Here is a 57,671-nt window from a genome sequence, read left to right as displayed (position 1 = left end):
CCCGATTAGTCGTGGGCTGTCTGCGTTTTTCATTGCCTTCCTCGCGGGCATCACAGCATACAACGCCCACGTGACAGGGCCATTTGAGCGGCGTCTGGTGCTGCCTCTCCAAGCAGTCGTGTTCGTTCCAGCGGTGCTCGTGGCTCGACTGTTCGCCACACCGGAACCGAAGGGCATCCCGAAGGAACTCACGCTGCCGGTGATACTGCTAGGCGTGTTCGTAGTGCTGGTCGGCCTGGGGATCGGGCGCTGGTACGCCGTTGACAAGCCTGACGAGTCCGAAGTACTGTCGGCATCCGTTCTTTCGGGTGGGAACTCATGAGCACGACTGCATACGAGATATACGGGCGAGGGTTCGGCTGGTCGTGGCGACTTCGGGTTCAAGAACGCGTGGTAGCGACCGGGGGACACCACTACGATACGTCACGGGAGGCCCGGAACGCTGTAGACCGGGTCCGAGGAGGAGTTGCCTCGCTCACTGGTGATGAAGAGGCGTTCGAAAGCGAGGATATCAGCGACCCGGAAACGATCGTCAGAGAAGACCCGACGCCTACTGGCGACCTTCCAGAAGACCGGAACAATTGGGTGTGGCAATTACAGACACCCGAGCGCACCCTCGCCAACAGCGCAGACCGGTTCCCTACCGAGAGCGATGCCAGAAATGCGTTGGAGCGGTTCCTAGAGCGGGCCGCGGGTGCGCTCCCCATGTTCATGGTCGGTGCCGAATACGAGTGGCGGAACGAACCGCGGTCTATCGAGGTCGGGAAGCCGAGCCTGACCGGTATCATTAAAGAGTTAACACGAGGGTTCCGTCACCGCAAGGCACTCCGACGACTGGACACTCGCATCGCCGTGGCGGGGAGCCGTGGCAAGACATCGACGACCCGCCGCCTCGACGACGTGTTCAATCGCCGGGGCTACGATACGCTGACGAAGATCACTGGGAACCACCCGACACTCATCCACAACGGCGAGGTTCACCCCATCGACCGACGCGGCCCTCGGACGACGCTGTACGAGAACATCAGCGTAATCGGGGAGTTCGCTCCGGAACTCGATGCCTATGCCGCCGAGGATATCGGCATCTTCGAAAATCAGGGCATCACCGAGTACACCACCCGGCTCATTAATCAACAACTCATCGATCCGGACATCGTCATTCTCACCAACGTCCGCCAGGATCACAACGACACGCTTGGCAAGACGCGGACCAATATCGCCCGATCATTCGCACGGTCGGTCTCCGCCGGGACACACGTCATTAGTGGGGAAAAACACCCTGTTCTCCACGAGTATATGCGAGAGGAGATCGAACGGCGGGGCGGTACCATCGAACAGGTCGAGATTCCAGAACGACACGAGGGGATGATCGGGGCAGAGACTGCGCACGCGATTGACGCGGTCCTGTCGTTTCTCGACGAACCGCCTCTACCCGACGGCGAACTCGAAGCGTTTTTAGATGCAATTCAGCCAGAATGGACGCACCTTCCCAACGGTCGTGTGTTCAATGCTGCAGAGGTGAACGACGTCGAGAGTACGGAGATGGTCCGTCAGGCACTCGTTTCGGAAGATGAACAGATACTGCCGTTCGTCTATCTCCGGCGAGACCGGCGCGGTCGAACCGCCTCATTCGCAGAGTACGTTGACCTCCTCCACGATCAAGGCCACGTCAATGAAGCCCACGTTGGTGGGGCCAATACGCGTGCGTTCGCTGAGAATACCGAGCTGCCGGTCACCCGACACGACAAAGGAAGCGACGCCGAGACTGTGCTGACCGATCTTCTTGCAGAGGGCGAGCCTGTCGTCATCATGGGAAACACCGTCGATGAATTCATGCGTGAGTTCGAGGAGGTTGTACGTACTCAGGAACAGGAAGCACCCGAATCTATCAAACCGACGTAAAACTCTATTACCGCTCATTAACGAATAGGTTGTGCCGACGAGTACGATGCCAGCGACGACCAGGAAGAAGCCCAATACCGGAGCCTATCGCAGTACTACGGTGCGGAGGGTGAAGTCGGGATGAATGATAGGTGACACCTGCTAATTTATAACCTATACAGCAGTGACGTCCCGGAAGCGTGCCGAATCCTCCACAGGAGTTTGGATCTATCGATCTCGATTTTTCGTCAAATCCCGAACTGGCGGCAGAGTTCCCTGATAACTCGAAGGCACTCCTGATGCTTGGTTTCGAGCGGCTACACGCAAAGATGTGGCCGATTGCATCCATCTCGGACCAACTTCAGGCCTACCTGAACCAGGGCTTCGATCCAGCCGAAGCCGTTGGCGAGCTTGACCTCGTCACCGACACCCTCCCGTTCTGGAAGCTGGAGAAGAACTGGTACAAATCGACAGGGAGGACGCCGCACGCCTCTATCTCTACCGGTGCCTCACCGCCTCGAAGGACTACGCCATCGAAGAGGAGTAGAAGGACGGCGTTGCGGAACATCTCGACCTGAGCGACACCGTCACCGAAAACACCATCGAGCGCATCAGCGAGGAAGTCGAGAAACAACCTGGCGGTGAGGTACGTACCGAGGTTCAGGAGGTCCTAGAGGAACTGGAGGACAACGACGATGTCGTCACAATGCCGGAATCCTCAGCCGACGGGCGCGGAGAGCCGCCGCTCGTGCTTATCTCGCGCGAGATGCGGAAGAGAGCGTACCAGTATTTCCGGCTGGACCGGGACGAGTCACGGGTCACGTACCCCAAGTGGCAGTTGTTCAAGCTGATGGAGATCGCCGGGCTGTGCAACATCCACCCCAACGACGCCGAGGAATCACTCCGGTTTCTCTCGTACTTTTACTACCGAGACGTGCCCGGATTCAAAGCGCTCTGGAACCAGCTCCGCGAGTATGACATGCTCAAACTGCGGAAGATGTACCTCGCCGCCTTGGAGTCGATCATTACCGTAATCGACGAGTACGGCTACCTGCCCGAGACGACCGATATCGCCGTGGACCTCACGAATATCATGTGGTACGGTCGGCACTCGAATCAAAAAAACGAGAACGGGGAGCCGCCCGACCGGGATGAGATTCCGCACGAAGACCAGCCCATCGGCGCCGAGGGTGTGAATGAGAAGGCGGGGAGCGCCTACGCGTTCCTGATCGCGTCCGTGAGCCTCGCCAACGTCGAGATACCCGTGACGCTGGCCGCGTAGAGCATCCAGCGCCGCGGGAGCATCGAGCACCAGATAGACGAACTGCTCACCTACGCCGATCAGTACGTTGATCCCGATGTCGTCTGTATGGACGGGGGATTCTACGGTCGCGGACTGCACGAGTGTCTCGAAAATCACAGTCTCGACTTCATTTCCCGTCTGCGAGGGCGTATGCCCTCTATCGTGAGGGAACTCAAGCAAGGGGCGATTTACAACGACTTGGACTACAATGCAGCGGGATACGACGGCCGCATCGGTGAGGAAGTCCCGGAAAGCGAGGCCGAGTCGTGGCTCATCACGATGCCGTCGGAGAAACGTATCTCCAGGGCTGACACCGGAACCGAGGACCAGGGGAATTGGGAGATCTACTACACCAACCTCAATCCCGAGCAGTTCGGCGGGTTGGAGATCGGGCGACGATCTCGGCAGCGCTGGGCGGTGGAGACATCCTATCGGCTGATGAAACACGATTTTACCGCGAAGTCGGCAAGCGAACTCCGGAGCCAGCGAGAATTTATCGCCAGCATGGCGTTCATCTACAACGCGATGTGGATGGCGTCGAACGTGAAGTACGCTGTGGAGAACGACCGCCCGGTGAAAGATGACCAGGGGCGTTACCCCTTCACCGCCAACCAGTTGATGGTCGCCATGCTGCTTGACATGGAGGATATTGATATCGGAGAAGTGCGAGATCTATCAGTTCGAAGTAACATTGTTCGGGAGGTGTTCGGAGATGGCTATCCGTTCCGTCTCGAAGGCCATCCTGAATTTGAGAACTGAGGCTCAATTACCGAGGACTGTAGCAGATCTGCAATTCGCAGGCCCAAACTGAGGTAGGTCGCATGATCCTGTGGACGTTCTAAATCGAATTACTATTAGTAGAATTGCCGTTGACTAAAGCAGCCCTCAACGGCCGCCAGAGATTGTGAACTACCCCGCCCTCCCGCGCTCGGGGCTACTCGCCCCTCGCTTGTTGCGGGCGGGGCTTCCTGGTTCTGCGTCGGGACTTGCACCCGACGTGGGCACAGCGGTTCCGGACTCCGCAGGCGTTTTCCCTTGACGGGAGGTTTGGAGTGTCTCACTCCTACCGAATCGACACTCGGCCACAGCCGACGATGCACGCTTTTTGTCGCGTTTGAACATCGTCGCAAGTGTGGTGAGCATCTTATTACTCTCGTTACCCGCAACGGTCGTAAACGTGTACCGTCCAGTGAAAGCGAAACGATGACGGGCGCTGTATCCCCTCCCTACTCGCTCCCTCGGTCGCTCGTTGAGGACGAGGGCTTAGCGCCCTGCACCGCAGAAGCTAATCGATTTCTAACTGTCCACTTCCGCCACCCTCCTGACCGTCGTTCTCGTCCCATTCGAGTTCGAACTCGATACTTCGTTCAGTCATGTTGCCAGCCGGGCCTTCGCGTTCGGCTTTGACTTCGAAGGTCGGTCGGGCAGGGGGGTTCAGCGTGACAGATTCGGAGCCCGCTTTCAGGTTGATAGCCTCACCGCTGTCGAGATTATCCGCGACTTTCCGTAGGTACGATGCGATCTCTTCTCGACTCTGGTTGCTCTCTGATTTGAACAGGACTTCTTCAGGCATACAGGGGATTGTACACAGCCTGCACCAATAAATGCGCCCGCCGTATTGAGTGGATAGGACTGACCAGTGTGTTCACACCTGTTGGGCCATCCCCATTCATGATGTCTGTTACTGAAATCGCTACTCCATTACGACCTCGAACTCGAATCCCGAGAAATCGTCCAGTGTAGCCATCCTCAATTATGTTGACAGTAAATTAAAATTATCGAACATGTTGGGGCAGTTTGAAAAATGATCTGGCCGGCATCTGTCAGAAGAGAGCTGCTGAATATAGAGCGTGTATACACCGCCTGTGAGGAGCAGTCCGCGCAAAAGCAGTAGCCGTTCAGGTACCTTCGAGAGGGAACTGACCCTCCTCTATTTGTGCGAGAGCCGCGTCGAAAGCGTCGTCAGCCGTGTCGAAGGTGCCGTTGTGCTCCCACTCGCCGTCGGGAGACGCAGTATACACGTCGAAATCACCGCCTCGGTATTCGTGAGACTCGACGTACAGTTCTTTCTCGACGGTCCCGTCGTCGAGGAGCAACCAGACGCCCAATTCTTTTCCACCTTCCAGGTCACGCCGTCTCCGCCAGTGCATGTGTGATCATCGGGCGCTGGACATCTAAACGCTACCTCTCTCAGAACAGAACCAACTGCGTAACTGACCCCACCGACCGACTGTTGGATATGCGCACTCTATTCAGCACGCTCAAATTGAACTGCTCACCGGCTGTCAAGAGTGGCCTGCTGAATATAGAGTGTGAGTGCAGCAGCCACCACTCAGCAATGGTTTTTATTCTCAATTGGAAACATCGAGTTCTTGCCGGATCCGGAAGCCGACGGATCAGACTGTTTCGCTGGTTCGACGGGGGCTATCCGGTGCCAACGCGTCATCGTATATTCTGATAAACACGTCTTCTATCTCCGATTCTGTCGGTTTCCGAGGATTGTTGTCCGGGGACCCGGAGTCGATGGCATCACTCGACATTTTCGGAACGATGTCGAGGTATGTTTCGCGGTCGGGTACCTCACCGAACTCGCCGAGATACGACGAGAGATTCACGCTTGTACACAACTCGAGGACAGCCTCACTGGCTTTTTTCGCCGCGACACGGTCGGGGGTCGTCTCGTCAGCCGCGTCAAGCAGTCGGGCAATCTCGGCGTACTTTTCCGGGGCTGCCATCGCCGAAAACTCCATCACGTACGGGAGAATGAGCGCATTCGCGAGTCCGTGCGGGATGTGAAGCTGTGCGCCAAGCGGGCGGGCCATCCCGTGGACGAGCGCGACGGAGGAGTTCGTGAACGCCTGTCCGGCCTGCAGTTGGCCAATCATCATCTCCGTCCGGGCCTCGATGTCGTCGCCGTTCGCCCAGGCCTTTGGGAACGAGTCCGCGATTCTCTCGATGGCTGCGCGGGCATAATCGTCCGGAACGGCGTATGATTTGACCGAGACGAACGCCTCGATCGCGTGGGTGAGGGCGTCGATTCCGGTGAACGCGGTGTGGCTCTGGGGCAGGGACCGGGTCAGTTCAGGGTCCTCGATCGCAACGTCGGGAACGACGTTCTGGGAGACGATGAGGAACTTTGTCGAAGTCTCGTCATCGGTGACGACGATAGATCGGGTCGCTTCGCTCCCTGTCCCGGCGGTGGTGTTGACGGCGACGAGCGGGGGAGTCGGGTTTGGAACCCCCTCGTATCCTGCTCTATCGACGCCGAACTCGCGGATGGAACCGGGATTGGTGGCCAACACCCCGACCGCTTTGCCGGTGTCGATCGACGAGCCCCCGCCCAGCGTGACGATAACGTCACAGTCCTCGGTCCGCCACAGCTCGTATGCTTCTTCGATATTCGTGATTGTGGGATCGGGTCGAACATCTGTGTAGGTAACCGCCTCGATGCCGCTATCACGGAGCGTTTCGAGGATCTCCTGGCCGTGGATATCAAATATCTGCTGTGTCGCGATGACGAGCGCTTTGTTCCCATAGAGGTCGGCGTAGTCACCGACCTCTGTGACGGCTCCGGTACCGAGGGCGATTTTCGATGGCGAGACGACGATTCGCGTTCCGTGTTCTGGTGTCGGGTATCTGGGTTGCATGTTGTGTCTCCGTTGTGGTGTGGTCTGGCGAGGTTTCGGGGAAGATCGTTGCAATCGCAGCGTGTCGTGCAGTTTTCGAGCAGTGCTCGCTTCGTTGGTCCGTACCGCCGGCTAGCCGGTCGGGTGTCAGGCGTCCGGCCAGCGCTCGATGTAGATCGTCTTATCAGTGTAGAAGTGGATCATGTCCTCACCTTGGGCGTGGAGATCGCCGAAGAACGAGTCTTTCCGTCCGCCGAAGTGGAAAAACGCCATTGGTGCGGCCGTCCCGGCATTGATACCGAGGTTACCGATGTCCGTCTGGTGGCGGAACTTCCGGGCGTCGGCACCGCTACCGGTGAACAGACTCGCCGCGTTCCCGAAGTCGCTACGGTTGAGTACGTCGATGGCTTCGTCAATGTCGCCAGCGCGCATCAGACCGAGCACTGGGCCGAACAGTTCCTCCTGAGCGATTACCATGTCGGTCGTCACGTCACCGAAAAGCGTCGGGCCGAGGAAGTTTCCATCCTCGTACCCGTCGACGGTTACGTCGCGGCCGTCGAGCAACAGCTCGGCCCCTTCACTGATCCCAGTCTCGATGTAGTTGCGAACACGTTGTTCGTGTTCGGGGGTGATGAGCGCGCCGATGTCCGTCTCCTCTTGGAGGCCATAGCCCACGACCTGGCTCTCGATCTCCGAAACGACCTTCTCGACGAACTCGTCGTAAACCGATTCCTCGACCACCGCGATGTCGTTTGCGAGACACCGCTCGCCAGCGCAGGCGAAGGCCGAGCCCACGGTTTTTTGCGCCGCGTGGTCCAGGTCGGCCGTCTCCGTAACGACGATGTGGTTTTTCGCACCGCCCTGGGCCTGGACGCGCTTCCCGTTCGCCGCCGACGTCTCGTAAATCTCCCGTGCCACGGGCGTACTGCCTACGAAGGAGAGCCCTTCAATACCGTCGTGTTCCAGCAGGGTGTTGACCGTGTCGACCCCGCCGTTGACGAGCTGGAGAACACCGTCCGGGAATCCAGCCTGGTCGATGAGTTCGAAGATCCGCTGGGCAACCAGCGGGTCCTGCTCGCTCGGTTTGAGAATGAAGCTGTTGCCGGTCGCGACGGCGTATGGGAGAAACCACAGCGGGATCATCGCCGGGAAATTGAACGGCGTGACCGCGGCGAAGACACCTAGCGGCTTGCGGACGGCACTCTCGTCTATCTCGGGTGCTGCGTTTAGCAACGTCCCGCTTTGCATCATCGTCGGGATACCGCAGGCCACCTCGACGTTCTCGATACCGCGCCGGAGTTCCCCCTTCGCTTCGGCCCGCGTTTTGCCGTGTTCCTGGACGAGCAGTTCGGCGAGTTCGTCCTGATGGGCCTCCAGTAGCTGTTTCAGCTCAAAGAGCGGCTGAATCCGTTCTTCGACCGGACGACCCGACCACTCCTCGAACGCCTCGGTAGCTGTACGGACCGCTCTGTCAATGTCGTCTGCCGAACTGAATGCGACGTGAGCGAGCTTTTCCGAAGTTGCTGGGTTGATGATGTCCTGACCGTCGTTCCCGCTTGGCGTCTGCCAGTCCCCGCCGACGTAGTTCTGTACTGTTCCCGTCTCAGGAAGTGTCTCTGGTCGAACCATACAACACTTTACTAACACCCTGTATAAAAAATTGATTGTTTCATCTTTTACAGCACAATATTCGATGATTGTAGAATTTATACCTAATTACCGAAACCATCCACCGCGATTACCACCGCTCCGATTGTAGTCTGATATCTCTATGGACCGGGTAAAAAGCGCGCTTCAGGCTGTGAGAGTCCCGTCTCCGTCTCCAGTGCCGGTCAGACCACCCACTCTGATGGGCCGAAACCACCGCGAGACGGTTTGTAATAACCAAAACGGCCTCAGAATCGTCGGTCGCCGCCGTGCCCTGACGCGGATGTCCGTCGGGCAGTGGTCCCGTCCTATCGGCGAGAGATATGGCACTGTGAGGAGTGGACGTTCGGTTCGTCCGACGATTGGACGGGTCGTTCGGACGTGCCCCTGTCGGCAACATTACGTCCGGTTTGTTTGGTATATCGAAACAGGTCAAGCGTAGAATTTCCGCTGGGACAACTGTCGAGCCAATCGTGGCGCCCGAACATCTCTCCCCACATCATCGATCAGGGCACCATGACCTATATAGACCCGAAGCCGCTCGGTTATCAGTATGGGCGACGACGACGCGGGCCATCGAACGGTCAAAACCGCCGAAACGACCGTTCGTATCCTCGAGACGGTGAGCGAGCTGGAGAACGCCTCGCTGACTAAACTAGCCGACGCCCTGGACATGCACCGGAGCACGCTCCACGCCCATCTCTCGACACTCGTCGAACAGGAGTATCTGCGGAAAGACGATACCCAGTACACGCTAGGGCTACGACTGTTTACCCACGGGGCGCGGGCGCAGCGGATGAACCCGTTTTACGAGGATTCGAAGCAGTTTCTCGAGCAGATGGCAGAACGGACGAACGAAATCGCTTGGCTGGTCGCCGAGGAGCACGGACGCGGTGTCTGCCTGCGAAAAGCGAAGGGCGAATTGGCCGTCCAGCCCTACAAGGAACTCGGCGCTCGGATCTCCCTCCACGATACCGCTGCCGGGAAGGCAATTCTCTCACGGTTACCTCGCGAAAGGACGCAGGCAGTCATCGATCAGCACGGGTTGCCTGAACGGACCGAAAATACAATCACCAGCCCCGAGGACCTGTTCAGGGAGATCGAGTCCGCACGGGCCGAGGGCGTCGCGTTCAACGACGAGGAGTCGATCACGGGGTTCCGGGCGGTCGCCAGCCCGGTCTCGTCACCCGACGGGCAGGTCGGTGCACTGGTCGTCTCCGGACCGAAGAACCGGCTGCGTGGAGAGCAATTCTCGAAGACAGTCCCGGACATCGTCTCCGGCGCTGCGAACGCACTTGAACTCGAACTGTCCTCGGCGGTCGAATGAGCACCACCGAATGTGGATTCATCGAGTCGCTATCTTCTCGAACTTCTACACAACTGTTGGCGTTCACAGGGTTGCAATGTTTACTATGCTACACACGCGCTGTGTATTCAGCACACCGCTCAGAACGTATCGACTGTTTGTATTGTCTCGGCCCCACACGTTATGAACGGATATAGTGACGGAGTCCCGTTCGGACCACTATACTGGATGCCAAAAGTAATCGGATATTCCGCCAGCGAGTTCCCGGCTTAGCGCTGTTGAAACAGTTCTACCATCGACCTACCTCTTCACGAACTTCTGGCTTTCAGTATAGTAGATTCAGAATGTGACAGTCCAAACCGACGGAGGGCAGACGACGCTGCGGGCGTTCATCAGCGTTGTCTTCCCGACTACGTAGCAAAGTCGGCCACCGTCATTTTCGAGAGCGACTCCACCGGTTTCCTCTCAAATCGGAGTTGGCAGTCCGTTGTATCAGTAAACAGCAAAGTGTGGCTCAATTTGCGCCACTCTCCAGTAGAATACTTCTCGAAATACGAGTGAAAAGGTAGTGCTTTCTGCGTCCCCGCAGAAAGCCGGTGTATTTTATATATCGAGCCACCTCCGCAAGAAGGACCGGCCAAAACGGGGTGTGATGTCCGTATTAATCACCGGAACCCTTTCTACATTCCAGAGAGTATAGAATATGTGATGGCAGGTCGATCAGCTCATCCCGCCACCGGGGATACGACAGAACTGATGGGGAGCGTCCTCCGTCTTTTGGACGATGAGCGCCTCGCCTATCTCTACACAGAGCTTCTGAAACACGGAGAGTGGACTACAACTCAAGATCTGGTTGATTCGTCCGGCATTCCCGAGTCAACAGTCTACGATGCTCTCGCCGATCTTCGGGAGACGCCACTTGTAACGACCAAGGAAGACGGCCGACAGCGCCGCTATCGAGCCAACCCCTTTCAGTTGGGCGTGCTGTCACAGGGTGAGATTACGACACTGACACCGACAACACTCGCAGCTGTCGGCCAGCAAGTCGTCGATGAGGACGTCAAGGCGTTCGTCAACGAGCACGGTGTCGACAAACTCATTCGCGTCGTCGAATACGTCAAACCGTACCTCGACGGCCGCATGTCCGAACGCCTGGCCGCCCGCGAACTCGATCTCCCTGCGGTGATTGGTATCACGATTCTCGTCGCCCTGAAAGAGACGATCGAGACGATGCGTGATGTGGATCCATATTATGAATCGATTCGCGACGCCAGCGAAGCAGGCCCCCCGACAGCAGACGACGGTCCGGTCGAAGTGCAATACGACGAGACGACCCGCATCGTCATCGAACCAGCCGAACAGAGCGACGAACAGACGAACCAGACCCAGACAGAGACGAACGCAGACCGGTGACACGCGATGGTTGAGCTGTCACCGACGACGACATACCTCGCAGACGCAAATCTGTTCATCGAAGCAGGAACACCCCAGCGCGAGCGGAGCGACGCACTTTCGGCGTTTTTCAACCGGGAACAGTGGACACTCCTGATCCACCCAGCCGTTGCAGACGAACTCAGTACTATCGACCGACAATATGCGCGCCATCGGACGTTAGAACGTGCTCTCTCAGAGGACTGGGCACGCCTGATCCAGGTACCAGAAGACTACGTCGTTCCCCACATGGAAATCGAAACAGCAACACACAAATGTATTGCCGATCGCACAAACCGAACCCCTGATCAGATCGAAGAAACGGATATCAAGCTGGTGTCCGTCGCCGCGGACTCTCTCGAGCGGGGGACCGCGACAGATATCGGTATCGTGACTTCTGACGAGGCGGCTGGTACCTGCTTCGACAAGATACTCAGTGACTTCGGATACGAGCGAGCCGAATTCATCGATGCAGGTATTCTCCTCGAACAAATAGCAGAGTGGTACACGCGTGAGCGTTCTGAATGACACAGCATTACCCCACAATGAACAGCGATTGGAATCATACCCCTGCTAACGTTCAAACGAAGTATGTCTGATATCGGGATCTACGCCCGTGTTTCCACAGCCGATCAGGATCCACAACGACAACTCGACGAGCTCCAGGAATTCGTCAAGGAGAACTACGACGACCCGGAGGTAGACGCATACGCCGACATCATCAGCGGCACTGACACAGGTTGGGGCGAGGAGTACCAGCGTCTTCGCGAGGATATCGAGAGTGACGTCCTAGATGTCGTCGTGGTACACGAACTCTCACGGCTGTCTCGCCTCGGCGCTGGCGAGATACACGAGTTCTTGGAGTTCTGCCTCACCAACGAAACCGGCGTCCGCGATCTGGAGGTCGGCCTGGAGATCAGCCTCGACGACGACCTCGTCGACCGTGCAGTCAGTCAGCTTATCGCCGGCGTGATGGGCGACCTCGCACGCGTCGAGCACAAACAGAAACTCCGGCGGATGCAGTCCGGCATCGACGCCGCACAGACTGCTGGTCAATGGACCGGACGGCCACCAGCTGGCTTCGCGGTTGAGGGTGGATACCTCCAGGTCGATGCAGACGAGTTCCTGACAGTCCGGCGGGCCCTCGAACGCGTCGAACGGGACTCCACCTACGCCGAAGCCGCCGATGGAATCCCGATTGCCGAGTCGACGCTGCGGAACCTCCATGACGACCGTCGCAATCTCTATTTCCACGCCGAGGCGGAGGATGGTCGCCTCCAGGCTGCCGTCGAGGAACTGGAGCCGCTCCCAGAGCTGGAGGTCCCGACAGAACACGACCTGCCGGAGGAAGAGATCCGAGCTATCGTCCGAGACGAGATTGGCCGTCTTCAACAATGACGGCTCTTGCCTAATTTGGAGAACCAGTCATCAAGTAGATGACAGTGGGGCAATTGCAAAATACAGGGCGCATATCTTGCACGTCCGGGTGATTGACGTTCGTATCGACTACCGGAGACGTGGCTGTATGCAAGCTATTACGCCTCAGTTCGAGAGTCACTGCCAGCGAATGATATCTCCTGATAGGACCACTATCTCTTCGTATTATTTCGTCTGAGAATCAGTGCTTCAACTTTATGATGCGCAATTTTCAATTCCCCAACATCGTGAACGAACCATCGAGTATCTCCGTCCTTCACGTCGATGACGATCCGGATTTCGCAGATTTAGCGGCCGATATGCTCGAACGCGAGGATGAGCGGATTACCGTCGAAACCGCAACGAGTGCCAGTGAAGGGTCGGAACGACTGGCGGACGCTACGGACGAGTTCGACTGCATCGTGAGCGACTATCAGATGCCCGGTCAGAACGGCATCGAGTTCCTCGAAACCCTCCGCGAAAACCACCCTAACCTACCGTTCATCCTGTTCACCGGGAAGGGAAGTGAGGAAGTCGCCAGCGATGCGATTTCGGCGGGCATCACGGACTACCTCCAGAAGGGGTCCGGCACCGAGCAATATACTGTCCTTGCTAACCGGATTCGCAACGCTGTTGAAAAACGACAGAGCGAACGTGCTCGGCAGCGACATCTTGAGGCCATCGAAACCGCTCACGAGGGGATCAGCATCCTCAATGAAGACGACCAGTTTCTCTACGTCAACGAGGCGTATGCCGATCTGTACGGCTACGACCCTGACGAGATGGTCGGCGAACACTGGGAGTTGATCTACCCCGCAGACGAGGTCGAAACCGCACGCCAGACGATCCTCCCAGAGGTCAAAGACACGGGATTCTGGCACGGGACGACGACTGGGCTCCGGGCCGATGGGAGCACCTTCCGCGAAGACCACCGGGTAGCCACGACCGAGCATGGCGAACTTGTCTGTACTGTCCGGGATATGACCGAGCGCCAAGAGCGCCAACAGGAACTTGAGCAGACACACACTGTTCTTCGGACGGTCGTCGAACACCTTCCGATGGGCGTGCTTGTCGAAAATACCGAGCGCGACGTGCTTATGGCGAACGACCAGTTGGGAAAAACCCTCGGCGTCCCGCTCGACAGCGACGACCTCATTGGACGAGATTGCGACGCGGCAGCTGAAGAACTCCAGGATCTGTTTGCTGATCCCGAGGGATTCATCGATGGCATACGCACCCGCATCGAACAGCGGGAGCCCGTTTACAACGGGGAACTTGCCCTTGCTGACGGTCGCGTGCTCGAGCGCGATTACGTACCGTACAGTCTGCCCGACGGTGAGGCAAACCTCTGGCTGTACCGCGATATCACTGACCGCAAGCAACGAGAGCAGGAACTGACCACCCGCGCGAAAGCGATGGATACAGCGATAGACGGGATGGCACTCCTCAACGATGACGAGGAGTATGTCTACGTCAACGAGGCTCACGCCGACATCTACGGGTATGACGACCCAGAAGTCTTTCTCGGCGAGACGTGGCGGATGTGCTACGACGACGAGGAAATTGAGCGCTTCGAGAAAGACATTATCCCGGCACTGTCCGAGGAGGGAAGCTGGCGCGGGGAAGTGACCGGACGCTGCAAGGACGGGAGCACGTTCCCGCAGGAGTTGTCGCTTACAGCAACCGACGACGGGGGGATAATCTGTGTTGTCCGCGATATCACTGAGCGCGAAGAACACGAAGATGCTCTTGAAGAGTTACACAGTGCGACACGCGACCTGATGACGGCAACGACCACCGAGGAGGTGGCGACACGTGCGTCCGAGACGGCTACGCGGGTGCTGGATCAGCCGATGAACGGGATCCATCGCTACAACGCGGAGGCGGACGCGCTCGCGCCCGTCGCATGGGCGGATAAGACCGAAAACCTGCTTGATGGCTCGCCGCCCGCACTCCCCATCGATGACAGTCTGGCGGGGCAGACATACCGAACGGGTGAAACTCAGGGCCCTGCGGATGTGCGCGAGGCAGACGAGACGTTCGACCCCGAGACACCGTTTCGCAGTGAATACATCCTTCCGCTCGGCGGTTACGGTGTGTTCATCCTCTCGGCACCGGAATCGGACGTTTTCGACGCGACCGATGAAGCACTCGCGGACGTATTCGCAGCGAATGTTGAAGTTGCGCTCGACCACGTTGAACAGCGACAGCAACTCCAGCGTGAGCGCGACAGACTCGACGAGTTTGCCAGCATCATCTCTCACGATCTTCGCAGCCCGTTGAACGTGGCGACGACACGCTTGGAACTGGCACAGTCAGAGTGCGACAGCGACCATCTCGACGACGTAGCGCAAGCCCACGACCGGATGGACGCACTCATCGACGATGTCTTGACGCTCGCACAAGAGGGCGAACAAGTAGATGAACTGGAAGCGGTCGATCTCGCGGACACGATTGACGACTGCTGGCGGAACGTCGAGATAGACGAGGCAACACTCGTGACTGAGACCGAGCAGGTGATCCACGCCGATTCGAGCCGACTGAAACAACTGCTGGAGAACCTGTTCCGGAACGCGGTCGAACACGGCGGTGAGACCGTCACGGTGACAGTCGGCAACCTAGTAGATGGCCAGGGCTTCTATGTCGCTGACGACGGCTCCGGTATCCCCGAAGGCGAGCGCGACGAGGTGTTTGACGCCGGGTATTCGACGATAGACGACGGCACCGGCTTCGGGCTCAGCATCGTGCAGGAGATTGCCGAGGCGCACGGCTGGGACATCTCTGTCGCCAACAGCGAAACTGGTGGAGCGCGGTTCAAGATTACTGGTGTTGAGACCATCGGTGAATAGACCCTCTATATTCAACAGTTGCTGAATAATCAGGTCTGGCAGCTATCAGACTCAGATCGGTGCACGAACTGTCCGTTCAGTACCCACGATGAAACCTGATAGATAGTAGACTGCCCTCATCGGTGATGGACCTGCCGAAGAGCATCTGCTGTGGCTCTCCCGGAGATGCGGATATACTTCTGTGCTGTCGCTAGGTCGCTCCAGCCCATGAGCGCTTGGAGTGGAACCGGCGCGACGCCCTGATAGGCGTGGTAGCTGGCAGCGGTCGCACGGAGACAATGTGGATACACTCGACCGTCGATATCTGCGGCCTCGGCAGCAGCCGTCACGCGTCTGTTGACAGCGGTGCGTGACCGTGGAAATGCGTCGTACTCGTCGGTGAACCGTTCCAGACACAGCTCTACCCGGAGCGAGAGATCAACAGGGATCGACCGAGCAGAGGCGACCGTCTTCGGGTGCCACCGAGCCTCCATCGCTTCTTCCTGCGTGAGGTCCTCATTGTGCGTTGTCTCCTGGGATGCTTGCCGGCGACAGTAGCCGCACTCGCAGGATTCATATTGGGGAATGCGGAGCAACATCCGATCCCAATCGAGCCACTCGGCACGGAAGTGTGCAATCTCACCAGCACGCAATCCAAGCCGACCAGCAGCCAGACAGACAAACCGCGCCTGCAAATCCCGCGGTTCGGGCAGCGAACTACACGCTTCCAGCAGTAATTCGAACTCCCGGTCGGTGAGAACATCCTCGTGTGTGTGCCGTGTGGTCAACGATTGTCGATGCTGCTGGGCCCATTCGTTCGACTCATCGTAATCGTCTGTCATCCACTCCGAGAACGCCGCTTGCGGGAATTGAAGGCCAATATATCTTGACCAGTCAAATTAGTAACTGCTGAATATAGAGGCTCTATCTCGCACGACCCGCCGTGACCTACTCGAGATCGCGAGGATCGATATGCTCGATTTCCAGAATCTCGGGGAACCGGAACTGTATCACGAAAGCAATGAAAGGTTTTGAAGGGTCGAAGCGAAGACGGGGTCGTGATTCCGAACTACGAGGACAAATACGGCGCTGACGCAGTTTTCTCACCGACAGAGGTGGTCGGGATGGGGAGAGAGGGGCTGCCGGAGGTCCCACCAGCCGTTATTCTCGGCTACCAGCCCAAGCTGACGGCGTACGTCGAACCGCGGGCCGACTCGCCGGTCGATATCGTCCGGTCACAGCAGCTGTACCCGGTGTCTGAGACGGTCGGGTACGTCCCCGTCCACGAGTGGGGGACCGGTGCGCCGATCTCGGCGATGGTCACCGAGAACTGCATCGCAGCGGGCGCCGAGGCCGTTCTGCTGTTGGGTGGTGCCGCGGGACTGCAGACGGACATCCCACCCGACGCGGCGATTCTCCCCACCGGGGTCATCAGAGACGAGGGGGTCTCCTATCACTACATCCCCGAGGAGGTGGCTGTGACACCGACAGCGTCGCTCGTCGACGGTCTGGACGACGCGCTCTCGGATGGGGGGTTCGACACGTTCCGGGGGCGGACGTGGACGACGAGCGCCTTCTACCGGGAAACGGTCCCCGAGATCAGCGCGTACGGCGACGACGGCGTCGTCACGCTGGACATGGAATCCGCGGCGATCTGGGCAGTGTGTCAGTACCGTGGTGTCGACACCGCCACCGTCCACGAACTGGGTGGCGTTCTGACGCCCGAGGAGTGGCAGCCGGAACTCCAACAGGACCAGGGAGTAACGGAGATGTTCGACCCAGTCGTGGCCGGCCTGGAGAATCACCTGGCAGACCCGTAACTCCGCCGGACTGAATGGGTCGAGCATCACGAAATCGAGACGGTATGGAGCGGTCGAACCACCAGGTCGGCGACCTCGGGAGGCGACTCCGAGCGCACATCACCGCCGACTGGTACCGACGCCGACAGCTACGAGGGGTCCGCGGGCCAGTGACAAAAGCGGAGACAGGTTCCCGACTCGTCACCTCACGTCGGGATACCGGCCCAGTTCTTGACGTGGTACCGTTCGCATACCGGTTCTGATGGAGCCGGAAACCGCCGGCATCCAGTCCCATGAAGCCCCAGCGGGCGACGGTCGCGTGTTCGACCCCCAGTGGGGTAAGAGCTTTATCCTTCGTAGTTGGGTCTTGGCATACTATGCATCGACAGATGACAACGCTCGACTTCCTCGACAGGGGAGTCGACATCTACGGCGACGCCGTCGGCGTGGTCGCCCACGACGGCACCGAGTACACCTACGCCGAGTTCGGCGAGCGGGTCGACCGCGCGGCTGCGGCACTCTCTGCTCTCGGTATCGAGGGGGGCGACCGCGTAGCGCTCCTCGCACCGAACACACACTGGTTTCTGGAGACGTTGTTCGCGATCAACGAACTCGGGGCCGTCTCGGTCCCGTGTAACTATCGCCTGGTCGAGAGCGACTACGAGTACATCCTCGACGACTGCGGGGCGAAAGCGGTCGTCGCCGACTACGAGTACGCGGGCAAGGTTGAGGCGGTCCGCGACGCCGTGTCCGCCGAGACGTTCGTCGCGAACCCGGCCGAGGGCGTCGACGGTGACTGGCTCGACTACGAGACGCTCTTGGCGGGAGCCGACCCGGACGGGGTCGAGCGCCCCGACATCTCCGAGGACGATCCCGCGACGATCAACTACACGAGCGGGACGACCGGCGACCCCAAGGGCGTGGTCCGGACACACCGCACCGAACACTACCACGCGCTAATCACCGCTCACCACACCGAGATCACGGACGACGACGCCTACCTGTGGACGCTGCCGATGTTCCACGTCAACGGCTGGGGCTACCCCTACGTCATCACGGGCGTCGGTGGGAAACACGTCTGTCAGCGCCACTTCGACGCCGCCGGTGCCTTCGAGCGGATTCACGACCACGACGTAACCTACCTCTGTGGCGCGCCGACGGTGCTCGACAGCCTCATCGACCACTACCGGAACACCGACGTCGCCGCCACGGGCGAGAAGCCGGTCAGGATCGCCACCGCCGCCAGCCCGCCGCCCGAAGCGACGATTCGGACTGTCGAGGACGAACTCGGCTGGGACATCCTGCACGTCTACGGCCTCACGGAGACGGGTCCGCTCATCACGACAAGCAACTCGCCACGCCGGATCGCGAGCGAGGGCCGCTTCGCCATCAAGACCCGCCAGGGGCACGCCATGCTCGGGACGGAACTGCGCGTCGTCGACCAGCATGGCGAGGATGTCCCCCGTGACGACGAGGCGATGGGCGAGATCGTCGTCCGCGGCAACCAGATAATGGACCGCTACTGGGAGAAGCCCGACCAGACCCGCGAGGCGTTCACCGACCGCGTCGAGGGGTGGTTCCACACCGGGGACATCGCAACCATCGACCAGCGTGGGATGATCAGCATCAAAGACCGCAAGAAAGACGTCATCATCAGCGGCGGTGAGAATATCTCCAGCGTCGAGGTCGAGGACGCCCTCTACGACCACCCCGACATCGAGCGCGTCGCCGTGATCGGCGTCCCCCACGAGAAGTGGGGCGAGACGCCCAAAGCAATCGTCGTGCCCGCCGGCGGCGCCGACCTCACCGAGGAGGGAGTCATCGAGTTCGCCCGCGACAATCTCGCACACTTCAAGTGCCCGACCGTCGTCGAGCTCGTCGACGACCTTCCCGAGACCTCCACGGGCAAGATCCGCAAGGTCGAACTTCGGAAATCCCACGGCGACCCTGTCGAGTGACGCCGTCCGTTCCGGTTCTTCCGTGGTCAGTTCCACTGAACACGTACCTTTCCCAAAAGTCCGAACATACGCGTGATCTGCTCGCGCGGTTGTCAGGACCTGCGTCGGCGGTCTGTCGTGGTGCAACGAGGTCAGCTGAATGTTCTTCGGTCAGCCCCCTTTCGGCTCGTGTCATGGCAGCTTTGGATTCAACGGAACTGGTGCTGCAGTCGCGCCCCGCATCTTGCACTGGTCCGCCTGCCAATAGCAGATACTGCTGTTTCCCTGAGCTCGGGACGAGTCGAGTCGAACCTCAGTGACGCACGACGGATAGACTGTTACAGACAGCAGGGTATGTTCAGTAGGTATCACGGAACCTGTGCCCAACCGAAGATTTCGATAAGGCTATTGTACGCGATTGCCACACACGTTGAGCGGCAGGGTTCTCTCACTGTATCGAGATGGTACTCGACACAGGCGGTATAGATACCACTTTGTGCCGGAAAGCACTCAATTGAATGAACTTCTCACGCCGGTACCGTCGCCGCTTATGAAACGAGACGCCGTCACTCCGCTATGGCCGACTCGACGGACGTCGAGGTCGATCCGACGACGACGGACCAGCGGGAGATCGGTCGAAAAAATGGTCGACGACAGCGCGGGGCTCGGTTCGGCGATGGCCCACGCCCACCGCGGAGAGATAGACCGAGTAGGGACGTGGCGCCAGCGCCTCGACCAGACGACGTGGGCGGTCACCCTGCTGGCGGCGATTCTGACGTGGGCATTTTCGAGTCCCGACAACCCTCACTTCATCATAGTAGTTGGCGTCGTCGTCGCCACCATCTTTCTGGGCATCGAAGCGCGACGGTATCGAGACTACGACCTCTTTCGCTAGCGCGTTCGACTCCTCCGGGAGAACCTGTTTGCAAACGCCCTCGACCCGTCCGAGGGTGTGGAAAGCCGCGACTGGCGGGTAGACCTGAGCCTGGACTACCGGCACCCGACGCTCAAAGTCTCGTACGCCGAAGCGGTCGCAAACCGGCTGAAGCGCGTGTATCTCGCCCTGCTCGGTGTGTTACTCGTTGCGTGGGTCTTCAGGATTTCGTCGGTCACACCGCGCCAAGACTGGCTACCAGCCGCCGGGATCTGCCGTCTCCCCGGCAGCATCGTAGTCGCAGTCGTTGGTATGTTCCACGTTGCACTGCTGACTGTTGCCTTCTGGCCCCGGGAGCGCCATGCGAAGGGCGAATTTCGCGAGGGAGACACGGACGATTGGAAAGAATCGGACCAGTGAATCTGCTCTCCGTATTGCCAACCGAGACCCCCCTTTGACCGTGGGGGTGCGGTCGAAGGCCGATACGACCGGACCTGCTTGGAGTGCGGTGAACAGGACGATACCGACCGCGACGCGACGACTGGTCGTTCGTGCTATTCTCCATTTTTTTCGGACAGATTGAGTTCCGCAAACAGGCGTGCGGTAACGATCTGTTCGACCATATCGAGCAACTGTGCGTCGTCGGACGTGTAGTCAGCGAAGATACCGAGCGGGATTTCACCGCCCGCGACGTCCTGATGCCCACCGCCACTCCCGACGTCTTCGAACGCCTCGTTCAGTACCCTTCCGACGTTCACTCGTGCATCCGGTGACCGAGCGCTGATCTGGATACTGCCGTTGACGAGTCCGAACACGATGGCAGTTTGCACGCCTTCCAGTCTCACGAGGTAATCGACGGCCTGGGGGAGCGCATCCCGTTCGGAGGTCCGGCCGACGTGGGAGATGAGGACCGCTCCGTTTATCCGCCGATTGTCGATCGCGGTCGAAATCGCGTCGAGGGTGCCCCCAGACACTGACGGCGTCGATAGCTGCTGGATCAGGTCCGGATCCGCGGTTTCGTGAAGATGCCCTGCCGCATCGTAGTCCTCGCGGGTCGCTCCACGGAGGAAGTCGAGCGTATCCGAACGGATGGCAAACAGGAGTGCTGTCGCGAGATCCGTCTCGAGGTCGACATCGAGGGTGCGCACGTACTCCGTCAGGATCGTCGCAGCCGCTCCGAGGTCCGGGCGATGATCGACGAACCGAGCGTCGATATCTTCGGCAGGGTGATGGTCGATCACGATATCGATGTCCGCATCGGGTGGTACCGTGTTGTTCTCACCCGGGATGGAGTGGTCGACGAGTGCGAGCAACGAGTCCGGTTTGCGATTCTGTACGGTTTCGGGATCGAACGGTTGGAGATCGACATCGAGGAGATTGACGAACGCCCGGTTCTGCTGGTGAGAAATATCCCCGCTATAGAGGATCTGCTGTTCGTCGATGCCAGCCGTAGCTGCGATTCGCCCCAGTGCGAGTGCGCTCGCGAGACAATCCGGGTCGGGGTTGTTGTGGCAGACGATGTTGATCTCACTGCCCTCCTCGAGGAGTTCCTGGAGATCTTGTGGCTGACTCATTACATAAATCTACGATCTCGATACAGTTACAGTGCAGGATATATCGAGACGAGCAACCACCTGTCTTCATACTTGACCTTCTTCAGCATTTTCCGAGGCGGAGCCTCGGCCCCCAAGGAGCGAGGGCTTCCGACTGGTCGGAAGCACGAAGCGAGTAGGCCGGAGAGGAAGCCGACACGGTGGGAAACGAACATCGGTGTTGTCGCTGATAGACTCGCTATCCGAAGGGGTTTTTTCGGGGGCCACCGTATCAGTAGTCAGTGATACCGTCGCACACGTCGCCGGTATCACGGGCCGCAGTAGCCCGGCCCCTGAATGGTGGGGGCGCCGACCCCGAAGGTCGTTCGGTACGGGTGAGGAACGACCTTCCTTCCCGGCGACAACTGAGGGCGAGTCCCACATCAAAGCCCCTCCCTCAACGAGCGAGGTCGCAAGACCGAGCGAAGTAGGGAGGGGTCGGTTACGTCCTGTCTCGATGATTTCTTCCTCTCTCGACGGGCTGGTCACAGTGTCCTTCCTCGGCAAGTGCAAAGCCTGGTCGCGTCTTCACCCGCACGCGGGGTGCTGTCGTGATGATCGGCACGACGACCGTCGCCCCCTCCTTTTCATCGATCATGCCGAGAGAGATACCGAGCGGTTCACCGGTACGCTGCCGGTTCCCTCTGAGCGCGAGTTGGAACCCCCGGGTCTGTTTCGTCAGGCCGGTCATCGGTAGCCGGATGTCACGGCCTGAGCCCGTGGAGGGCACCAAACTGAGCCGCTTGAAACGGCTTGGTGAAACTCCACAGTCGTCTGAGCCCGTCAGGTCGCTCGTCTGACTGGCCCAGTCAACGAACTCACTCGAATAACTCGGCTAATTAACTTAGCTGACTGACTCAGCCTACTCACTTGAACAACTCAGCTAACTAGCTTATTTACTTGACTTACCCAACTAACCCAGCTTTCTAGCTCAGCTGACTTTCTTAGCTAACTAACTCAGTTGACTGACTTAGCTAGCTCACTTAGCTGGCTAACTTAGCTAAGTTGTCTGACTTAGCTTTATTTGACACCGGGGCCACCTATCGGGTATGCTGGCATACACTGTTTACAGCGAGGCGGGTGGCGTCGGGAAGACGACCCTCGCGGCAAACCTAGCCAAAGCCGAGGAACGAGCCGGCAATGACGTCTTACTCATCGATCTCGACACGCAGGAGGCCTCGCTTTCGCACCTCCTCGACGTCGCGGGGGATCGAAACGACAAGGAGGCAGATAGCCTCCTCAGGCACATGATCGACCGGCCCCGAGGCCCGTTCGAGGACCTCGTGAAAACGAGCGAGGGCATGGACATTATCCCCGCACACAATATCCTCGAATACGCGTCGAAACACCTTCAGCGGCGGGCAGAGGAGGCCTCCGACTTCGGGGAATCGTTCAATCCGAACAAGCAACTCCTGCGCGTCCTCCGTGGGGCCGGCGTCAACGAGGCGTACGATACGCTCATCATCGATCCGCCGGCCAGTCCGGACATCAAACTCCACAACGCGATTCACGCCACTCGCCACCTCGTAATCCCCTTCGAGCCGAGCGGGAAGGGTTACGAGTCCGTGCAGGGACTCGATGACATCGTCGGCGGACTGGAAGAGAACCTGGACATCGAGGTGGGCGTGCTGGCGATCGTGCCCAACCGGTACGAGGGACTCAACACACAAGAACAGTTCTTGGGCGAACTCAGGGACGAAGGCTGGGCGGTGCCCGTCACGTTCAGGAAGCGCTCGTCGTTACTTGAGGGCTGCTGGCACCAGCAATGTACCGCATTTCGCTATATCGACGAGCACCGCGACAGGGACCGCGACCACGAACTCGACACGCTTGAGAAGTTCGACGAGCTAGCCGAGTACATCCGCCGGCAGAAGGAGGTGCCGGCATGAAGCAAGGATCGACGGACGACCCGTTCGCGGAGGACTCGGACGAAGACGAGCCGGATTCGGACTCCGAAGTGGGCCGTTCGACGCAGGACCCGCCCGCATCCGAATCCCCGGTGAACGCACAGGGGGCTGCGACCCCAGCGACGGAACCTGACGATGACGACGAACCCGCCGCAAAGTCGTTTTCACAGACGCTCCCGTACATCTACAAACGGGACGCGGTCAAGGAACACCGGTCCCAGCGACCCGTCTACCTCCGGGACTACAACGAAGCGCGTATTCCCGAACTCAAAGATGCCGTCGAGGGAGATTTAGGCGAAGAGGTGACCAAGACGGACGTTCTCGAGGCTGCGATGGAGACGGCGCTCGACCATCCGGAGCTGGTCGCGGCAACGCTCCGGACCGAACGGTACGGCTACGACTGGGAGTGATCGTAGCCAGTCCGGATTCCGCTTTCGTGAGCGAAAGACCGACGGGAGCGACCCGGGGACTCCCACCACTGACCGGGCGTGATGCACGGTAGATCGGCGCTGGTACGGGGCACACACTCCGCCATTGTCGTGGACATTCCGCTGCAAATATGACCGGACTTCGAGAGGCTTTTGAGTCCGTCATCTGTGGTTTCATTTAAGCTATCGTGTCCCGGATACTGGACGCGCCCAACTTCGAAGTCGAATCGTTCGGCGTCCGGCGGCCATGATCGAACCAGCTTCCCAGTATGACCCCCTCTAACCCGGAGACGACTCCATCTGAACCCTGGCACGCGACACCGACAGACGAGACACTCTCCGCGCTGGAGACAGCGCGGGACGGGCTGTCCTCCGACGAGGCGGACCGACGACTGTCGGAGTACGGCACGAACGACATTCAGGAGGCCGAACAGACGTCACCCCTCGCGCTTCTCCTCTCGCAGTTTCGGAATCCCCTCATCTATCTCCTCACCGTGGCGGCGCTCCTGTCACTGGGCACCGGGCTCATTCCCGGCGGTGAACCGAGTTACGCCGAAGCGGTGTTCATTGCAATCATCATCGTCGCTAACGGCGTGTTCGGATTCGTCCAGGATTACCAGGCTACCCGGTCTATCGAGGCACTCCGTGAACTCGCAACCCCGGAAGCAACCGTTTTCCGTGACGGAGAGAAGCGGGCGATCGACGCGGAACAGGTCGTCCCCGGGGACATCGTCCATCTCGATCAGGGCGACGCGGTACCGGCCGACGCCAGAATCCTCAGTGCCGAGGAGTTACGGACGAACGAGTCGCCGCTCACCGGCGAAAGCGCACCCGTCCCGAAAGACACCGAGCCTGTCGCCGAGGAGACGCCGCTTGCCGAGCGCAGCAGTATGGTCTACAAGAACACGACCGTCGTGAAAGGCCGCGGCACGGCGGTCGTCGTCGAGACCGGTATGGAAACGGAAGTCGGTGGGATCGCTACCCAGCTGGACGAGGCCGACGACCGGCAAACGCCGTTTCAGACCGAAGTCGAACATCTGGGCAAGCAAATCGGTGGGCTCGTGGTGTCGCTGATCGCTCTGGTCGTCGCCGTCCAGTTCCTGTTCACGACGACGGAACCGACAGCGATCGTCCTCGTCGGCATCACTCTCGCCGTCGCAGGCGTCCCGGAGGGGTTGCCCGCGGTCGTGACGTTCACGCTGGCACTCGGCGCACGGGAAATGGTCGACCGGAATGCGCTGGTCAGACGGCTTCCCGTCGTCGAGAGTCTGGGCTCGGTCGATACGATTGTCACCGACAAGACGGGCACAGTGACGGAGAACCGTATGACGGTGACACGGCTCTCCGCTTCGGGGTCCGTCGTCGATCTGTCCGAGTCCAGCGCGACCCCGGTGGGCGGAGACGACGACCAGCGAGTCGCTGCTAACGGCCACCGGGAGTTCGATCCGGACGTGACGCCGCTGTTACGATGTGGAAGCGTCTGTAACAACGTCGAACGGACGGCCGACGGCGAGTATCGCGGTGAGCCGACCGAAATCGCACTCCGACGAGCGGCGGACGACGCGGCTATCGACCCCGCCGGAGAACGGATTCGGGAGATCCAGTTCTCCTCGGAGCGACGGCGGATGACCGTAATCGTCGAAGACGAGGAGCCGACGGCCTACATGAAAGGGGCTCCCGAAACTGTCCTGGACCGGTGCGACTCCGTGCTGGAGGACGGCGAGGTGGCCGAGCTCACCGAGAAGAAACGCCAGGCGATCCTCGACCGGACGCAGTCGTTCGCAGCCGACGCACTCCGGGTGCTGGGATTCGCCTCGAAGCCCGTGTCGGATGCCTCGGCTGACGCGGCGCAGATCGAGGACGGAATGGTGTTTCTGGGCCTGCAGGGGATGCTCGATCCGCCCAGAGCGGAGGTCGAAGAAGCGATCGCGGACTGTCGGTCGGCCGGCATCCGGACGGTGCTGGCGACCGGGGATAATCTCACTACCGCGCAGGCCGTCGGGGAGCAGATCGGACTCGACCCTGCTGGTGCCCTCACGGGCGGCGAGGTCTCCGAACAGTCCGACGAGGAACTGGCGCGAACGGTCGAAGACGTCGACGTGTTCGCCCGGGTGGAGCCCGAGCACAAGGCCCGCATCCTGGGCGCGCTCCAAGACAACGGCCACAACGTCGTGATGACGGGCGACGGCGTCAACGACGCGCCGGCTCTCACGCAGGCGGACGTCGGGGTAGCGATGGGACAGCGCGGCACTGACGTCGCCCGACAGGCATCCGACATGATCCTGCAGGACGACAACTTCGCCACGATCCGCGACGCTATTCGCGAAGGCCGGGGTATCTTCGAGAACGTCCGCAAGTTCGTCAACTATCTCGTCTCGACCAACACCGGCGAGGTACTGGTGGTGTTTCTCGGCGTGTTACTCGGGAGTTTCCTCTTTCCCGGGCTGTTCTCCGGGACGTCCCAGGCGCTGATTCTGACGCCGATCCTGATCCTCTGGATCAACCTCGTCGCGGACACGCTGCCCGCGCTCGCGCTGGGCGCTGACCCGCACGGGGACGGACTCATGGATCGCCCCCCACGCCCCACTGACGAGGGGGTAATCAACACGCGCGTTCTCGTGTCGATACTGACCATCGCCGTGCTGTTGGCTGTGACCGGGTTGGGTGTGTTCTTCTACGGGCTCGACCACACGGGATCGCTTCTCCGCGCCCAGTCGCTCCTGTTTACGTTTATCGTGGTCGTCGAGCTGATCCGCATTCAGGTCATCCGCTCGCGGTACGACCAGACGCTGCGCTCGAACCCCTGGCTCGTCGGTGCGATCGGCGTCTCACTCCTCGTCCAGCTCGCAGTTCTGTACACACCACTGCATACCTTCTTCGAGGTCGTTCCCCTCTCCCTCACGGAATGGGGGTGGATTGCTGTCGGATTCGTCGTGTTCCTGCTGCTCAACGTGGGCCTCTCGGCGCTGAATAACCGGCTATTCGAATAGACCGCGGCGTGTCACCTCCGTGTTTCAAAAAAGGGCCGGTTCACGAAATATGCTGAACACAGGGCGCGCAGTCACGTGACCACGCTGTTACAAACAACGAACCCCCGTGGGAACAATGGGTATTCTCACCTGAAGAGTCGGGTCTCTTGCTTGGAGGCCAGTATTGAGCGTCTACTGAACTCCTCGAAGAGAAATGTAGCGAACCATTGGTTGAGGCCGGTCATCTCAATGCATAAGATTGGATTCGACGGTTGAACGCCAATCGTTTTCCCCGCTACTCCCTTCGATTGAATTGTATCGATCGCCGAGCACGTCGCACCGGCCGTGTGTACAGGTACAACGTATGCCACTCGCTCAACTCCTCGAACAATACGTTAGTCTGGGTATCTTCGTCCTCGCTGCAGGCCTGAGTGTACTCAGCTTCCTCGCATGGCGCCGGGAACGTGATCGTCGTATGTGGATCGTTACGCTCGGGTACGCGATGTTCGCCGTCTACGGACTCATCGTGTTTCTCGAGTACCCGCTGCTCCCGTACTTCCCGTACGCGACGCTGGAATTACTCGAACACGGGAGTGCAATCCTGATCCTCGGTGGCCTCCTGGCGTTTTTCGTCGCTTTGACGCGGGACTGAGCAATGTCGGACTCGGATCTCGAATTGGCCTCTCGGCGGGAAATCTACCAGCGGATAGCCGGGACGCCCGGAATTCACTTTCGCGCGCTCCTCGACGATCTTGAGTACGCACAAGGGACGCTCCAGTACCAGCTCAGGTGGCTCGCCGATGAGGACCTGATCGACGTCTCGGACGACGGCAAGTACACGCGGTACTATCCGGCTGCCGAGTTCGACGAAGCCGATCGAACAGTGATGAACGCGCTGCGCCGGGAATACAGTCGCCGCATCCTCGCACATCTTCTCACGGACGGTCCGCTCTCGACAACCGAACTCAGCGACCGCCTCGACAAGGCGCAATCGACCGTCTCGTGGCATCTTTCGAAGCTCGCCGAGGCTGACCTCGTCACGAAAGAACGCGACGGCCGAAGTGTCGTCTACGAAGTCAGAGATCCCGATCGCGTCAACTACCTCTACACGGTTCACCGGCGCTCGTTCACAGACAAAGTCGTCGACCGTATCCTAGGCCTTTGGGACAGCTACTAACCCGGAGTCGTGTTCGACGGAATCCCTCGAAGCACCAACAGACGCAACAGGAGCACGTACACGAGAAACGCCACTGAGGGTCCCAGCAGAGGACGGATGAGTCCCGTCAGATCAGTCCCGATTGCGGCCGCGTGAATTGTCCCGAAGGCGAACCCAGCATATGCGAATGAGTGGACGACGCGTGGGCCCCAGGGGCGATGGAAGCGTTTTGCGTCAGTAAAGCCAAGCACCGCGACGACGAGCATGAGCAGTGCCCCCGCACCTACGGCGACGCCGCCGAGAAAGTACGGCATCGAGTATGCCGGCGCTGGAACCTGTCCGGTGACGACGAACCACGCATCAAGTACACCGAGTCCCGCATGTAGCAACGTGACGATCATCGCGAACACGGAGAGTTCGATATGGATTCGTTGAGCGGCCTCGTGGAGCATTCCAAACGACTCCGTGTTGTAGAGGATTCCCGTGAGAACTGCCAGATACAACGCCGGATACGTCACGAGTGCGGCACCTCGGTCGAGGAGCCAGACGAGCTGTGCCATCACGATGCCCCCGTCGTTTCGACGACATCGGGACAGCCGTCAGCGTCCCGGAACCCGTTCTTCCTTTCCGGTCGTGTCGGACACTTATCCGCGGAGTCGTTGATGCCGTCACCATCGTAATCGGCTGGGGCCTGTCGCGTCGAAACGGTCTGGTCGACGAGGTCGCTTTGTTTTTGTTCGGTCGCTTGGGCGGCACGCACGTCTCCGATCTGCCAAAGAGCAGGGACAGCCACCACTAAGACGACCATCGCCACGACGGTGATTCGTTGCTTATGTGTCCAGGACATGTGTCTCAAAGCCATCTGTCGTATGAAAGACACCATCGTGGATGATGAGCGCCTCCAGACCCTCCCACTCCGATGCTAATTCGCTTGCCTTGGCAAGTGGGAGTGCCGCGAGAGTCGTCGCCAGGGCGTCGGCTTCCATACAGTCTCGGCGCGCCACGACGGTGACCGATTCATGGCGAGAGCCGAGCGATTCGGTGGTCGGATCGTAGACGTGGTCAGTACCGTTTCGCGACCGTCGGTATCCGCCGGATGTTGCGACGTACCAGTCCGTGTCGAGGACCTTCAGCGGTGTGTCGTCACCGTATGGGCTCTCGATGGCGACCGGTCCCGCCGGTGGAGACATATCCCCTCCACCACTGACGAACCCGCATCGGCCGAGTCCCGTGAGCGTCTCGGCGGTTCGATCCACGATGTATCCTTTGGCGAGGCCATTCAGGTCGAGTTCGACGTCGGTCGTGATGTGAGATCCGCTGGTTCGGACAGTTCCGGTATCAAACTCCGTTGGTGGTGTCTCACTGTCACCACGCAAGAACGTTTTGAGGCCTTGTTCGACGCGTCCCTGGTGAATATCGAACACCCCACCGGTCCGGTCGTTGTATTCGATTCCACGGCGAACGATTCGGGCAACGTGTTCGTTCCTGACTTCTCCTTCACGGTTGAGCTGGCTGACGGCACTCGCCGCATCGAAGGCGTTCAGCTGGGCTTCGAGTGATTCAGCCGTTTTTCGGGCCGCAGTTGCCCCAGCCTCGGCCCGAACGCCCGTCGCCTGAATCCGAAACATCGTGTCACAACACTCGAACTCGCGGTAGGTGTCCCCGAACCGTTCGTAGACCGATGCGAGCGATCCCATCATCTCGGTCACTCGTCCTCTTCGTGTTCTTCGTCCTCGTGCTCCTTTTCGTATTCTTCCTCGTCGTCCTCTTCATACTCCTCGTGTTCTCCGTCCTCGTATCCGGACCGTGTCTGGACTGCTGGGGTGAACTCCTGATTCGGCGTCGGCGCATCCGCAGTAACCTGTTGTGAGGCGTCTGACGCGGGCGTATCTGGTGAGTTAGGTTGCTCGCCAGCCTGCGCGAGGCCGCCACCGGGCAGCGCAAGGGCCCCGGCGACACCAGCTGTGAGGAGCGCACCGACGAGCGTGAAGGCGACGAGTTTGTTTTTCGGGGCGGGAACGCGCATAATTAGCTACCCCCCGGTTCAGGACCACTATCTTCGACGTGTCGGTCGTTGCGTTCTGCCATTGCAGATAGAGGGTTGAGACAGCCTTAGTAAGGCGTTCGCGTCCAACCATCGAATTTTCGTACAGCTATCGAATCGGTTCAGCATTTTCCGAGGCGGAGCCTCCGGCCTCAAGAAGCGAGGGCTTCCGACTGGTCGGAAGCACGAAGCGAGTAGGCCGGAGAGGAAGCCGACACGGTGGGAAACGAACATCGGTGTTGTCGCTGATAGACTCGCTATCCGAAGGGGTTTTTTCGGGGGCCACCGTATCAGTAGTCAGTGATACCGTCGCACACGTCGCCGGTATCACGGGCCGCAGTAGCCCGGCCCCTGAATGGTGGGGGCGCCGACCCCGAAGGTCGTTCGGTACGGGTGAGGAACGACCTTCCTTCCCGGCGACAACTGAGGGCGAGTCCCACATCAAAGCCCCTCCCTCAACGAGCGAGGTCGCAAGACCGAGCGAAGTAGGGAGGGGTCGGTTACAGCGCGAGGTGGATTCTGAGTATGTATGTGACTTCGTTATCGAGCAGCTGGCACTACTGGGGATCCCCTGTTTGCTCTGCGTACGGAATGATTCGGGGTTGTACGAGGATTCGATAGATGGATCTATCGAGTCGTGTTCGTCGTGGTCAAACCAGGTTTCTGATACGACACGTACGTCCGATTCCAGCCCAGCGAGCGAGGTCCGATCGTACAGCGGTGGCGAGTCGTACACGGGCCACTTAGCGTACGAACGCTGAGCGATACGTCGAAAAACAGTTCGCTGAGAATTACGAGCCGACGCCACACTCAGAAATCCTCGGTGAAAACCCTCACCTCGCCTTCGTTAGTAATTCCGACATCAATAGTCGTCTTCAGTTCGTTCTGGTTCGTACACTCTTCGAGAACCCCATAGAGATGGGTATAGAGTTCTGGACGACAGTAAGCGATTTTGATACCAGCTTCGTCTGCGTGTGAATAGACGCTGGCAACTAACTTATCAAAACTTGTCCCCGGAGAGACAGAAAACTGGATCGGCGACCGAATCGTCCGGACGAGTTCTAATGTTCGACGAGCTTTTTCGATGTTCTGTTCTGCCGCTCGTTCGATAGCACTGATATTCGAGTCGGTTGTCCCCAGCCGGTCCGCAACTTCCTGCTGTGTTTGCCCTTGCTCTCGGAGTTCGAGCACTTCCACCTGCCGCTCAGTCAATGTCGTCGATTCTGCAGAGGTCATATAGAGTCAAATAGATGTGTTTGAGATAAGCTTTTCTCTCAAACGTTTCTCTATCTCGCATGGATGACTGATGGATCTCCTACTGCGCGACGACGATTTCTCCTGACTGCTGGCACGGCGGCCGTCGCTGGTATTGCAGGCTGTACAAGTGGGAGCAGTCGAGATCGTAGCCAACCGACGACGGTTGCCATCCTCGCAGCTGGCAGCCTCCAGAACGCACTAGCTAACGGACTCAAGCCTGCTGTGGATGTCCCAGTTGAGATCGAGGCACACGGCTCTGCAACCGTCGCTCGGATGATCGATGAAGGGCAACGCGATCCCGATATCGTCTCAGTCGCCGACGTGGCGCTCTTTGAAGAGCCACTCTCACCGTCGTGGCACTCCGTGTTTACCAGCAATTCGGTCGTCATCGCGTACAATCCGGACACAGATGGCGGGGACCGTCTGACCGATGCCGGAACCGAGAGTTGGTACGAACCAATGGTCCACGGGAACGTGAACATCGGACGAACCGACCCCGACCAAGACCCGCTTGGATATCGTGCACTCTTCATGCTCGAACTCGCCTCACGCTACTACGACGACGTATCGAGTCTCAGAGAACAGATCCTCCAACAGGATCAGATCTATCCCGAAACATCGTTGATCAGTCAATTCGAGACTGGTTCCATCGACGCTGCAATCGCCTACCGCAACATGGCCGTCCAACGCGATTACGAGTACATCGAGTTGCCGGACCAGATCAATCTGAGTAATCCACAGTATGCCGAGGATTGGTACTCAACGACCTCGTACACACTGCCGAGCGGCCAGGAAATCCAGGGCGGGCTCATCAGTTACGGCTCGACCATTCGGCACATGAGCGACGCTGCCGTTTCCGTGTTCGACGTCCATACGACCGGGAGTTATCTCGAAGAGTACGGATTCCTGCTGCGCGATCAATTTCCCGCCTATACGGGCGACGTGCCCCAGAGTATCAGACAGGCAACCGACCAATCCGGCGGGACTCAATCCCAAATCGGCGGACCCCACAGAGAGCTATCGTCGACGGTCTCGGACATCACTGTCCTGATTTGAATGGCGACAGGTTCACACTCGAAGCGATCGGGAACGGGCACGTTCGGGTTCGACTGGCTCAGCGTTGCGCTCGTCCTCGGGGGCGTGCTACTCCTGTATTATGTGGTGCCACTAGTCTCGCTGTTTCTCTCGGTACCGGCCGGAGAGATTCTTGCTCGGATGAACAATCCGACCGTCGTAGATTCGGCGACGACGTCGCTTCTGTCGGCGTCGATTAGCACAGTCACCGCCACCCTGTTCGGCTTGCCGCTCGCGTACTGGCTCGCACGCACCGACGGGGCTGTAACGAAGATAGTCCTCGCAGCCGTGGTCCTCCCCTTGGTGCTCCCCCCGACGGTCGGCGGAATCGTGTTGCTCACTGTCTTCGGCCCCAGCTCGCCGCTCGGTGAAGCCGCGATTGCTGCCGGGTTCCCACTCACACGGTCGCTCGCTGGGGTGGTACTGGCCCAGACATTCGTCGCGTCGCCGTTCGTGGTCGTCACCGCGAAAGCAGCGTTCGAAAGCGTCGATCAGACGCTCGAATATGCCTCTCGCTCGCTCGGAAAGGGTCGATGGACGACCGCCCGTAATGTGACGCTGCCCCTTGCAGGTCCAGGGATTCTTGCTGGCATAACGCTTGCCTTCGCAAGAGCGATCGGTGAGTTCGGCGCGACGATGATGCTGGCGTACTATCCCCGGACGATGCCGGTCCAGATCTGGGTGGCGTTTATCGAACTCGGCTTGGACAACGCCTATCCGGTGGCGATACTGTTAGTACTGATCGCTGCCGCGGCCCTGTTGATTCTCAATACCGTCGCCTCGAACCCATGGGAATGACACTCGAACTCTCTCGACTTCGCAAAGCCTACGGCCAGTTCGACTTCGGCTCGGTGGACCTGACGGTCGAGGATGAAGTGCTTGCCGTCCTAGGACCGTCCGGCAGCGGGAAGACAACGCTCCTCTCGCTAATCGCCGGGATCAACAGCCCCAATTCGGGATCGATTCAGCTCGATGGGCGAGAACTGGTTGGCTTACCACTCGAAGATCGACACGTGGGGATGGTCTTCCAGGAGGGAGCGCTCTTCCCACACATGACCGCCCGGAAAAACATCGAATACGCGGCCACAGCCAGCGAGCGCGTGGATGAGCTTGCGACGCTTCTCGAATTAGAGGACGTGCTCGATAGAAAGCCTCCGACCCTCTCCGGTGGAGAACGACAACGAGTGGCACTCGCACGAACGTTGGCGACTGACCCGGACGTGCTACTCCTCGATGAGCCGTTGTCGAGTCTCGACGCGCCGATTCGGAAACGGCTTCGAGATGAACTGCACAGTCTGTTCGAATCGCTCGAAATTCCGATTCTCTACGTCACGCATGACCAGCGGACGGCAACGGCACTCGGTGATCGAATCGCTATCGTTCGCGATGGTGACCTCGAACAAGTAGGCCCGCCGTCGACTGTGCTCACTCGACCGACGAGCCGATTCGTCGCCCGCTTTACCGGGAACGAGAACCTCTTTGATGCGACGGTGATCAACCAAACAACAGACGGAACAACGGTTCAGTTTGGTGATATCCAGTTCCAGACGACCGCGTCGGATATCCATACGTCGACGGTGACGGTCTGTATTCATCCATCGCGGGTAGAAATCGAAGCCCCATACATTGCCGACGGTGACCGAACGGAAAATACGGTCACAGGAACAGTTGCTCGCTGGTTGAATGAGGGGAGCGAATACCGAATCGATATCGAGATTGAGGCGGGATCGATCACTCTCACGGCGAACGTTCGTCCGCCGACGTTCGAACGACTGGCGCTTGAGAATGGCTCAGAGGTACAAGTACGGATTCCACAAGATTCGATACATTTGATCCCGGGGCGTGAATAGTTTCGAGCCGAATACTCACTGATTCGCGCCTGGCAGGCATCCGTAGAGAGAACCATATGCATTGAAACGACCGGTCTCAATTACCCCATCCTCATGGAAGTTGAGACCGGCGTTCTCGATGCATATGGAACTACCTTCCTTCGATAGCCCCAGCTAGAGTGTCTGCTCTACAAACTGCGACACAATGCGGTCCTCGGCAGTCCGAAGCCGATACTGGACCGTCGAACGGGGTTCGTCGAGTATTGACGCCAGATCGGAGACGGACACTTCCCGCGGCCGTTCGTAGTAGCCATGCGTGACTGCGGCTTTCAACACTTGCCAGTGCTCCGGCGAGAAGTCCGTGGCGATCCGCTCGGTGGCGTTCCAATTGCCGGCACTGGTGATATGCGATACCGAGAGTGACACTCCCTCGTGAAGATGCGATTCCATCGTGTCGTATACATCGCCGATAGGGTAGTCACCGGGAAAGAGAACGCGCCAGCGGTACTCGTCGCCGACGCGGCGGGATTCGAACACCGTCCCCTTCCGGACGTGATCGAGGACGAAATGTGGGAGTGAGTGACATTTCTTGATCTCGCGACGGAGCGTGTAGATCGTCCGGCTCGTCTCTCGACGATCGAGGACCTGATACGACCGTTCTGTATCGCAGTTGTCGACGTCGAAACACTCGTTACAGCGCGTCTCGTCTAGAAACACCGCGTCGAACGCCCTCAGTGCTTCATCGGTCCCCTTCGCGTGATCGAGTCGCCACATATGGTCGTCGTTTACGAAGATTGCAGATGACCACAGCGAGAGGCTCTCGTACTGCCGGAAGACGTCCATCAGCTCGTCGGCCCCCGACTCGAATTGGAGGACGAATTCGAACTCTCGAGTCTCGTCGACCCTCACAGCCTCTCCACTCATTTCCATCTAAAGCTAAACACTGCCAAGACAAAAATACCGGCGCTTCGGACTCTAATAACTATTTGACACAGATAGTTGGTTATTGCTAAACCAAAGCTGATTGCTACCCCCGGAGTACGTAGGAATGCGATGTCCGATGAGAAAGAACACGGCAGCGGTTCGGTAGAACCAGGTGACACGAGCAAACGAGTCGGGGCCGAAGTGATTCGCGAGCGTGGTGTCGACCCCGAGGAACTCCGCGAGAAACTGATCGACGCCATCGGAGCGGAGTTCACGACGTACTATTACTACACGAACCTCCGGATGCACCTCGCTGGTGAAGAGGACTACAAGGAAATCACCGAGGACGCCCGCCTCGAAGATCGGGCCCATTTCGAGCTGGTCGTGCCCCGGATCTACGAACTGGAGGGATCGCTCCCGAACGACATCCGTGACTTCGCGGATCGCGCGTCCTGTCCGGACGCCGAAGTGCCGACGCCGATGGATGACAGCGGCGGGTTCGACACGTCCGATTTGGAGGTCGAGGACATTCTGGAGGTGCTGCTGGAGGCAGAGCGGTGTGCCATCCGGACCTGGAGCGAGATCTGTGACATGACTCGCGGTGCTGACCCGCGCACCTACGACATGGCCCAGCGGATCCTCAACGAGGAGATGGACCACGAGGCCTGGTTCATCGAACTACTGAGCAAGGAACGGGACGACGAGATCAACCCGGCCGGCCACTTCGCCCGCGGCGAACCGGGCGACGCGCCCTACTCGACGAACAACCGGTTCAACGATTCGGCCTGATTCCAGTCGTCGGCGCTCCCAACCCCACCTTCCCCTACTCCCCTGTCATGACACAATCGTCGAACGAAACGTGGACCGTCACGATCGTCGTTCCCGAGGACTCGTCGCTGGACGAGGCTGGTGAGACGTACGATCTCAAAGTCGGGGCGGACGAGACGATCCTCGCGGCCGCGCGTTCGGCGGGTGTGTGGCTGCCGGCCGACTGCCAGCAGGGCTGGTGTACCACCTGCGCCGCCCGCCTCGTCGACGGCGACGTTGTCCACCCGAACGCGCGTCGGTACTACGACGAGGACGACGAGGCCGGCTACATCCTGCCCTGCACTGCGAAGCCACGAACCGACACGACCGTCGTCGTCGACCAGTACGACGACTTTCTGGAGTTCAGGGCGGCCAACGACCGGCCACCCGGCAACTCGAAATTGGATTCGTAGACAGATCATGAGTACGAATGATACACAGTCGACTGAAACGGTCGACACAGATCACGCAGAGCCAGCCTACGAGGCAGTCCTCATTTTCGATGGGGAGTGTCCGTTCTGTTCGGCAGCAGCGACGGCACTCCGACAACTCCCCGAAATTGGCGTCGTCGAGTGGAACAACGACGCTGCACAGCAGATCCTCGCGGCCCAGTTCGACGATCCCCCGTTCACGCTGGTACTTGTCGACGGAAGGGCGGACCGGCTGTGGATCGGCCCGGCCGCTGCAGGCGAACTGTGTGACCGTGCTGGGATCCCGACGCTCGTCCAGGATATCGTCGCGGACAACTTCGAGCGCGTCGGTGACGCGGTGCGGGGCGTCGCCGGTGCGAAGCGGGAGCCAGCCGATCACGACGGGACGCGTTCGCTCACTGCCGCTGCTGCTGCCGAGTATCAGACGCTCGCAGCAAACGCTCGACGGACCCACAGGACTGGAAGATCCCAATAGCCCTGGAGGACACAGGATATGCCAGTCTGTGAAACCTGTGACGAACACGTTTCCGAGCAGTTTGCGCGAGTGTTCGGTGACAAAAACGGACGTGTATATGCCTGTCCCAGCTGTTCCGCGAATGCTGGGATCGGTGAGGTGACGCGTGAGCGACGGCCCGAGCGTTAGATTAGCATTCGTATCCAGTCTCAGTACTGTATCGAGCAATTGGACGAATACTTGACCGTATCGTGATCAGTCTGTCGACGCGGCCCCGACATGTAAATCTCGCCGCACTGTATTCCGCCAGATCACCCAGGAATCCTACATCGACTGGCCCGCGTACGAATCCACGCCCATGTTCGACCGCTCATCACTCGCCGCAGTAGAAGCAGACGTTCGTGTCGTCGCGGACACCTGGTTCCAATAAGAGGCGCACGAAGCAGTCGAACCGTTCGTCGCCACACTTCCACTGTCGTACGTCAAGTTCGATGCCCACGACCGATATGCAGGCTCAGCGAGCTACAAGATTGAGACACTATTTCGTTTATTCCTGCTGAAAAAATGTCATGACTGGGACCACGATACTGCCCTCGTCGAATCCCTCACCCAGCACCCCGATCTCCGTGATCAACTCGGTTTGGAGTCGGTTCCGAATCAGTCGACACTGTGGCGTAGCTGGCACCATCGGTTCACGGCCGATCTCCAAGACACCGTTGAGACAGCAGCTCGAACGAACCTCATCAAAGCCCAAAACGCGGGTGCCTCTGTTCCGCATGAGCCAGAACGACAGAGCCACAGACATGATAACGAGAGTCCGAAATCAGACCTCGAGGACCAGACCGTATTAGAGCAGGCCGAGACCGTCACTGACCGCGTCAGCACCGTTGTATTCCCAGCGTTCTCACTGGATCGCGACAACGGCTGTGAGATCCACGAGAACGCCTACTGGGACTTACAGACGTACCTGGGCCTTCGTGAGAGGTTGGCCGCTAACGAGGGTGCTCGCAGCTTCATTCATGAGTCAACGCGGGATCGAACACCACTCGGACACGCCCACCGCGACCACATTCGCGATCTCCCTCTCCAGCAGATTCGAGAGATGTATCGACAGGCGATCCGACACCTCATTGACGAGGTCGCAGAGACGGAGGAGTTCTTCCGTGCAGGTATCATTGCCATCGACATCACTGAAGCCGATCCCTTCACAGGCGATAGAACGGGCCACGAGGACGAGATAATCGGGACGCAAGAACAGACCGACGAGTATGCCTACCAGTGGGCGACAGTTCAGTTGGTCCGGAACGTTGTTCCGCTCGTGCTTGACGCTCGGCCAGTCCGACGGGGTGAGTCACGTAAGGAAATCGTCAAAGACCTACTCGACTCCGCCGAGAACCTCGTTCACGTGGATAACGTGCCGATGGATCGGGAGTTCGATAGTCAGCACGTCTTGGAGATGATCAGCCAACGTGGGCTTTCCTACGTTGTTCCCAAGCGGATGCAGACCAGCGAGAGAGCTCAGGCGAAGCGATTGCTCCAGCGTGACCAGGAGCGGTATGAAACCGACCGGAAGCTCCATCTGGGCAAGAACGAGTGGCACGAAACGACGCTGGTCTACCGCCGGAATGAAGACTCCGAGCACGACGATCACCGGCAGTACTCGGTGTTCATGACGAATTGCGGGAGTGGGCACCTCACGGAGTACGGCTACCGGTGGGAAATCGAGAGCGGCTACAAATCGATCAAACGGTTCATGGGCGCGACGACGTCGAAGCATTTCGGCCTGCGGTTCTTCTACTTCGCGTTCGCGTGTCTCCTGTACTCGATCTGGCGAGCGGTTGATTTGCTCGTGCAGGTCGAATTGACCGGTGAGTATGAACATTCGCCGATCGTAACGGCCGACAACACGCTTACGCTGTTGAAGAAGGAAACCGGCATCGGATAGCGAAGATATCTAACCGTGGTAGCGCGATGTCTGAGTGGCTACACTACCCGCGGTCTCGGAAACATCCCGGATGAGTTGACTATCCAACTATAACGTCCGGCCAGAAAGCGATCTGAATCAGTTTCTGGTCATCGATTCGGCCGAAACCACGCATCACAGCCCCGCTAATCCCGCTGTAGTCTCAACTTCCAATCCTCACAGTAGTTGAGGCCGGTCGTCTCAATGCATATGGATCGTCGTCGAGGAATCTCAGAGACAGTTAGTCGTCGTCGCCGCGGTAGGCGTCGCCACCGCGCTTGGTGATCGTAAGCACGTAGAGGACCTGCTCACTCCGAGCAGCACGACAGCCGAGGCGAAACGGGCCGATTCGCAGCTTCTGGTGTGGCGCTCCCTCGAGTGGTTCGAGATAATCCATCGGGTTACGCCACTGATCCGTGACGATCTCGTCCAGTTTGGAACTGATTCGATCTTGTGCGTATTCGTCGAGGCCGTCGAACTGGCGGTCTGCTGTATCGGTGAACTCCCAGTCCCACTCGTCACTCATCGTCGCTGTTGCCGGCCAGTCCGTGCTCCGTCTTCACGTCGTCGCTCGTTCGCGTGTTTTCCTCCTGAATGTCGACTTCGCTCGCGAGCATCGCCTTCAGATCCGCCCGATTGAAATCGGGATGCTTGATCGCATCGCGAAGGATGTCACGAATGAACTCGCTCCGGCTATTGTATCCTTCCTCTTTCCACGTCCCGTCAACATCGGTGAGGAACGTCTCCGTCATCCGGATATTGACCGTGGTCTTCTCAGGGGATTCAGCTTCTGCCATATTTCTGTGTTGAATTTGTGTGGTAATAACCGTTACGCACAGCACACCAGCAGTGGGCCGAAGTGACTTCTAGAATAATATCTCAGCTGCTCAGTGTGGATGCGCATCGGTCAGGATGCCAGGTCGAATCGTTTAGCACAGGGCGCATAGTCAGCACCGTGGTTAATAAGGAATCACATGAGTGCCAAAGCCACCGATTGATCGTGATTACGAGTACCGGAGCAGAGCACTGATTATGATGATTGGTGCTGTGGTATGCGCTTATGAAGAGAGCGCGTAGCCGTTATTGTCGACACTCCCGACAGAGACGGTATCATCAGCTACCGCTGGTGAGGTCTCCCTCAAAAATTACAACAGAGTCAAATAACCACTTGCCAAACAATATTGGAGATGAGTCTTAGAAATATAGTATATGGCTGCTTTTATTATATCTCTTGTAAAATTCATGAGTAACCTTGCGCCGACGGCAATTACTTTCAATGTCAGGATCACTGCTGGGGATAGCTGCCATCCCAAGTCGAGTCAGTAGTGTCTCTTCACCTACAGTAACTGTAGAACAAGAGGTTTCACCTACGCCATTAGACGTCGTGTGGAATTACACACCAGACATCGACGGCGATACAAAATGGGTTGAATCGATCACGACGAATCCAGACGGTTCGATTATCCTTGCGGGAGTCTCAGCTGAAAACAGTAATAGTGGGACACCGTGGGCTGCCAAGTTGAATTCACAGGGGTCGCTTGTCTGGACCAATACTTACCCCATCGGAGAAAATTTAACACTCCGTTCTGCGCATTGGGTAGCATCCGATCAGATCCTTCTGGGTATCCCGTCAGGCACAGGATGGCCCGGTGGAATACTCGTGATTAACGACGAGGGACAGCGGTTGCAAACCACAGAGTGGGACCAAGCGCACGTTATGAAACCCGACACTGATGGAACGATACTGGTCGGTGGGACGGAAAGTGAAGTGTCCGCAGAACACTCTGCCAGGGTCGCCCGATTTGGAGCGGAACTCGATATCAGAGGCAGATACACCCTCGGGGAGCAGCGGTATATCAAAGATATCGCTCTCAAAGATGATGGTTTTCTCGTAGCGGGACATGAATACGAAACGGAATTAACGGATGCTAGAAGACCGGGTGCGTATAATGACGTTCGAACAGGGTGGATCAGTGCTGTTACCAATCAAGAACAAACGTGGGAGACGTCGTTCAGAATTGAAGATGTGAACACTCATGCGACAGGCATTGCGTCCCTGCCGAACGCTGCTGGGGGGATTGTTTGTGGCTACATAGAAACCAGCGACAGTTCATATGGTGGCCAAGATGAACGGACCGGATTCATCGCACGGGTTTCTGAGGAGGGAGTTCTCTGGCATCACGTTCTTAATCCAACTATCGATATGTCCGAACCGGCAGACGAATATGAAGATTTCAGCTTTCATGATATTATCCGAGTTTCGGCGGGCCACTACGTTGCAGCTGGAGATTACGATGAGATTGATGGTGAGGAATACACTATTGGGACTCGCATGGTGGCCGTTAATTCTGGGGGAGATATCCTTTGGAACGAGATCTATACGGAGTATGAAGGAGATGATCTTCCCAATCCGAAAACTGAGATACACGAAACCGAAGATGGAGGTCTCATACTTGGAGGCCCCCTTCCAGCGGGCGTATTCAAACTTGGTTCAGTCCAAAGCTTTCGACCGGCTACCAACGGGTTTGGATTCAAAAACTGGAAGACAGATCCACAAACAGCATCGTTTGAACCACGCCACAATCACGACAGCGTGACTCAAGACGAGTCAGCAGCGATCGTTAGACAGTGGGTTCAGAATGTTGATGAATTTGATGTTTCAGACAAGATAGCGAAATCAATCGGGACCGACCTGTACCACTCGGTCAACCAAGGAACTGCGGCCAACGGGCACTGTGTTGGGATGATTTACACTGCTCGAGAGTTTTATAATCAATCTGAATCTATCCCGGCCGACGCTACATCTGCAAGTGAAATCGAGAAACCGACCGGCATGTACAGCGCTGTCGGAACCAGCATTGATCAGTATCATAATCAACAGTATTTTGATTTTGATTTCTGGTGGTCCACACGGGTGCTTCGGTTACCAAGTGAAATCGCCCCTATTGATTACCAGAGACAGGTCGAGCGAATACAAGAAGCGATTGATGCTGGAGAAACAATTCCAGTCGCACTCGGAAACAGTTTCCAGAGTAGCGGACATGCGGTTCTTGCATACGATTACGAAGAGAGCGATTCTGGAATCCTCGTTCATGTCTATGATCCAAATAATGAAGCCAGTGCGTATCCAGACAAAATGAGCTTTATCGGATTTGATACGAGTGGTAGTCGAATAACGGCGAACTCGTCGCTGGGCTACCAGCGTATTCTCACATTACCAAGATCTCCAGATGTCGACGCAGGGAAGTTCCTCGCGGCAGGTCTCAACGCCGAGTTAACCTCATTATTCGAGTCCCTGTTCCAACGGATAGCACAGTTCGAGATCCAGTCGCCAGCCAGTATCACCGTCGAATGTCCCGATGGCGCTGAACTGACCCGTGGTCAGGCAGAGCACGTCAGTGACACTGCCACCGAGGCTGAAGAACGACGAATCCGATATGCCGCTCCGACAGGAGAGTACACGGTAGTTTTGACGGGCGAGAGTGAGGGTGGGTACACAATAGACGCCCAGGTGACAACCCCTGACAAAACGGTTCTCGCTGACCAGTATACTGGTCGTATCCAACCCGGAGATGAACATGTCTTCCGTGCCACAGTGTCCGAAAATGGCGACGATAGCTCCCTGGCACCCGCAAACGAAGCCGCAAACAAAAATGCCACACAGGTATCGACCACTACAACTGACGACACTGGTGAACGATCGAACTCTGACGGATCTGGTGGAATGATAGCAGCAGGAGCAGCCGGCGTCGCTGGTACGCTTGCCGTTATAGCTGGGTGGCTCCGACGTAGGGACAACGACGGATAAAGTTTTTTACACTCTAATGATAAAAATCAGTTTGCTCTACTTTACAAAGATTGTGCAATTAATATAGTCTCATTGCCACATTCTCTTCTATTCTGTAATGATAATACAGGATTTCACAATCTTTTTGATAACAGCAGGTGGTCCGTCTATATGAAACAATATCCGACACGTCGTCGGTTCGTACAACTATTTGGGGCCAGTAGTGTTGCTGCACTCGCCGGGTGTAGTGGCTCCGATGGGAACGGTTATGACAGTGATTCGCCATTTCAAACAGACGAACCGAATTCGACAGAGGCACCGACCGAACCAGGCCAATCAGAATCCCCTATTTTCGAACAAACCGGGAAGATGACTGCCAGCGATGGTGATCCAGGCGATCTCCTGGGCTGGTCGGTCTCAGTCTCCGCTTCCGGTGGGACAGCTGTCGTCAGCGCGTTCCATGATGACGATCCAAACGGAACCGAGTCGGGGTCAGTGTATGTGTTTACACGTTCGAGCGGTTCGTGGGCCCAACAAGCGAAGCTTACAGCCGATGACGGGCGGGTCGCTGATAGGTTCGGTAGCTCAGTCTCGATTACGGACGACGGCACGACCGCTCTTATCGGTGCTCATGCGAATAGAAACCCCGACGGGGAGCGTTCGGGCACAGTATATGTGTTTTCGAAATCAGGTGATTCCTGGAACCAACAGACGAAACTCGTAGCGAACGACAGCGAAGACGATGACGCGTTTGGTAGTGCGGTTTCGATAGCCGGTGACGGTTCGATTGCCGTCGTTGGTGCGTCCAACGCCAGTAGTTCGGACAATGACGGCGCCGGATCCACGTACATGTTTACCCGTTCCGGTGATTCATGGAGCCAACAGGCGAAACTCCAGCCCGAGGACGTGAGCAATTTCGGCGACTCAGTCGGGACATCGAGTGATGGTACGACTGCAATCATCGGTGCCAATTCCGATACGAATGCCAACGGAGTGAACGCTGGATCGGTATTTGTGTTTTCGCGTTCAGGCGACTCCTGGACACAACAGGCGAAACTCACAGCTGACGATGGCGAAGCATGGGAAGAGTTTGGGGGCGTTGTTGAAATGACAGACAACGGAACGAAAGCCATCGTTACTATTCCAAGCGATACGACACCGAATGGTGAGAGATCGGGGTCAGCGTACATATTCTCGAGAACGAACGGTTCCTGGGAGCAAGAAGCCAAGCTCATACCAGACGACGGTGGTCAAGGTGAGGAGTTCGGGAGTGCTGCTGGGATTTCCGGAGACGGTACGACCGCGATTGTTGGGACATCACTCCAAGCCGAATTCACGGGTGCAGCGTACGTCTATACAGATGCAACTGATGGTTGGAGCCAACAGGCTAAGCTCACACCGGACAATGCAGGGGAGGATGATAAGTTCGGCACATCGATCGGGATCTCTAGTGATGGTACGACTGCCGTCATCAGTGCCGATGGAGAAAGTGAGCCGAACGGCGACGATAGTGGTGCAGCATACGCGTTCGAGTCACCCCAGTAACCCGATCTGAAACCCACACGAAGTGTCCCTCGTATGTAGTCACCACTCTCCACTCACCACACATCGATCAATATCAACCAGTCAATGCACAGATTCACCGGGCGGTTAGTTCGCGAATCTTGACGTGAATTCAACGGTGGCAGACTGCTGTATCTACCCTCTGTACTGAGCAGTTGGACGAATACTTGAGCGTGTCGCCGCCACCATCCCGCCGTGGCCCCGACACGTGAGTCTCGCAGTACTGTCTTCCGGGAGATTGCTCAGCGATCCTACGCCGACTGGCCCACCAACGAGTCGAGCCCGCTATTCGATCGCTCATCCCTCCCAGCGCTGGAAGCGGATGTTCGGCTCGTTGCGGAACCATGGTTCCAGCACGACGATCACGAGGCCGTCGAACCATTCGTCCACGCAGTGCCGCTGGCATACGTCCAATTCGATGCCCACGACCGGTACGCAGGCTCAACGAGCTACGAGATGGAGACACTGTTTCGCCTGTTCCTGTTGAAAGAATGCCATGGCTGGGACCACGAAACCGCCCTCGTCGAATACCTCACCAAGCATCCCGATCTCTGCGAACAGATCGGGCTAAACTCGGTGCCCGATCAGTCCACACTGTGGCGCAGCTGGCACCAGCGGTTCACTACTGAACTCCAAGATACCGTCGAGACGGCAGCGCGAACGATCCTCATCAAAGCCCAAAACGCGGGCGTCACAGTCCCGCGCGAGCCAGAACGACAGAGCCGCAGACACGGTGACGAGCATACGGACTCGGACCCTGACGACCAGACCATCCTGAAACAGGTACAGACAGTTACTGAGCGAGTCAGTGATGTTGCGTTCCCTGCGTTCTCACTGGACCGAGGCGAGGGCTGCGAGATCCACGAGAACGCCTACTGGGATCTCCAGACGTATCTCGGGCTTCGAGAGAACCTCGCCGTCAATGAGGGCGCTCGAAGCTTCATCCACGAATCCAATCGAGAGCGGACACCACTCGGCCACGCCCATCGGGAGCATATACGCGACCTCTCCATCGAACAAATGCGGGAGATGTATCGACAGGCAGTCGGCCGACTCTTGCATCGTGTCGCAGAGACTGAGCAGTTCTTCCGAGCTGGCATTGTCGCTATTGACATCACCGAGGACGATCCTTTCACTGGGGACCGAACTGGGCACGAAGACGAGATTATCGGGAGAAGGAGAAAACCGACGAGTACGCCTACCAGTGGGCGACAGTTCAGTTAGTCGGGAACGCTGTCCCGATTGTGCTGGACGCCCGGCCGGTACGCAAAGGCGACACACGCAAAGAGATCGTCGCGGACCTCTTGGACTCGGCAGAGGCCCTCGTTCACGTCGATAATGTGCTGATGGATAGAGAGTTCGACAGCCAGCACATCCTAGAGATGCTCAGCCAGCGCGGGATGTCCTACGTCGTGCCGAAGCGGATGCAGACCAGCGAAAAAGCGCAGGCGAAACGACTTCTCAAGCGGGGGAAGGACCGCTACGAGACTGATCGAAAACTACATCTCGGCGACAACGAGTGGCACTCGACGACGCTGATCTACCGACGGAAAGAGAACTCCGAACACACCGATCATCAGCAGTATTCGGTGTTCATGACGAATCGAAATAGCGGGCTCCTTACTGAGTACGGGTATCGGTGGGAGATTGAGAGCGGCTACAAGTCGATTAAACGATTCATGGGCGCGACGACCTCGAAGCACTTCGGGCTGCGGTTCTTCTACTTTGCGTTCGCCTGTCTCCTGTACTCGATTTGGCGGGCTGTGGACCTGCTGGTACAGGTGCAGTTGACCGGTGAATACGAGCATTCGCCCATTGTGACGGCCGATAATACGCTGACACTGGTGAAGAAGGACACGGGAATCGGATAGTAACGAAACTCTCTCCGTGAGAGCGCGTCGTCTGAGTGGCGACACTATCCGGAGTCTTGGAAATCCGCTAGAATAGTTGCCTGCAAAACAAGAACGGCCGTTTAGACAGCAATCTAACGCAGATCCTGCTCATCGATTCGGGCGATACCGCGCATTACAGGCCCGCTATACCCGCTGTAGTCTCAACTTCCACACCGGTCCAGAAGTTGAGACTGGTCGTCTCAATGCATATGGCAGTCTGGCGCAGTTCATAAATAGTATGAAGACGTGGTTTGGGATAGAACAATGGCACGAATCACCGGCTCTTATCCAGACGATCTCGACCTGCTCATCGAGGGTGCTGTCGAGGCTGGTGTGTTCGGGGGAAAGAGCGATGCGTTGCGAGAGTTCGTGCGTGAGTACTTCGAGGACCACGAAAACGAACGCATCGCTGCTGCAGTCGCCCTCTACGAACGTGAACGAATTACGCTCGGTGATGCTGCGAGACTCGCTGATGTCGACCGCTGGACGATGCGGGATATTCTCCGTGAGCACGGCGTTGAACTCCGGCTCGGGCTCGCGGACGAGGAGGATGCGGCCTACGAAGCGGAGGCAGCACGCGAACTCGAATTCGATGATGAGGACTCGTCTGATGAGGAGTCCCGTGCTAAATGACAGGTAACAATCTCCCAGCGAACCCGAGCGTCTTGAACACGACTGTTCTCTCGAATTTTGCGTACATCGATCAGCTGTGGGTAGTTGCTGACCTCTCTGGAATCTGTACGGTACCAGTCGTTCGTGAGGAGCTCAAACGCGGCGTTGATAACCACCCATATCTCCAGTCAGCACTCGATACGCTTGACGACGAAATCCCAGTCGTGACAATCTCGGATACCGTCGCAAACAGAGAAACCGTTGTCGGTGAGCATCTCGATCCAGGGGAAGCACAAGCATTCGCCCTCGCCGACGCACACGACGGTCGACTACTGACAGACGACGATGACGCCCGGTCATTTGCGAAAGAACAGGGCGTAGCCGTCGTCGGATCAGTCGGTGTACTTTTGGCTGCTATTGATGCTGAAAAGATCGACGAACCGACCGCTGACGAGTGGCTGTCGACCTGGATCGATGAAATTGGGTACTACGTTCCGTATCGGTCGATCTCGGAATACCGGTGAGCTACGCATGCTGCACCCTCCTCAACCTGTGTAGTCTCAACTTCCAAGGACCGAAATTAGTTGAGACTAGCAGTCTTAATGCATATGGTATGACCGGGATAGGGCTATTCCGGAGAAATCATCAGTTGATTCGTATTTTGGGGACGTTGTTGCACGATTGAGCAACGCCTATTGGGGCACTCTGTCTCAGCCACCGGGCATGGCCGGTGATCGCGACCGTTCTGTACAACTTGTCCCAGTACGTCGATAACCGGCTCAAAGAACGCCTGATGGCAGACGATGTCTCCTGGGTGGTCAAGAGTTCCTCCACTCGGTTCGACAGGTCAACCCGAACGAGGTCCCCGACTGGGGTGGGACCTTCGAGGCCACTGATGACAACAACTGAACCCAGATCTGGCGAGATCCGCTCGAATGAAGCTCATATGAGCCGATAAGCGATGTCCTTTCTGCATCGCGCTCGGGCGTCAATATGAGTGCAACAAGGGCCCGCAAAATCCGGATCAGCTGTTCGAGTTCGCGTAGACGCGACCGAACAGATGACCGGTTGACACGTACGGCTGTCATACTGATGCCCTAAGCCGCCCAGGTACAGTTATGGACACGATCCAACTGTTCGTGGGGATCCCCGGTGGACCGGAACTGCTCATCATCCTCGGCATCGCAGTGTTGCTGTTCGGTGCCAACAAGCTGCCCGCGCTGGCGCGATCCTCGGGTCAGGCGCTCGGGGAGTTCAAGAAGGGGCGCAAGGAGATCGAAAGGGAACTCAGCGAAGCGGCCGCAACCGAGGAGGAGGAGGCCGACGACGACGAAACCGCGACTGACCCCACCAAGACAGCCGAAGCGGCCTGAAAACGACGAAACGGCGAGAAACTTCGGACGTTTCTGACGATCAGTAACGACGAGCGGCGCGGTCGGGCCGTGGGACACCGGAGAGCGGGGTTCAGTCGTCCAGCGCGTCCGTGGCCGCATCCGCGGCGGTGTCGGTGCCGGCGGGTGTCGCCACTGCCTCCGGTGGTGAAAACGTCGTCTCCGGGGGCGTGTTGGCCGAGCCTATGACCCGGCGTCGGTCCCGGAACGTGTGATAGCCCGCCACAGCGGTGAACAGCACCGCGACTCCGAGGGCGTACCCGAAGCCACTTAGGCTGGCGAACGGTTGGATTCCCAGCGTCGCGGTGGCCACGATTGCGGTCGCTACGCCGCCCAGAGCGAGGTAGAACTGGCTCCAGTGGATGTCGTCGGCGGCGACCAGATCGAAGTAGATGTCGAACTGGTCGATGGTCTCTGTCAGCGCTATGACGCTGCGGTCACTGTCGTACTCCACGGCGCCCAACTGGTCCATCTTGGGTAGATGGGTCTGGTGCAAGGCGGTGTACAGCCGCTTGCGCTCTTTGGGTTTGACCTGCTCGCGTTCGACGGCGTTCTCCCAGGCGGCGAGCTGTTCGGAGAGGTCGCGTATCGAGACCGGCTTGCCGGTCTGTTTCAGATAGTGGAGCGTGTACCGCCGACGTCTGTTGCTCAAGGTCTCGAAAATCGAATCCGTCGACAACGAGTTCTCGTCGGTCACTGCTGTCTCTGTTGCGCGCGTACTTGTCATTAACCCACCCTTAGCATCCCAATGGTCACCATGATTATAAATATAGCGTACTTCGTGCTCGTTTTGCCTTTACGATCACTCGCGGGAACGGAGGCGACCACGCAGGCGGCGTCCGCGACCGTTCAGGAGTTGATAACCCGTCGAGACCGCGAACAGCGCCAGCGAACCGCTGGCCAACACGAGCGGATCGACCGCGTCGAAGCCGGGTACCTCCGCCAGTGACACAACGACGGAAAAGAGTCCTCCGATGCCCAACGCGCGGTAGTACTCTCCCCAGGTGACGCCGAGGCCGTTGACAGTGTCCATATATCGGTGGAGGTGGTGGCTCTCAGGGCGGGGTCGGACGAGCTTCCGGTCCGGATCGTACTCGATGAGGCCGAACTCGTGGAGTTTCGGGAGATGTGTCTGGTTGAGGGCATTGTAGACGCTCTCGCGCAAGGGGCGCGGCGCGGGCGTGACGCCGGCCTCGCCGGCCGCGATCAGTTCCGACAGCTCCCGCAGGGTCGTCTCCTCGGGGCGACGCCAGAGTGCCGTCAGCGTCTCGCGCCGGCGCGCGTTGCTCAACAGGTGGTGGACGTCCGACTCTGGGATCGATGCGTGCGGGAACATTAGCTTCCAGTGACGTGCGCCGGGATAATACGTATAGTCGGCGTACCGAGACGACAGCGACCTGTTACGAGACGGTACGGTGTCCGGACAGAGCGGTACGACCCGACTACGCGGCCGGCTGGGAGCGATACGGTCGCCATATTCCGGGGGGTCGAAACCGGTATCGAGACCGTACGGACAGCTGTTTGAGGGCTCGAAACGGCTGAATCACTGCATAAGTAAAACCCCATCCCGCCTGGAGGGAGGTAACCCGACCCGGTCGGTCCTCGATGGGATGCGACCGGGCCGGGGTGGAACCAATCATGACAGACGACAACCCGAAACTGTACGACCTCTCTCGCCGCAAAATGCTCGCCGGTCTCGGTGCCGTGGGCCTTGCCTCCGTGGGCGCAGGTCTCGGTACTTCCGCGTTCTTCAGCGACACCGAATCCTTCTCGGATAACAGCCTCACCGCGGGGACCCTCGACATGAGCGTCACCGCGAACCTGGTGGCCGCTAACGAGTACTGGGTGAACGAGGGCGGACTCGACCTATCCGTCGTCGCCGATAGCGAGGACGCGGTGATGGGTCTGCAAATCGACGACATCAAGCCCGGCGACTGGGGCATCATCTGCTTCGAGATCGAAGTCGGCGACAACCCCGGCTACGTGCAGGTGTGCACGGAGAACTTCGCCGAAGCTGGCGGCGCCAACCCCGAACCCGAACAGGACGCGGAGGGCGACGCCGACAACGACGCCGACCTGGGCGAGTTCCTCTTGACGACCGTCTGGCAGGAGTACAACGGTGCCACCGACGGCACCGGGATGAAATCCGACCTCAACGTTCTCGACCCGGTGTTCAACAACAACAGCGACATCATCCCGCTCGCATACGGCGAGCCCGACCTCGACGGTGTCGTCGATGCTGACCAACACCACACCACTGCGCGTGAGGCCAACGACATTCTCGACGTGGCAAATGGCGGCTACATGATCAAAGACGACGCTGGCGAGCTGGCGGTCGTCGGCGACGCCGACAACGACGCCGACGTCTACGAGTTCTGTCTCCTCCTCGAGTTGCCCTACGAAGTCGGCAACGTGGTGCAGGGAGACAGCGTCGCCTTCGACCTCGTGTTCAAGACCGAACAGGTCCGGAACAACGACACCCCGTTCGCGAACAACGTGAGCGGGAACCAGACCAACGGGACCTCCCCATAATCAACGCACATGGCATCCGACAAACCACAACTACACGACCTCAGCCGGCGGAAAGTGCTGGCCGGACTCGGCGCAGTGGGCGCCGCGTCCGTCGGCGCTGGGCTCGGCACCTCGGCGTATTTCAGCGACACCGAGGTGTTCGGGAACAACTCCCTCACTGCTGGGACGCTCGATCTCAAACTCGACTACAAGGCGACGTACTCCGGCGGCGAGGGCCGTCTGAGTGCGATTCAGCAGAACTACCCCGACGCCGAGGACCTCGGCGACGGCGTCTACCTGCTCGGGCAGGCCCCGACGCCTGCGGACATGCAGGAGTGGGAACAGCTTGTCCAGAGCGAGACGTTCGACTTCTGTTCCCCGGAAGCCGACGAGTACCTCATCAACGGTGACGAGATGCCGGTGTTCACGCTCGACGACGTCAAACCCGGTGACTCCGGCGAGGTTACCATCAGCTTCCACATCTGTGACAACCCCGCGTACCTCCAGCTGTCGGGAGACATCACCGAGAACGCGGAGAACGGTCAAACAGACCCCGAAATTGCCGCAGAGGGTGCTGACAACGACGGCATCGGCGAACTCGCGGACGAAATCGAGGTCTGTGTCTGGTACGACGAGGACTGTGACAACGTCTACGAGCCCACTGGCACCGGACAACAGAACGAACTGGAAGTGGCGCTCGTCAGTGACACGTCCGGTTCGATGAGCGGAGAAATCGGCGACCTACAGTTTGCCGCGAAGAACTTCGTCGACAACCTTTCATCGCCGGACGAGGCGGCCGCGATCTCCTTCGCCTCCTCCGCGTCGCTCGACCAGGAGTTGACGACCGACTACCAGGCCGTCAAAGACGCCATCGACAACTACTCCGCAGGCGGGGGGACGAACATGACCGCCGGTATCGACGAGGGCGCGGACGAACTCCTCAACGGCACCAACGCGACGGCCGGTGCCTCGAAGGTGATGATCGTCCTCTCGGACGGCGTCCCGAACAATTCGGGCCCGGCCACCGACGCGGCTACCGCCGCGAAGGACGCCGGGATCCGCATCTTCACTATCGCACTCGGCGCCGGTGCGGCAACCTCGTTCCTCGAGAACAACATCGCGACGTCACCGGACGACGCGTTCGTCGCCCCCGACCCCGCTGACCTCGACACCGTCTACGCGGAGATTGCACAGATCGTCCTCGATGGCGAGCAGAAGATACTCGAAGGGACGATGACCGAAGTCTTCGACGTCCTCTCCGACGGTTTCCTCCTCGACGGGAACCGCCAGGAAGACGGCACGCAACCGTACCCGGGTGCGACGACCCAGTGCATCGGCTTCGAGTGGGAACTCCCCTTCGAGGTCGGCAACCAGGTCCAGTCCGACTCCGTCGTCTTTGACATCGACGTCGACGCCGAACAGAGCCGAAACACCGACACACCGTTCGGGACGGCGCTGTAGCGTCATCTCCCGTCTTTGGCAGAACGGTACTCACGTACCACCAACAAATCAGACAAACCAATCATGACAGACGAAAAGACACAACTCTACAACCTCAGCCGGCGGAAAGTGCTGGCCGGGCTCGGTGCCGTGGGCGTCGCATCGGCCGGTGCTGGGCTCGGCACCTCCGCGTTCTTCAGTGACCGCGAAGCGTTCACGAACAACAGCCTCGTCGCCGGTGAACTCGACCTGCTGGTCGACTGGCAACAGCACTACCGCATGAACGGCGAGACGATGTTCGTCAACGCCCACCCCGACCACGACGGCGACGGCGAACAGTCCATCGCTGCCGACAACGCCGCTGGTCAAATCAGGTACAGCGACTTCCCGGACGAGGAGGACGAGGACAGCAACGGTGCGAACATCCCGTCGTTGGACTGTGACAACATCCCGCCGCTCTCGGAAGCGGAGTTCGGTGTTGACCCGACGACGGGCAACGAGATAAACTCACTCGTCCAGTTGGCCGACGTGAAGCCCGGCGACTCGGGCGAAATCACGTTCAGCCTCCACCTCTGTGACAACTCCGGCTACATCTGGATGCAGGCCGACGGCGTGAGCGAGAGCGAGGGTGTCGACACCGACCCCGAACTCGCCGTCGACACGAACCAAGTGCCGGACCTCGCGAACGCGATCAACGCGCGGCTCTGGTACGACGAGGACTGTGACAACGTCTACGACTCCGCGGAGCCGGTCGACATCATGCTCACGCTCGACTTCTCCGGCTCGATGCTGTACGACCAGTTCGGCGGCGTGGTCAACGACGACGACATCACGACCAACGGGACCACCTACAGCGAGACGACGAAGATCGACCTCGTCGAGCTCGGCACCCGACAGTTCATCGACTTCCTCCAGAACGCGAACGCGGACGTTGAGGTCGGTGTCGCGTACTTCGACGGCGAGAAGAGCGGCGACAACGAGCCCCGGACCGGCATCTTGCAGCCCCTGACCAACGACCTGTCCGTTGTCGACGGCGCGCTCTCGGGCCTGCGACAAAAGCTCGCCAACGTCGTGAGCGGTGGCGCGGGCTCGACTCCGACCGACGGCGACGGCAACCCGGACCCGTTCGCGGGCAGCGGTATCGCGACGGGCACCTACATCGGCGAGGGCATCGACGACGCACAGGGCGAACTGGCCACGAACGGCCGCCCCAGCGCGGTGGCCCGGAACATCGTCCTCTCGGACGGGGAGTCGTTCAACGGGACCGGCAGCACCCAGTTCTCCTCGCCTACCGATGCAGCGGCCGACGCCCGTGCGGCGTCGCCAACCCCCGCGACCGAAGTGTACACGATCAACGTGAACGGCAGCGCCAGCACGCTGCAGGCGATGGCCGGTCCAGCTGGCGGGGCGGGCGGCGCCCCAGCGTTCTTCTACGACCTCGACGACCCGCTGAACATCTCGACGGTGTTTGGCAACCTCGCCGCGCTGGCGACACAGGAGAAAATCATCATGGAGGACACGCTCGCGAACGTCCTCGCCGAGCTCGCGGAGGGTAACGGCATCCCGCTCGACGGCAACCGCGCGACGCTGTACGACGAACTGTCGGACCCGGCCGACGACGAAGACCGCGACGCGTTCCGCGGTGACGGCGTGATGCACTGCGTCGCACTCGAGTGGGAACTTCCCTTCGATGTCGGCAACGAAGTCCAGGGCGACACGGTGTCGTTCGACCTGGGCTTCTACACTGAGCAGGAGCGCAACAACGACGGCAGCGGGCCGATGGGCGCCTGAGCCACCAGGCCGGCTTTCACGGTCGTCCACACGGTTTTCGTTTCCCGGTTTGGGACGGGGCGGTGGGGCCGACGAGTGCGGGTGTACGGACACCGTACCACCGGTCGATGGCCTGGGGGTCGGTCCGCAGGGCGACCGTACCGGCCGGCGGGGACTCCATACCTATGCCGGCAGGTGACCAGGAGCGAGTAGCGAACGACGACACGGAGAGACAACAATGCAACTGACACGACGGAAACTATTGGGGACCATCGGCATCGGCACGCTCGGTGTCGGTGTGTTGGGCGGCCACGGGGGGCCGGAGTTCAGCCACTACACGTACGCGGCGACCGGGGACCTCGACGACCGGCGGGTCAGGGTCGCCTGGTACGAGCGGTACAACGGCGACTTCCGGGAGAACCAGGCCGGGACGACTGCGAGCCTCGACGAGACGCTCGATCCCGATCAGGCCCCGGCCTACGTCACTGAGGCAACGTACGTCACGGATGCCTCGGGCCCGGTGCTCTCGGTCGGCGACGTGTTGCCGGGCGACGAGGGAGTCCTTGTCGTCGGTCTCGAAGCGGTCGCGGACGCGGATTTCGTGCCGGAGCCAGTCGACGTGTGGTTCCGAGCCACCGTGACCGGCGACGACGAGAGCGGTATCAACGGCCCAGAAGCGGCGGCCGGCGACACGACGGTCGACGACGGGGAACTCGACGAAGAGCTCCTCGTCGAGGGCTGGAAGGACGGGTCGCCGCTGGGTTCCTGTGACGGGACCAAGCAGTTCGATGAGGACCTCGAGGGGCCGTTGGTGGCACGGGCCCCGCTGAGCGAGGCCTTCGGCGCGACGAGCGACGCCGGGTCGGCGACGGGCTTGCTCGGACTCACGGGACTCGACCCGGGGCAGAGTCGGTGTGTCGCGCTCGCGTGGACGTTCACGTACGACGCGGCGACGAACCGGTCGCAGGGCGACAGCGTCGCCTTCGACGTGGCGTTCGGCGCGGTGCCGGTCGACAGCGAGAGCCCGTTCACGGAGGAGCGATGAGCCTGACCCGACGGCACGTGCTCGCGTCCCTGGCCGCCGGCGGTGCCGGCGCGCTGACCTGGACCGGGACCGGCGCGCTGCTAGGCGACGTCGAGACCGGCCGGAAACGGCTGACGACCGGCATCGTCGATCTGCGTGTCGAGTACTGGCTCGTCTCGGGTCCCGGTGCGGTCGGCGGGATCGACCCGTCGGACCCGGACGGCGTCGTCGACGGCCCGCGCATCGACGTGCCCGTCGAGACCCTCGACGACGACGAGCCCCGCGGGAGTATGCTCGTCCGGTTCGCGCTCCCCCGGCCCGAGGGCGGGGTCAACAACCCGGTCAGCCTCTGGCTGCAGACGGCGTGTCCCGAGCCGGATCCGCTGGCGGAGGTCCTCGACCTACGGCTGTCCTACGCCACCCCCGACGGGACGGTCGACACGATCATCGCCGAGGGATCGCTCCGGGACGTGGCCGAACGGTTCCGGGCCGGTGAGCGACTCGCTCCGGCCACCTCGACGGACGAGAACGGGTGTCTCACCGATGAACTGTTCGTCCTCGTGGAATACGATCTCGGATTGTTCGTCGGCGAGGGGACGACGGGCCTCCCGCTGTACGTCGCGGCGACGCAGTGTCGCAACACCGACCCCGACAGCAATCCGTTCGGGACCGTCGACGTCGAGACCTGCGAGCCGGTGACTGCCTGTGACTGCTGCTGGGCCATCGGGAAAGTCGAGATCGACGACGATGGGTTCACCGCCGGACGAACCTACGACTTCACCGAAGGTGTGGTTGGCTACGGCATCCATGTGACCGACACGGACGGCGAGTCGGGCGTCGCCTTCGAGGTGGTCGCCACCGACAGTCACGCAGCTGGCGGTGCGGTTCCGCCGCTCTGTGAGGTCCAGGTCAAGGGCGGGCAGCGCGACAAGCGGTACGGCCGCAAGTCGGACGCGCGCGGGACCGAGACTGGTTCCCTCGAAGGAACCGTCGACGGACTGGTCTATGCGCCGGAGAACCCGAACAGTGGCGAGCGCTACGGGATCAGCTACGTGCTGGTGAAGGTGTGCGCGCCGGAGGCCGGGCGCGACTGTCCGGACGACCTGGTCGAACCCGCGGCGAGCGTCGGCGGTCCCGGACGGGGCCGCCCGGACCGGCCGGGGAGGGGGCGATGAGCGACCGGACGCGGCGCGTGGCTGCGATGGCCCCGTCGCCACGCCAGGTCGGGGCCGTTCTCGGGACGCTCCTGGTGATCGCGGTGGTCGTGCCGTTCGCTGTCTTCGCGGTGCCGCAGGTGATTGGCGCGGACCACGGCTTCGTCACCCTCTCGGGGAGCATGGAACCGGACATCGCGCCCGGCGACGTGGTGATTGTCGACGCCTCGGCGTCGGTCGGGGTGGGTGACGTTATCACGTTCTCAGAAGACAGCGACGTGCCGGTGACCCACCGGATCGTCGGCGAGCAGGATGGACAGTGGGTGACGAAAGGCGACGCGAACGAGGACGCCGACGCCCGCCCTGTCTCGCCGGAGAACGTGCTCGGCCGGGTCGTCCTCACGATTCCGCTAATCGGGCACGTGATCCTCTGGGCGAACACGCCGGTCGGCTACGTCGTGCTCGTGCTGGTACCGCTGGTCCTGTTGCTCGCCAACGAACTCCTCTCGTGGGCGCGAGCCCGCGACGGTGAGGAGAAAGCGGGTGGGAATGACGACTCCGATCCGGTCGCCGCGGCCGAGTCGGAAAAAAAGAGCGGCAACCGGACTGACGGCGACGAAAGAAGTGACGAGGACACCATGACACAGACACGGGACAGTGAGAGCGAGGTTCGGTCGACAGCGCCGGCAACGGCTACCGGGCCGGCGGGGCCGGCGTCGGTGACCCTTGCAGTCGCGGACCTGAAACTCAGTCTCCTCGCGTCGCTCGCGCTGGTCGCCTACGCCGCGTGGAACGTCTACGTGGAGGTGACGACGGTCGGGGCGCCCAATCCGATCTCGGTCGGCGCGCTGACCGCCGGCCTGCTCGGCCTGCTGTTCACCGGCTGGGTGACCGCCCACGCGTGGTACACGACCAGGAACGCCCGCGCTGCGGCCGCGGCGGCCGACGATGCCGGGCGGTCCGACTGGCCGATGCCCGAGACTGACGGCGGTGTCGCAAGTGGGGCGAGCAGGACGACGGCGGACGGCGGCGCGGACGATGACACCGATCCGGAGGCGGAGCGATGAGCCGCGCGACGGTCGCCTGCTTCGTCGCCGCGGTCGCGGTCTTCGCAGCGGCGACGACCGGCGTCGGCGGTTCGTCAGCCCTCCTCACCGACGAAGAGGGGTTCGAAGCGACCTTCGAGGTCAACGTCGACGCGGACCGGTTCGACGTCCGGTCGGGTCCCAAGGAGTTCGGGCCGCTGGCCGAAGACGAGGACAGTCAGCCTGTCGCACTCGACGGGAACGGGAGTGACGAACCGGACGCCGAGGAGGACGGAAACAGTACGACCGAGCACACCGGCAACGAGTCGGCCACCCCCGGATCACCCGGTGGCGACGACGGGACCGATACCGACGGACCGGACGGCAGGGCCGATGATGTCGACGCTGCGGACGATCCCGACGGTACCGAGACGCCGCCAATTGCGGACGGCAGTGACGGAGACGCACCGGTCGACGGGAGCGGCGGTGTCACAACGACCCCCGACGGCGAGACCGATTCCGGACCGACGCCGGGCGGATCGGTGTCGAGTGACGACGCCACGGACGGCGGGGACAGCGATTCCACCAGTGACGCCGACGGCGACGCGTCGGCCGACAC

53 protein-coding genes and 4 pseudogenes (2 of these 57 running past the window's edge) are annotated in these 57,671 nt (G+C 59.4%); 39 read left to right on the top strand and 18 right to left on the bottom strand.

Translation table 11 applies throughout. The features are described 5' to 3' along the window. From MUG96_RS20945 to MUG96_RS20925, 5 genes are all read left to right on the top strand, one after another. Positions 1-322: the final stretch of a poly-gamma-glutamate biosynthesis protein PgsC/CapC gene (locus MUG96_RS20945; RefSeq protein ID WP_246989126.1), read on the top strand. It extends 842 nt beyond the left edge of the window; the window shows 322 of its 1,164 coding nt (coding positions 843-1,164); its start codon lies off the left edge, out of view; its stop codon occupies positions 320-322. Between the two features lie 68 nt (positions 323-390). Then, positions 391-1,902, top strand: a complete 1,512-nt coding sequence (locus MUG96_RS20940; protein WP_246989122.1) for a Mur ligase family protein — start codon at positions 391-393, stop codon at positions 1,900-1,902. A 179-nt stretch (positions 1,903-2,081) separates the two neighbouring features. Continuing rightward, positions 2,082-2,459: a hypothetical protein gene (locus tag MUG96_RS20935; protein WP_246989120.1), complete on the top strand. Its 378-nt coding sequence runs from the start codon at positions 2,082-2,084 to the stop codon at positions 2,457-2,459. A 128-nt stretch (positions 2,460-2,587) separates the two neighbouring features. Then, a complete protein-coding gene (locus MUG96_RS20930; RefSeq protein ID WP_246989118.1) occupies positions 2,588-3,163 on the top strand; it encodes a hypothetical protein in 576 nt (191 codons plus the stop codon). 3 nt (positions 3,164-3,166) lie between these two features. Continuing rightward, positions 3,167-3,943, top strand: a complete 777-nt coding sequence (locus MUG96_RS20925) for a transposase (RefSeq protein WP_308220125.1) — start codon at positions 3,167-3,169, stop codon at positions 3,941-3,943. Between the two features lie 526 nt (positions 3,944-4,469). On the opposite strand, the gene MUG96_RS20920 is transcribed toward MUG96_RS20925, so the two are convergent. From MUG96_RS20920 to MUG96_RS20905, 4 genes are all read right to left on the bottom strand, one after another. Continuing rightward, complete coding sequence (locus MUG96_RS20920) at positions 4,470-4,757, bottom strand: amphi-Trp domain-containing protein (RefSeq protein WP_246989115.1); 288 nt, start codon at positions 4,755-4,757, stop codon at positions 4,470-4,472. Between the two features lie 325 nt (positions 4,758-5,082). Further along, positions 5,083-5,334 carry a hypothetical protein gene (locus MUG96_RS20915; protein WP_246989113.1) on the bottom strand — a complete coding sequence of 84 codons (252 nt, stop codon included), beginning with the start codon at positions 5,332-5,334 and terminating at the stop codon, positions 5,083-5,085. A gap of 246 nt (positions 5,335-5,580) precedes the next feature. Then, positions 5,581-6,831 carry an iron-containing alcohol dehydrogenase gene (locus MUG96_RS20910; RefSeq protein ID WP_246989111.1) on the bottom strand — a complete coding sequence of 417 codons (1,251 nt, stop codon included), beginning with the start codon at positions 6,829-6,831 and terminating at the stop codon, positions 5,581-5,583. A gap of 126 nt (positions 6,832-6,957) precedes the next feature. Further along, complete coding sequence (locus MUG96_RS20905; RefSeq protein WP_246989109.1) at positions 6,958-8,439, bottom strand: CoA-acylating methylmalonate-semialdehyde dehydrogenase; 1,482 nt, start codon at positions 8,437-8,439, stop codon at positions 6,958-6,960. A gap of 571 nt (positions 8,440-9,010) precedes the next feature. On the opposite strand from MUG96_RS20905, the gene MUG96_RS20900 reads away from it, so the two are divergent. From MUG96_RS20900 to MUG96_RS20880, 5 genes are all read left to right on the top strand, one after another. Further along, positions 9,011-9,784, top strand: a complete 774-nt coding sequence (locus MUG96_RS20900; protein WP_246989107.1) for an IclR family transcriptional regulator — start codon at positions 9,011-9,013, stop codon at positions 9,782-9,784. A 687-nt stretch (positions 9,785-10,471) separates the two neighbouring features. Continuing rightward, positions 10,472-11,176: an ArsR/SmtB family transcription factor gene (locus tag MUG96_RS20895; protein WP_246989104.1), complete on the top strand. Its 705-nt coding sequence runs from the start codon at positions 10,472-10,474 to the stop codon at positions 11,174-11,176. A 6-nt stretch (positions 11,177-11,182) separates the two neighbouring features. Continuing rightward, the gene (locus MUG96_RS20890; protein WP_246989102.1) at positions 11,183-11,722 is read left to right on the top strand and encodes a PIN domain-containing protein; all 540 of its coding nucleotides are present in this window, start codon (positions 11,183-11,185) and stop codon (positions 11,720-11,722) included. A gap of 63 nt (positions 11,723-11,785) precedes the next feature. Then, positions 11,786-12,592 carry a recombinase family protein gene (locus MUG96_RS20885; RefSeq protein WP_246989100.1) on the top strand — a complete coding sequence of 269 codons (807 nt, stop codon included), beginning with the start codon at positions 11,786-11,788 and terminating at the stop codon, positions 12,590-12,592. A gap of 239 nt (positions 12,593-12,831) precedes the next feature. Continuing rightward, entirely contained in the window at positions 12,832-15,459 is a 2,628-nt protein-coding gene (locus MUG96_RS20880) for a PAS domain-containing sensor histidine kinase (RefSeq protein ID WP_443984572.1), read from the top strand. A 116-nt stretch (positions 15,460-15,575) separates the two neighbouring features. Here MUG96_RS20880 and MUG96_RS20875 read toward each other — a convergent pair whose 3' ends face one another. Then, entirely contained in the window at positions 15,576-16,280 is a 705-nt protein-coding gene (locus MUG96_RS20875) for a tyrosine-type recombinase/integrase (RefSeq protein WP_246989095.1), read from the bottom strand. Positions 16,281-16,496: 216 nt separating this feature from the next. Between MUG96_RS20875 and MUG96_RS20870 the strand changes: the two genes are divergently transcribed. The 3 genes and pseudogenes from MUG96_RS20870 (at position 16,497) to MUG96_RS20860 (ending at position 20,468) form a co-directional block, all read left to right on the top strand. Beyond that, complete coding sequence (locus MUG96_RS20870; RefSeq protein WP_246989093.1) at positions 16,497-17,258, top strand: phosphorylase family protein; 762 nt, start codon at positions 16,497-16,499, stop codon at positions 17,256-17,258. A 356-nt stretch (positions 17,259-17,614) separates the two neighbouring features. Further along, a complete protein-coding gene (locus tag MUG96_RS20865; RefSeq protein ID WP_246989091.1) occupies positions 17,615-19,195 on the top strand; it encodes a long-chain-fatty-acid--CoA ligase in 1,581 nt (526 codons plus the stop codon). 555 nt (positions 19,196-19,750) lie between these two features. Then, positions 19,751-20,468, top strand: a pseudogene (locus MUG96_RS20860) (DUF2270 domain-containing protein). 134 nt (positions 20,469-20,602) lie between these two features. Here MUG96_RS20860 and MUG96_RS20855 read toward each other — a convergent pair. Together MUG96_RS20855 and MUG96_RS20850 are read right to left on the bottom strand one after the other, a co-directional pair. Continuing rightward, entirely contained in the window at positions 20,603-21,622 is a 1,020-nt protein-coding gene (locus MUG96_RS20855; protein ID WP_246989090.1) for a DHH family phosphoesterase, read from the bottom strand. Between the two features lie 460 nt (positions 21,623-22,082). Beyond that, entirely contained in the window at positions 22,083-22,331 is a 249-nt protein-coding gene (locus tag MUG96_RS20850) for a hypothetical protein (RefSeq protein WP_246989089.1), read from the bottom strand. A gap of 358 nt (positions 22,332-22,689) precedes the next feature. Between MUG96_RS20850 and MUG96_RS20845 the strand changes: the two genes are divergently transcribed. The 5 genes from MUG96_RS20845 to MUG96_RS20825 all read left to right on the top strand — a co-directional run bounded on the left by MUG96_RS20845 (position 22,690) and on the right by MUG96_RS20825 (position 28,121). Next, a complete protein-coding gene (locus MUG96_RS20845; RefSeq protein ID WP_246989088.1) occupies positions 22,690-23,529 on the top strand; it encodes a ParA family protein in 840 nt (279 codons plus the stop codon). Continuing rightward, on the top strand, positions 23,526-23,957 hold the full coding sequence (locus MUG96_RS20840; RefSeq protein ID WP_246989087.1) for a DUF7970 domain-containing protein: 432 nt from the start codon (positions 23,526-23,528) through the stop codon (positions 23,955-23,957). Before MUG96_RS20845 ends, MUG96_RS20840 begins: the two co-directional genes overlap by 4 nt. Before the next feature lie 287 nt (positions 23,958-24,244). After that, the gene (locus MUG96_RS20835) at positions 24,245-26,965 is read left to right on the top strand and encodes a cation-translocating P-type ATPase (protein WP_246989086.1); all 2,721 of its coding nucleotides are present in this window, start codon (positions 24,245-24,247) and stop codon (positions 26,963-26,965) included. 454 nt (positions 26,966-27,419) lie between these two features. Beyond that, positions 27,420-27,596 (top strand): hypothetical protein, encoded by a 177-nt coding sequence (locus MUG96_RS24320; RefSeq protein ID WP_236044526.1) that lies wholly within the window; start codon positions 27,420-27,422, stop codon positions 27,594-27,596. Positions 27,597-27,599: 3 nt separating this feature from the next. Then, positions 27,600-28,121, top strand: coding sequence for a winged helix-turn-helix transcriptional regulator (locus MUG96_RS20825; protein WP_246989085.1), 522 nt, complete (start codon positions 27,600-27,602; stop codon positions 28,119-28,121). On the opposite strand, the gene MUG96_RS20820 is transcribed toward MUG96_RS20825, so the two are convergent. The 6 genes and pseudogenes from MUG96_RS20820 to MUG96_RS20795 form a co-directional block, all read right to left on the bottom strand. Then, positions 28,118-28,660, bottom strand: coding sequence for a DUF8596 domain-containing protein (locus MUG96_RS20820; protein ID WP_246989084.1), 543 nt, complete (start codon positions 28,658-28,660; stop codon positions 28,118-28,120). The two genes, MUG96_RS20825 and MUG96_RS20820, sit on opposite strands and share 4 nt — an antisense overlap. Then, positions 28,660-28,947 carry a hypothetical protein gene (locus tag MUG96_RS20815; protein WP_373222128.1) on the bottom strand — a complete coding sequence of 96 codons (288 nt, stop codon included), beginning with the start codon at positions 28,945-28,947 and terminating at the stop codon, positions 28,660-28,662. Before MUG96_RS20815 ends, MUG96_RS20820 begins: the two co-directional genes overlap by 1 nt. Next, positions 28,931-29,800: an FAD:protein FMN transferase gene (locus MUG96_RS20810; protein WP_246989082.1), complete on the bottom strand. Its 870-nt coding sequence runs from the start codon at positions 29,798-29,800 to the stop codon at positions 28,931-28,933. Before MUG96_RS20810 ends, MUG96_RS20815 begins: the two co-directional genes overlap by 17 nt. A gap of 5 nt (positions 29,801-29,805) precedes the next feature. After that, positions 29,806-30,126 (bottom strand): hypothetical protein, encoded by a 321-nt coding sequence (locus tag MUG96_RS20805; RefSeq protein ID WP_246989080.1) that lies wholly within the window; start codon positions 30,124-30,126, stop codon positions 29,806-29,808. A gap of 643 nt (positions 30,127-30,769) precedes the next feature. Then, positions 30,770-30,952 (bottom strand): annotated as a pseudogene (locus tag MUG96_RS20800) (transposase); the annotation flags it as partial. Positions 30,953-30,954: 2 nt separating this feature from the next. Beyond that, entirely contained in the window at positions 30,955-31,380 is a 426-nt protein-coding gene (locus MUG96_RS20795) for a Tfx family DNA-binding protein (RefSeq protein ID WP_246989077.1), read from the bottom strand. 63 nt (positions 31,381-31,443) lie between these two features. Here MUG96_RS20795 and MUG96_RS20790 point away from each other — a divergent pair, with 63 nt between their 5' ends. From MUG96_RS20790 to MUG96_RS20780, 3 genes are read left to right on the top strand one after another with little or no spacing between them, the layout of a single operon-like run. Next, positions 31,444-32,457, top strand: a complete 1,014-nt coding sequence (locus tag MUG96_RS20790; RefSeq protein ID WP_246989075.1) for an extracellular solute-binding protein — start codon at positions 31,444-31,446, stop codon at positions 32,455-32,457. Continuing rightward, positions 32,458-33,273, top strand: coding sequence for a molybdate ABC transporter permease subunit (locus MUG96_RS20785; protein WP_246989073.1), 816 nt, complete (start codon positions 32,458-32,460; stop codon positions 33,271-33,273). After that, positions 33,270-34,325 carry an ABC transporter ATP-binding protein gene (locus MUG96_RS20780; RefSeq protein ID WP_246989071.1) on the top strand — a complete coding sequence of 352 codons (1,056 nt, stop codon included), beginning with the start codon at positions 33,270-33,272 and terminating at the stop codon, positions 34,323-34,325. The genes MUG96_RS20785 and MUG96_RS20780 overlap by 4 nt, the downstream gene beginning before the upstream one ends. Before the next feature lie 153 nt (positions 34,326-34,478). Here the strand turns inward: MUG96_RS20780 and MUG96_RS20775 are convergent, their stop codons facing one another. Continuing rightward, positions 34,479-35,228 (bottom strand): helix-turn-helix domain-containing protein, encoded by a 750-nt coding sequence (locus tag MUG96_RS20775; RefSeq protein WP_246989439.1) that lies wholly within the window; start codon positions 35,226-35,228, stop codon positions 34,479-34,481. Positions 35,229-35,357: 129 nt separating this feature from the next. Here MUG96_RS20775 and dps point away from each other — a divergent pair, with 129 nt between their 5' ends. From dps to MUG96_RS20755, 5 genes and pseudogenes are all read left to right on the top strand, one after another. After that, complete coding sequence (gene dps / locus MUG96_RS20770; protein WP_246989069.1) at positions 35,358-36,017, top strand: DNA protection during starvation protein; 660 nt, start codon at positions 35,358-35,360, stop codon at positions 36,015-36,017. 47 nt (positions 36,018-36,064) lie between these two features. Further along, the gene (locus MUG96_RS20765) at positions 36,065-36,448 is read left to right on the top strand and encodes a 2Fe-2S iron-sulfur cluster-binding protein (protein WP_246989067.1); all 384 of its coding nucleotides are present in this window, start codon (positions 36,065-36,067) and stop codon (positions 36,446-36,448) included. A gap of 7 nt (positions 36,449-36,455) precedes the next feature. Beyond that, entirely contained in the window at positions 36,456-36,941 is a 486-nt protein-coding gene (locus tag MUG96_RS20760) for a thiol-disulfide oxidoreductase DCC family protein (protein ID WP_246989065.1), read from the top strand. A gap of 18 nt (positions 36,942-36,959) precedes the next feature. Then, positions 36,960-37,109, top strand: coding sequence for a DUF7563 family protein (locus tag MUG96_RS24430; RefSeq protein ID WP_443984571.1), 150 nt, complete (start codon positions 36,960-36,962; stop codon positions 37,107-37,109). 121 nt (positions 37,110-37,230) lie between these two features. Continuing rightward, positions 37,231-38,865: pseudogene (locus MUG96_RS20755) on the top strand (transposase). Between the two features lie 259 nt (positions 38,866-39,124). Here MUG96_RS20755 and MUG96_RS20750 read toward each other — a convergent pair. Together MUG96_RS20750 and MUG96_RS20745 are read right to left on the bottom strand one after the other, a co-directional pair. Next, a complete protein-coding gene (locus tag MUG96_RS20750) occupies positions 39,125-39,409 on the bottom strand; it encodes a type II toxin-antitoxin system RelE family toxin (RefSeq protein ID WP_246989063.1) in 285 nt (94 codons plus the stop codon). After that, on the bottom strand, positions 39,402-39,680 hold the full coding sequence (locus MUG96_RS20745) for a ribbon-helix-helix domain-containing protein (protein ID WP_246989061.1): 279 nt from the start codon (positions 39,678-39,680) through the stop codon (positions 39,402-39,404). The genes MUG96_RS20750 and MUG96_RS20745 overlap by 8 nt, the downstream gene beginning before the upstream one ends. Positions 39,681-40,159: 479 nt before the next feature. Between MUG96_RS20745 and MUG96_RS20740 the strand changes: the two genes are divergently transcribed. The 6 genes and pseudogenes from MUG96_RS20740 to MUG96_RS20715 all read left to right on the top strand — a co-directional run bounded on the left by MUG96_RS20740 (position 40,160) and on the right by MUG96_RS20715 (position 48,110). Further along, complete coding sequence (locus MUG96_RS20740; RefSeq protein WP_246989059.1) at positions 40,160-42,691, top strand: hypothetical protein; 2,532 nt, start codon at positions 40,160-40,162, stop codon at positions 42,689-42,691. A 150-nt stretch (positions 42,692-42,841) separates the two neighbouring features. Beyond that, the gene (locus MUG96_RS20735; RefSeq protein ID WP_256465449.1) at positions 42,842-44,215 is read left to right on the top strand and encodes an FG-GAP repeat protein; all 1,374 of its coding nucleotides are present in this window, start codon (positions 42,842-42,844) and stop codon (positions 44,213-44,215) included. A gap of 213 nt (positions 44,216-44,428) precedes the next feature. After that, positions 44,429-46,104 (top strand): annotated as a pseudogene (locus MUG96_RS20730) (transposase). Positions 46,105-46,389: 285 nt separating this feature from the next. Beyond that, positions 46,390-46,758 carry a UPF0175 family protein gene (locus MUG96_RS20725; protein WP_246989055.1) on the top strand — a complete coding sequence of 123 codons (369 nt, stop codon included), beginning with the start codon at positions 46,390-46,392 and terminating at the stop codon, positions 46,756-46,758. After that, positions 46,755-47,261 carry a PIN domain-containing protein gene (locus MUG96_RS20720; RefSeq protein ID WP_246989053.1) on the top strand — a complete coding sequence of 169 codons (507 nt, stop codon included), beginning with the start codon at positions 46,755-46,757 and terminating at the stop codon, positions 47,259-47,261. Before MUG96_RS20725 ends, MUG96_RS20720 begins: the two co-directional genes overlap by 4 nt. A gap of 594 nt (positions 47,262-47,855) precedes the next feature. Continuing rightward, complete coding sequence (locus MUG96_RS20715) at positions 47,856-48,110, top strand: Sec-independent protein translocase subunit TatA/TatB (protein WP_246989051.1); 255 nt, start codon at positions 47,856-47,858, stop codon at positions 48,108-48,110. Between the two features lie 91 nt (positions 48,111-48,201). Here MUG96_RS20715 and MUG96_RS20710 read toward each other — a convergent pair whose 3' ends face one another. Both MUG96_RS20710 and MUG96_RS20705 read right to left on the bottom strand, forming a co-directional pair. Further along, positions 48,202-48,825 carry a DUF7344 domain-containing protein gene (locus MUG96_RS20710; protein ID WP_246989049.1) on the bottom strand — a complete coding sequence of 208 codons (624 nt, stop codon included), beginning with the start codon at positions 48,823-48,825 and terminating at the stop codon, positions 48,202-48,204. A 105-nt stretch (positions 48,826-48,930) separates the two neighbouring features. Continuing rightward, complete coding sequence (locus tag MUG96_RS20705; protein WP_246989047.1) at positions 48,931-49,464, bottom strand: DUF7344 domain-containing protein; 534 nt, start codon at positions 49,462-49,464, stop codon at positions 48,931-48,933. Between the two features lie 302 nt (positions 49,465-49,766). Here MUG96_RS20705 and MUG96_RS20700 point away from each other — a divergent pair, with 302 nt between their 5' ends. The 7 genes from MUG96_RS20700 to MUG96_RS20670 all read left to right on the top strand — a co-directional run. Continuing rightward, the gene (locus tag MUG96_RS20700; protein WP_246989045.1) at positions 49,767-50,660 is read left to right on the top strand and encodes a SipW-dependent-type signal peptide-containing protein; all 894 of its coding nucleotides are present in this window, start codon (positions 49,767-49,769) and stop codon (positions 50,658-50,660) included. Positions 50,661-50,669: 9 nt separating this feature from the next. After that, positions 50,670-52,100, top strand: coding sequence for a vWA domain-containing protein (locus MUG96_RS20695; protein WP_246989043.1), 1,431 nt, complete (start codon positions 50,670-50,672; stop codon positions 52,098-52,100). A gap of 63 nt (positions 52,101-52,163) precedes the next feature. Beyond that, positions 52,164-53,870: a SipW-dependent-type signal peptide-containing protein gene (locus MUG96_RS20690; protein WP_246989041.1), complete on the top strand. Its 1,707-nt coding sequence runs from the start codon at positions 52,164-52,166 to the stop codon at positions 53,868-53,870. Between the two features lie 217 nt (positions 53,871-54,087). Then, complete coding sequence (locus MUG96_RS20685; protein ID WP_246989039.1) at positions 54,088-54,894, top strand: hypothetical protein; 807 nt, start codon at positions 54,088-54,090, stop codon at positions 54,892-54,894. Beyond that, positions 54,891-56,048, top strand: a complete 1,158-nt coding sequence (locus tag MUG96_RS20680; protein WP_246989037.1) for a hypothetical protein — start codon at positions 54,891-54,893, stop codon at positions 56,046-56,048. Before MUG96_RS20685 ends, MUG96_RS20680 begins: the two co-directional genes overlap by 4 nt. Next, a complete protein-coding gene (locus MUG96_RS20675) occupies positions 56,045-57,094 on the top strand; it encodes a signal peptidase I (protein ID WP_246989035.1) in 1,050 nt (349 codons plus the stop codon). Before MUG96_RS20680 ends, MUG96_RS20675 begins: the two co-directional genes overlap by 4 nt. After that, a protein-coding gene (locus MUG96_RS20670; RefSeq protein ID WP_246989033.1) for a hypothetical protein crosses the window boundary here: on the top strand, positions 57,091-57,671 show its beginning. Its footprint extends 727 nt past the window's final position; 581 of the gene's 1,308 nt are visible here — the first part of the coding sequence; the start codon lies at positions 57,091-57,093; its stop codon lies beyond the right edge, outside the window. Before MUG96_RS20675 ends, MUG96_RS20670 begins: the two co-directional genes overlap by 4 nt.

Origin of the sequence: Halorientalis marina (assembly GCF_023028345.1) — an archaeon.
GTDB lineage: Archaea > Halobacteriota > Halobacteria > Halobacteriales > Haloarculaceae > Halorientalis > Halorientalis marina.
The sequence above is the reverse complement of the archived record's forward strand: the minus strand, read 5'-3'. Positions and strand labels throughout refer to the sequence as shown.

Bases quoted from the DNA above. Each gene is read 5' to 3' on its own strand.
- MUG96_RS20930 (WP_246989118.1), top strand. From the start codon at position 2,588: ATGCCGGAATCCTCAGCCGACGGGCGCGGAGAGCCGCCGCTCGTGCTT.
- MUG96_RS20920 (WP_246989115.1), bottom strand. From the start codon at position 4,757: ATGCCTGAAGAAGTCCTGTTCAAATCAGAGAGCAACCAGAGTCGAGAA.
- MUG96_RS20915 (WP_246989113.1), bottom strand. From the start codon at position 5,334: ATGCACTGGCGGAGACGGCGTGACCTGGAAGGTGGAAAAGAATTGGGC.
- MUG96_RS20910 (WP_246989111.1), bottom strand. From the start codon at position 6,831: ATGCAACCCAGATACCCGACACCAGAACACGGAACGCGAATCGTCGTC.
- MUG96_RS20905 (WP_246989109.1), bottom strand. From the start codon at position 8,439: ATGGTTCGACCAGAGACACTTCCTGAGACGGGAACAGTACAGAACTAC.
- MUG96_RS20900 (WP_246989107.1), top strand. From the start codon at position 9,011: ATGGGCGACGACGACGCGGGCCATCGAACGGTCAAAACCGCCGAAACG.
- MUG96_RS20895 (WP_246989104.1), top strand. From the start codon at position 10,472: ATGGCAGGTCGATCAGCTCATCCCGCCACCGGGGATACGACAGAACTG.
- MUG96_RS20890 (WP_246989102.1), top strand. From the start codon at position 11,183: ATGGTTGAGCTGTCACCGACGACGACATACCTCGCAGACGCAAATCTG.
- MUG96_RS20885 (WP_246989100.1), top strand. From the start codon at position 11,786: ATGTCTGATATCGGGATCTACGCCCGTGTTTCCACAGCCGATCAGGAT.
- MUG96_RS20880 (WP_443984572.1), top strand. From the start codon at position 12,832: ATGCGCAATTTTCAATTCCCCAACATCGTGAACGAACCATCGAGTATC.
- MUG96_RS20875 (WP_246989095.1), bottom strand. From the start codon at position 16,280: ATGACAGACGATTACGATGAGTCGAACGAATGGGCCCAGCAGCATCGA.
- MUG96_RS20865 (WP_246989091.1), top strand. From the start codon at position 17,615: ATGCATCGACAGATGACAACGCTCGACTTCCTCGACAGGGGAGTCGAC.
- MUG96_RS20855 (WP_246989090.1), bottom strand. From the start codon at position 21,622: ATGAGTCAGCCACAAGATCTCCAGGAACTCCTCGAGGAGGGCAGTGAG.
- MUG96_RS20850 (WP_246989089.1), bottom strand. From the start codon at position 22,331: ATGACCGGCCTGACGAAACAGACCCGGGGGTTCCAACTCGCGCTCAGA.
- MUG96_RS20845 (WP_246989088.1), top strand. From the start codon at position 22,690: ATGCTGGCATACACTGTTTACAGCGAGGCGGGTGGCGTCGGGAAGACG.
- MUG96_RS20840 (WP_246989087.1), top strand. From the start codon at position 23,526: ATGAAGCAAGGATCGACGGACGACCCGTTCGCGGAGGACTCGGACGAA.
- MUG96_RS20835 (WP_246989086.1), top strand. From the start codon at position 24,245: ATGACCCCCTCTAACCCGGAGACGACTCCATCTGAACCCTGGCACGCG.
- MUG96_RS24320 (WP_236044526.1), top strand. From the start codon at position 27,420: ATGTGGATCGTTACGCTCGGGTACGCGATGTTCGCCGTCTACGGACTC.
- MUG96_RS20825 (WP_246989085.1), top strand. From the start codon at position 27,600: ATGTCGGACTCGGATCTCGAATTGGCCTCTCGGCGGGAAATCTACCAG.
- MUG96_RS20820 (WP_246989084.1), bottom strand. From the start codon at position 28,660: ATGGCACAGCTCGTCTGGCTCCTCGACCGAGGTGCCGCACTCGTGACG.
- MUG96_RS20815 (WP_373222128.1), bottom strand. From the start codon at position 28,947: ATGTCCTGGACACATAAGCAACGAATCACCGTCGTGGCGATGGTCGTC.
- MUG96_RS20810 (WP_246989082.1), bottom strand. From the start codon at position 29,800: ATGATGGGATCGCTCGCATCGGTCTACGAACGGTTCGGGGACACCTAC.
- MUG96_RS20805 (WP_246989080.1), bottom strand. From the start codon at position 30,126: ATGCGCGTTCCCGCCCCGAAAAACAAACTCGTCGCCTTCACGCTCGTC.
- MUG96_RS20795 (WP_246989077.1), bottom strand. From the start codon at position 31,380: ATGACCTCTGCAGAATCGACGACATTGACTGAGCGGCAGGTGGAAGTG.
- MUG96_RS20790 (WP_246989075.1), top strand. From the start codon at position 31,444: ATGACTGATGGATCTCCTACTGCGCGACGACGATTTCTCCTGACTGCT.
- MUG96_RS20785 (WP_246989073.1), top strand. From the start codon at position 32,458: ATGGCGACAGGTTCACACTCGAAGCGATCGGGAACGGGCACGTTCGGG.
- MUG96_RS20780 (WP_246989071.1), top strand. From the start codon at position 33,270: ATGACACTCGAACTCTCTCGACTTCGCAAAGCCTACGGCCAGTTCGAC.
- MUG96_RS20775 (WP_246989439.1), bottom strand. From the start codon at position 35,228: ATGAGTGGAGAGGCTGTGAGGGTCGACGAGACTCGAGAGTTCGAATTC.
- dps (WP_246989069.1), top strand. From the start codon at position 35,358: ATGTCCGATGAGAAAGAACACGGCAGCGGTTCGGTAGAACCAGGTGAC.
- MUG96_RS20765 (WP_246989067.1), top strand. From the start codon at position 36,065: ATGACACAATCGTCGAACGAAACGTGGACCGTCACGATCGTCGTTCCC.
- MUG96_RS20760 (WP_246989065.1), top strand. From the start codon at position 36,456: ATGAGTACGAATGATACACAGTCGACTGAAACGGTCGACACAGATCAC.
- MUG96_RS24430 (WP_443984571.1), top strand. From the start codon at position 36,960: ATGCCAGTCTGTGAAACCTGTGACGAACACGTTTCCGAGCAGTTTGCG.
- MUG96_RS20750 (WP_246989063.1), bottom strand. From the start codon at position 39,409: ATGAGTGACGAGTGGGACTGGGAGTTCACCGATACAGCAGACCGCCAG.
- MUG96_RS20745 (WP_246989061.1), bottom strand. From the start codon at position 39,680: ATGGCAGAAGCTGAATCCCCTGAGAAGACCACGGTCAATATCCGGATG.
- MUG96_RS20740 (WP_246989059.1), top strand. From the start codon at position 40,160: ATGTCAGGATCACTGCTGGGGATAGCTGCCATCCCAAGTCGAGTCAGT.
- MUG96_RS20735 (WP_256465449.1), top strand. From the start codon at position 42,842: ATGAAACAATATCCGACACGTCGTCGGTTCGTACAACTATTTGGGGCC.
- MUG96_RS20725 (WP_246989055.1), top strand. From the start codon at position 46,390: ATGGCACGAATCACCGGCTCTTATCCAGACGATCTCGACCTGCTCATC.
- MUG96_RS20720 (WP_246989053.1), top strand. From the start codon at position 46,755: ATGACAGGTAACAATCTCCCAGCGAACCCGAGCGTCTTGAACACGACT.
- MUG96_RS20715 (WP_246989051.1), top strand. From the start codon at position 47,856: ATGGACACGATCCAACTGTTCGTGGGGATCCCCGGTGGACCGGAACTG.
- MUG96_RS20705 (WP_246989047.1), bottom strand. From the start codon at position 49,464: ATGTTCCCGCACGCATCGATCCCAGAGTCGGACGTCCACCACCTGTTG.
- MUG96_RS20700 (WP_246989045.1), top strand. From the start codon at position 49,767: ATGACAGACGACAACCCGAAACTGTACGACCTCTCTCGCCGCAAAATG.
- MUG96_RS20695 (WP_246989043.1), top strand. From the start codon at position 50,670: ATGGCATCCGACAAACCACAACTACACGACCTCAGCCGGCGGAAAGTG.
- MUG96_RS20690 (WP_246989041.1), top strand. From the start codon at position 52,164: ATGACAGACGAAAAGACACAACTCTACAACCTCAGCCGGCGGAAAGTG.
- MUG96_RS20685 (WP_246989039.1), top strand. From the start codon at position 54,088: ATGCAACTGACACGACGGAAACTATTGGGGACCATCGGCATCGGCACG.
- MUG96_RS20680 (WP_246989037.1), top strand. From the start codon at position 54,891: ATGAGCCTGACCCGACGGCACGTGCTCGCGTCCCTGGCCGCCGGCGGT.
- MUG96_RS20675 (WP_246989035.1), top strand. From the start codon at position 56,045: ATGAGCGACCGGACGCGGCGCGTGGCTGCGATGGCCCCGTCGCCACGC.